The 56245-nt window shown below is 74.9% G+C and carries 52 protein-coding genes (1 of these 52 running past the window's edge); 27 read left to right on the forward strand and 25 right to left on the reverse strand.

All coding sequences use genetic code 11. From position 1 onward, the window contains the following. Window positions 1-195: 195 nt before the first annotated feature. From ACIF6L_RS17210 to ACIF6L_RS17225, 4 genes are all read right to left on the reverse strand, one after another. Complete coding sequence (locus tag ACIF6L_RS17210) at window positions 196-2460, reverse strand: hypothetical protein (RefSeq protein ID WP_396488328.1); 2265 nt, start codon at window positions 2458-2460, stop codon at window positions 196-198. Window positions 2461-2698: 238 nt separating this feature from the next. Then, entirely contained in the window at window positions 2699-3160 is a 462-nt protein-coding gene (locus ACIF6L_RS17215) for a DUF6113 family protein (protein WP_329489453.1), read from the reverse strand. Then, window positions 3157-4056, reverse strand: a complete 900-nt coding sequence (gene mshB, locus ACIF6L_RS17220) for an N-acetyl-1-D-myo-inositol-2-amino-2-deoxy-alpha-D-glucopyranoside deacetylase (RefSeq protein ID WP_359834932.1) — start codon at window positions 4054-4056, stop codon at window positions 3157-3159. Before mshB ends, ACIF6L_RS17215 begins: the two co-directional genes overlap by 4 nt. 31 nt (window positions 4057-4087) lie before the next feature. Continuing rightward, on the reverse strand, window positions 4088-4282 hold the full coding sequence (locus ACIF6L_RS17225; protein ID WP_045939028.1) for a DUF2304 family protein: 195 nt from the start codon (window positions 4280-4282) through the stop codon (window positions 4088-4090). 316 nt (window positions 4283-4598) lie between these two features. Here ACIF6L_RS17225 and ACIF6L_RS17230 point away from each other — a divergent pair, with 316 nt between their 5' ends. The 5 genes from ACIF6L_RS17230 (at window position 4599) to ACIF6L_RS17250 (ending at window position 10685) form a co-directional block, all read left to right on the forward strand. Next, window positions 4599-6788: a prolyl oligopeptidase family serine peptidase gene (locus ACIF6L_RS17230; protein WP_396488331.1), complete on the forward strand. Its 2190-nt coding sequence runs from the start codon at window positions 4599-4601 to the stop codon at window positions 6786-6788. A gap of 326 nt (window positions 6789-7114) precedes the next feature. Beyond that, window positions 7115-8071 (forward strand): ABC transporter ATP-binding protein, encoded by a 957-nt coding sequence (locus tag ACIF6L_RS17235; protein ID WP_396488333.1) that lies wholly within the window; start codon window positions 7115-7117, stop codon window positions 8069-8071. Continuing rightward, window positions 8068-8790 (forward strand): ABC transporter permease, encoded by a 723-nt coding sequence (locus ACIF6L_RS17240; RefSeq protein ID WP_396488335.1) that lies wholly within the window; start codon window positions 8068-8070, stop codon window positions 8788-8790. The genes ACIF6L_RS17235 and ACIF6L_RS17240 overlap by 4 nt, the downstream gene beginning before the upstream one ends. An 8-nt stretch (window positions 8791-8798) precedes the next feature. Continuing rightward, complete coding sequence (locus ACIF6L_RS17245; RefSeq protein WP_359803294.1) at window positions 8799-10025, forward strand: histidine kinase; 1227 nt, start codon at window positions 8799-8801, stop codon at window positions 10023-10025. A 33-nt stretch (window positions 10026-10058) separates the two neighbouring features. After that, window positions 10059-10685: a response regulator gene (locus tag ACIF6L_RS17250; RefSeq protein ID WP_380388404.1), complete on the forward strand. Its 627-nt coding sequence runs from the start codon at window positions 10059-10061 to the stop codon at window positions 10683-10685. 42 nt (window positions 10686-10727) lie between these two features. On the opposite strand, the gene ACIF6L_RS17255 is transcribed toward ACIF6L_RS17250, so the two are convergent. Together ACIF6L_RS17255 and ACIF6L_RS17260 are read right to left on the reverse strand one after the other, a co-directional pair. Beyond that, the gene (locus ACIF6L_RS17255) at window positions 10728-11621 is read right to left on the reverse strand and encodes a transglutaminase-like domain-containing protein (protein WP_352295895.1); all 894 of its coding nucleotides are present in this window, start codon (window positions 11619-11621) and stop codon (window positions 10728-10730) included. A 95-nt stretch (window positions 11622-11716) separates the two neighbouring features. Next, window positions 11717-12598: a GNAT family N-acetyltransferase gene (locus ACIF6L_RS17260; RefSeq protein ID WP_359803292.1), complete on the reverse strand. Its 882-nt coding sequence runs from the start codon at window positions 12596-12598 to the stop codon at window positions 11717-11719. 262 nt (window positions 12599-12860) lie between these two features. Between ACIF6L_RS17260 and fdxA the strand changes: the two genes are divergently transcribed. Together fdxA and dapC are read left to right on the forward strand one after the other, a co-directional pair. Beyond that, on the forward strand, window positions 12861-13190 hold the full coding sequence (gene fdxA / locus ACIF6L_RS17265; RefSeq protein WP_329489462.1) for a ferredoxin: 330 nt from the start codon (window positions 12861-12863) through the stop codon (window positions 13188-13190). A gap of 21 nt (window positions 13191-13211) precedes the next feature. Further along, window positions 13212-14372 carry a succinyldiaminopimelate transaminase gene (gene dapC / locus ACIF6L_RS17270; protein ID WP_329489463.1) on the forward strand — a complete coding sequence of 387 codons (1161 nt, stop codon included), beginning with the start codon at window positions 13212-13214 and terminating at the stop codon, window positions 14370-14372. A gap of 94 nt (window positions 14373-14466) precedes the next feature. Here dapC and ACIF6L_RS17275 read toward each other — a convergent pair whose 3' ends face one another. Together ACIF6L_RS17275 and ACIF6L_RS17280 are read right to left on the reverse strand one after the other, a co-directional pair. Beyond that, window positions 14467-15231 carry a hypothetical protein gene (locus ACIF6L_RS17275; protein WP_359803290.1) on the reverse strand — a complete coding sequence of 255 codons (765 nt, stop codon included), beginning with the start codon at window positions 15229-15231 and terminating at the stop codon, window positions 14467-14469. A gap of 328 nt (window positions 15232-15559) precedes the next feature. Continuing rightward, complete coding sequence (locus ACIF6L_RS17280) at window positions 15560-16582, reverse strand: hypothetical protein (RefSeq protein WP_396488337.1); 1023 nt, start codon at window positions 16580-16582, stop codon at window positions 15560-15562. A gap of 121 nt (window positions 16583-16703) precedes the next feature. On the opposite strand from ACIF6L_RS17280, the gene dapE reads away from it, so the two are divergent. Together dapE and ACIF6L_RS17290 are read left to right on the forward strand one after the other, a co-directional pair. Next, a complete protein-coding gene (gene dapE, locus ACIF6L_RS17285) occupies window positions 16704-17777 on the forward strand; it encodes a succinyl-diaminopimelate desuccinylase (protein WP_352295883.1) in 1074 nt (357 codons plus the stop codon). A gap of 145 nt (window positions 17778-17922) precedes the next feature. Next, complete coding sequence (locus ACIF6L_RS17290) at window positions 17923-18732, forward strand: TIGR00730 family Rossman fold protein (protein WP_396488338.1); 810 nt, start codon at window positions 17923-17925, stop codon at window positions 18730-18732. A 29-nt stretch (window positions 18733-18761) separates the two neighbouring features. On the opposite strand, the gene folP is transcribed toward ACIF6L_RS17290, so the two are convergent. Then, the gene (gene folP, locus ACIF6L_RS17295; RefSeq protein ID WP_329492232.1) at window positions 18762-19574 is read right to left on the reverse strand and encodes a dihydropteroate synthase; all 813 of its coding nucleotides are present in this window, start codon (window positions 19572-19574) and stop codon (window positions 18762-18764) included. Window positions 19575-19748: 174 nt separating this feature from the next. Here folP and ACIF6L_RS17300 point away from each other — a divergent pair, with 174 nt between their 5' ends. Beyond that, window positions 19749-20168, forward strand: coding sequence for a DivIVA domain-containing protein (locus tag ACIF6L_RS17300; RefSeq protein WP_396488340.1), 420 nt, complete (start codon window positions 19749-19751; stop codon window positions 20166-20168). After that, complete coding sequence (locus tag ACIF6L_RS17305; RefSeq protein ID WP_329489469.1) at window positions 20165-20755, forward strand: DNA-3-methyladenine glycosylase I; 591 nt, start codon at window positions 20165-20167, stop codon at window positions 20753-20755. The genes ACIF6L_RS17300 and ACIF6L_RS17305 overlap by 4 nt, the downstream gene beginning before the upstream one ends. 75 nt (window positions 20756-20830) lie before the next feature. On the opposite strand, the gene ACIF6L_RS17310 is transcribed toward ACIF6L_RS17305, so the two are convergent. Then, entirely contained in the window at window positions 20831-21631 is an 801-nt protein-coding gene (locus ACIF6L_RS17310; RefSeq protein ID WP_396488342.1) for an enoyl-CoA hydratase-related protein, read from the reverse strand. 297 nt (window positions 21632-21928) lie between these two features. On the opposite strand from ACIF6L_RS17310, the gene ACIF6L_RS17315 reads away from it, so the two are divergent. Next, complete coding sequence (locus ACIF6L_RS17315; RefSeq protein WP_014137929.1) at window positions 21929-22096, forward strand: DUF3117 domain-containing protein; 168 nt, start codon at window positions 21929-21931, stop codon at window positions 22094-22096. A gap of 155 nt (window positions 22097-22251) precedes the next feature. On the opposite strand, the gene ACIF6L_RS17320 is transcribed toward ACIF6L_RS17315, so the two are convergent. Continuing rightward, window positions 22252-22860 (reverse strand): O-methyltransferase, encoded by a 609-nt coding sequence (locus tag ACIF6L_RS17320; RefSeq protein ID WP_329489471.1) that lies wholly within the window; start codon window positions 22858-22860, stop codon window positions 22252-22254. A gap of 326 nt (window positions 22861-23186) precedes the next feature. On the opposite strand from ACIF6L_RS17320, the gene sigE reads away from it, so the two are divergent. The 4 genes from sigE to ACIF6L_RS17340 all read left to right on the forward strand — a co-directional run bounded on the left by sigE (window position 23187) and on the right by ACIF6L_RS17340 (window position 26415). Continuing rightward, on the forward strand, window positions 23187-23927 hold the full coding sequence (gene sigE / locus ACIF6L_RS17325; protein ID WP_380388406.1) for an RNA polymerase sigma factor SigE: 741 nt from the start codon (window positions 23187-23189) through the stop codon (window positions 23925-23927). Further along, window positions 23924-24958 carry a zf-HC2 domain-containing protein gene (locus ACIF6L_RS17330; RefSeq protein ID WP_396488344.1) on the forward strand — a complete coding sequence of 345 codons (1035 nt, stop codon included), beginning with the start codon at window positions 23924-23926 and terminating at the stop codon, window positions 24956-24958. The genes sigE and ACIF6L_RS17330 overlap by 4 nt, the downstream gene beginning before the upstream one ends. Window positions 24959-25088: 130 nt before the next feature. Beyond that, entirely contained in the window at window positions 25089-25532 is a 444-nt protein-coding gene (locus tag ACIF6L_RS17335) for a sec-independent translocase (protein ID WP_396488346.1), read from the forward strand. 208 nt (window positions 25533-25740) lie between these two features. After that, window positions 25741-26415, forward strand: coding sequence for a hypothetical protein (locus tag ACIF6L_RS17340; protein ID WP_329489474.1), 675 nt, complete (start codon window positions 25741-25743; stop codon window positions 26413-26415). Between the two features lie 58 nt (window positions 26416-26473). Here ACIF6L_RS17340 and ACIF6L_RS17345 read toward each other — a convergent pair whose 3' ends face one another. From ACIF6L_RS17345 to ACIF6L_RS17360, 4 genes are all read right to left on the reverse strand, one after another. Then, window positions 26474-27634 (reverse strand): Mrp/NBP35 family ATP-binding protein, encoded by a 1161-nt coding sequence (locus ACIF6L_RS17345; RefSeq protein WP_396488348.1) that lies wholly within the window; start codon window positions 27632-27634, stop codon window positions 26474-26476. Window positions 27635-27690: 56 nt separating this feature from the next. Further along, window positions 27691-28284 carry a DUF1003 domain-containing protein gene (locus ACIF6L_RS17350; RefSeq protein WP_396488555.1) on the reverse strand — a complete coding sequence of 198 codons (594 nt, stop codon included), beginning with the start codon at window positions 28282-28284 and terminating at the stop codon, window positions 27691-27693. 49 nt (window positions 28285-28333) lie between these two features. Further along, on the reverse strand, window positions 28334-29620 hold the full coding sequence (locus tag ACIF6L_RS17355) for a magnesium transporter MgtE N-terminal domain-containing protein (RefSeq protein ID WP_352295863.1): 1287 nt from the start codon (window positions 29618-29620) through the stop codon (window positions 28334-28336). Between the two features lie 209 nt (window positions 29621-29829). Beyond that, window positions 29830-30390, reverse strand: coding sequence for a hypothetical protein (locus ACIF6L_RS17360; RefSeq protein ID WP_329489477.1), 561 nt, complete (start codon window positions 30388-30390; stop codon window positions 29830-29832). 124 nt (window positions 30391-30514) lie between these two features. Here ACIF6L_RS17360 and ACIF6L_RS17365 point away from each other — a divergent pair, with 124 nt between their 5' ends. Beyond that, complete coding sequence (locus ACIF6L_RS17365; protein ID WP_396488350.1) at window positions 30515-31444, forward strand: DMT family transporter; 930 nt, start codon at window positions 30515-30517, stop codon at window positions 31442-31444. A 7-nt stretch (window positions 31445-31451) separates the two neighbouring features. On the opposite strand, the gene corA is transcribed toward ACIF6L_RS17365, so the two are convergent. Further along, entirely contained in the window at window positions 31452-32576 is a 1125-nt protein-coding gene (gene corA / locus ACIF6L_RS17370) for a magnesium/cobalt transporter CorA (protein ID WP_329489478.1), read from the reverse strand. Between the two features lie 454 nt (window positions 32577-33030). Here corA and ACIF6L_RS17375 point away from each other — a divergent pair, with 454 nt between their 5' ends. Next, window positions 33031-33678: a suppressor of fused domain protein gene (locus ACIF6L_RS17375; RefSeq protein WP_359803279.1), complete on the forward strand. Its 648-nt coding sequence runs from the start codon at window positions 33031-33033 to the stop codon at window positions 33676-33678. Window positions 33679-33789: 111 nt separating this feature from the next. Here the strand turns inward: ACIF6L_RS17375 and ACIF6L_RS17380 are convergent, their stop codons facing one another. The 5 genes from ACIF6L_RS17380 to ACIF6L_RS17400 form a co-directional block, all read right to left on the reverse strand. Continuing rightward, window positions 33790-34650 (reverse strand): PHP domain-containing protein, encoded by an 861-nt coding sequence (locus ACIF6L_RS17380; RefSeq protein ID WP_396488352.1) that lies wholly within the window; start codon window positions 34648-34650, stop codon window positions 33790-33792. A gap of 63 nt (window positions 34651-34713) precedes the next feature. Then, entirely contained in the window at window positions 34714-35352 is a 639-nt protein-coding gene (locus tag ACIF6L_RS17385) for a DUF6758 family protein (protein WP_329489481.1), read from the reverse strand. A 318-nt stretch (window positions 35353-35670) separates the two neighbouring features. After that, a complete protein-coding gene (locus ACIF6L_RS17390) occupies window positions 35671-35817 on the reverse strand; it encodes a hypothetical protein (RefSeq protein ID WP_329489482.1) in 147 nt (48 codons plus the stop codon). 334 nt (window positions 35818-36151) lie between these two features. Further along, window positions 36152-37039: an alpha/beta hydrolase gene (locus tag ACIF6L_RS17395; RefSeq protein ID WP_359803274.1), complete on the reverse strand. Its 888-nt coding sequence runs from the start codon at window positions 37037-37039 to the stop codon at window positions 36152-36154. 143 nt (window positions 37040-37182) lie between these two features. Further along, entirely contained in the window at window positions 37183-39216 is a 2034-nt protein-coding gene (locus ACIF6L_RS17400) for a DEAD/DEAH box helicase (RefSeq protein ID WP_396488354.1), read from the reverse strand. Between the two features lie 439 nt (window positions 39217-39655). Between ACIF6L_RS17400 and ACIF6L_RS17405 the strand changes: the two genes are divergently transcribed. After that, on the forward strand, window positions 39656-40384 hold the full coding sequence (locus ACIF6L_RS17405; protein WP_329489484.1) for a ferritin-like fold-containing protein: 729 nt from the start codon (window positions 39656-39658) through the stop codon (window positions 40382-40384). A 24-nt stretch (window positions 40385-40408) separates the two neighbouring features. Here the strand turns inward: ACIF6L_RS17405 and ACIF6L_RS17410 are convergent, their stop codons facing one another. From ACIF6L_RS17410 to ACIF6L_RS17420, 3 genes are all read right to left on the reverse strand, one after another. Further along, a complete protein-coding gene (locus ACIF6L_RS17410) occupies window positions 40409-40726 on the reverse strand; it encodes a hypothetical protein (protein WP_329489485.1) in 318 nt (105 codons plus the stop codon). A gap of 125 nt (window positions 40727-40851) precedes the next feature. Continuing rightward, window positions 40852-41079 carry a DUF3107 domain-containing protein gene (locus ACIF6L_RS17415; RefSeq protein ID WP_329489486.1) on the reverse strand — a complete coding sequence of 76 codons (228 nt, stop codon included), beginning with the start codon at window positions 41077-41079 and terminating at the stop codon, window positions 40852-40854. Between the two features lie 131 nt (window positions 41080-41210). After that, the gene (locus ACIF6L_RS17420) at window positions 41211-41873 is read right to left on the reverse strand and encodes a TetR/AcrR family transcriptional regulator (RefSeq protein ID WP_329489487.1); all 663 of its coding nucleotides are present in this window, start codon (window positions 41871-41873) and stop codon (window positions 41211-41213) included. 207 nt (window positions 41874-42080) lie between these two features. On the opposite strand from ACIF6L_RS17420, the gene ACIF6L_RS17425 reads away from it, so the two are divergent. From ACIF6L_RS17425 to moeZ, 5 genes are all read left to right on the forward strand, one after another. Next, entirely contained in the window at window positions 42081-43004 is a 924-nt protein-coding gene (locus ACIF6L_RS17425; protein WP_396488356.1) for an alpha/beta fold hydrolase, read from the forward strand. A gap of 366 nt (window positions 43005-43370) precedes the next feature. Next, window positions 43371-44999: a DUF3492 domain-containing protein gene (locus tag ACIF6L_RS17430; RefSeq protein WP_396488357.1), complete on the forward strand. Its 1629-nt coding sequence runs from the start codon at window positions 43371-43373 to the stop codon at window positions 44997-44999. After that, a complete protein-coding gene (locus ACIF6L_RS17435; RefSeq protein ID WP_396488359.1) occupies window positions 44999-46147 on the forward strand; it encodes a hypothetical protein in 1149 nt (382 codons plus the stop codon). The genes ACIF6L_RS17430 and ACIF6L_RS17435 overlap by 1 nt, the downstream gene beginning before the upstream one ends. Before the next feature lie 89 nt (window positions 46148-46236). After that, window positions 46237-47262 (forward strand): NAD-dependent epimerase/dehydratase family protein, encoded by a 1026-nt coding sequence (locus tag ACIF6L_RS17440; RefSeq protein ID WP_329489491.1) that lies wholly within the window; start codon window positions 46237-46239, stop codon window positions 47260-47262. A 264-nt stretch (window positions 47263-47526) separates the two neighbouring features. Continuing rightward, window positions 47527-48705, forward strand: a complete 1179-nt coding sequence (moeZ, locus tag ACIF6L_RS17445; protein ID WP_329489492.1) for an adenylyltransferase/sulfurtransferase MoeZ — start codon at window positions 47527-47529, stop codon at window positions 48703-48705. A gap of 59 nt (window positions 48706-48764) precedes the next feature. Here moeZ and ACIF6L_RS17450 read toward each other — a convergent pair whose 3' ends face one another. After that, on the reverse strand, window positions 48765-51596 hold the full coding sequence (locus ACIF6L_RS17450; protein ID WP_396488360.1) for a flippase-like domain-containing protein: 2832 nt from the start codon (window positions 51594-51596) through the stop codon (window positions 48765-48767). Window positions 51597-51730: 134 nt separating this feature from the next. Between ACIF6L_RS17450 and ACIF6L_RS17455 the strand changes: the two genes are divergently transcribed. From ACIF6L_RS17455 to ACIF6L_RS17465, 3 genes are all read left to right on the forward strand, one after another. Beyond that, window positions 51731-52075: an MGMT family protein gene (locus ACIF6L_RS17455; protein WP_359803263.1), complete on the forward strand. Its 345-nt coding sequence runs from the start codon at window positions 51731-51733 to the stop codon at window positions 52073-52075. Window positions 52076-52188: 113 nt separating this feature from the next. Further along, complete coding sequence (locus tag ACIF6L_RS17460; protein WP_396488362.1) at window positions 52189-55506, forward strand: ATP-dependent helicase; 3318 nt, start codon at window positions 52189-52191, stop codon at window positions 55504-55506. 77 nt (window positions 55507-55583) lie between these two features. Further along, window positions 55584-56245 carry the start of a UvrD-helicase domain-containing protein gene (locus ACIF6L_RS17465; protein WP_396488363.1) on the forward strand. 2566 nt of this gene lie beyond the right edge of the window, so 662 of the gene's 3228 nt are visible here — the first part of the coding sequence; its start codon is at window positions 55584-55586; its stop codon lies beyond the right edge, outside the window.

The raw sequence follows: 56245 nt of genomic DNA on the forward strand, positions 1-56245 counted from the left end.
GGGGGGCCCCCGCCCCCGCCGGCCCCCCGCGGTGCGTTGGCCCCGCCCTCCGGGTGGGTCCGCCACCCCTTTGGGGCGGCGGGGGTGGGGGGGGGGGGGGGGGGGGGCCCCGCCCCCGGCCCCGCCCCTCGGTCGTTCGTCCACTCGCCCTGCGCCCGGTGCCGGTGGGCCGGCCCGGGCGGTGGGAGGCTCCGCTCAGGCGACGGTGAACTTGACCGTGCGCTCCTTGTCGCCGGTCTTGTCCAGCACCGAGGTGATGGCGTCGGCGACGTCCTGCGGAGTGATCGCGGCGGTCTGGCCGTTCTTCTTGATCTTCAGCTTGTCGAACACCGTGCCCAACTGGCCGGCGAGCGCGTCCAGGTCCCACTTGGGCACGATCTTGCCGGCGGCGTCGGGCACCAGGGTGAGCGTCTTGGGGGCGGTCTTCGGGCCGAAGTCCCAGGTCTTGGTGCCGGCCGTGATGTGGATCTTCCCGTTGACCGCGGACTTGCCGAGGCTGTCCGCGGCGGCCTGCAGGGCCTGCGGGGAGACCTTGGGCTGGGCGGCCGTCACGGTGAGGGCGACCGGCTGCTCGGCCTTGCCGGTGGCGCGGTCGCGGTAGGCCTGCTCGACCTGGTCCACGGCGGACGCGGCGTCGACCGCCTGGCCGGCCCTGCCGGGCACCACGACCGGCTCGCCGGCGTCGCCGAACCTGACGTAGCCCTCCTGGAGGCCCTGCCCGGACCCGGCGGCCAGCCCCTCCAGGGCGGCCTTGAGCTTGGCCCGGTCCACCTTGACCTCCGGCGGCACGGCCTTCTCGTCGCCCTTCAGCGAGGTGATCACGTCGACCGGGCTGTAGGAGTGCTGGGTGAGCCGGTCCACGGTGGCCGTGGTGTCGAAGCTCAACCCGGCGACGGTCGGGTCGAGGTCCATCGCCTGGTCGCCGATCTTCAGCTTGACCGGCTGCTGGCCGGCCTTGCCGACCGTCTCGTCGAGCTGGTGGATCGCCTGGTCGCGGTTGCTGCCGCCGATGTCCGTGCCGAGCACCACGGTGCCCTTGGGGATGTCGGACTGGTTCAGCATCAGGCCGGTGCCGTACGCGGCGGCGCCGAGGAAGAGCACGCCCGCGACGCCGTAGACGCCGAGCTTGACGAGCTTCTTGCCGCGGCTCGGCCGGGCCTTGCCGGTGGCCGCCTTGGGGGCCTGCGGCGCGGCGGGCGCCGGCTGCTTCGGGGCGGGAGCGGTACCGGCCTCGGCCTCCGGGCCGCCGGGGTGGGGCCGGCCGGGGGCGGCGCTGCCGGGGCCGCCCGGCCGACCGGCCTGCGGGTCGGGCGGGGCCGTCGGCTGGGCGCCGGAGACGCCGGGAACGCCGGGGAAGAGGCCGCCGGGGGCGGCGGTGCCGTACGGCTCCGCGCCGGCCTGGGGGCGCTGGGCGGCGAACGGATCGGCGCCGGCCGGGGCCGAGGCGAACAGGCCGTTCGGCGGGAGGCCGTGCTGGGCCGTGCCGCCGGGCAGGCCGGATATGGCGGCGGGCGGGAGGGTCTCCTCGCGGATCGGCGCGAAGCCGTCCACCGAGGTGTCCTCCGGGTTCGCCGCGTCGGCCGGGCCGGCCATCGGGTGGCCCTGGCCCTGCGGAGCGCGGCGGGCCGCGAACGGGTCCGCGCCGGGGCCCGGGCCGAAGGGGTCGGCGCCGGGGCCGGTGGCGAACGGGTCCGCCGGGGCGTCCTCGTAGACGCCGGCCTCGTCCGCCGGGGCGTCCGGGCCGGCGCCGGTGCCGAACGGCGAGGCGGGTGCGCCGGTCGGGCGCGGGGCGGCGGCCTGCGCCGGTACCGCCCGGCCGTTCGGGCGGGCCGTGTCCGGGCCCGCGGTCCGGGCGGGGCGGGCGGCCTTGGGCCGGGCGCCGTTCGGGCGGGCCTCGGTGCCGGGGGCGGGCGCGGGGCCCGGCGCGAAGGGGTCGGCCGGGGCGTCCGCGGCGCCGGCCGGGACGGCGGCGGGCTCCGCCGGGCCCTTCTTCTGGCGCGGCCGGAACCACGCGCCGGTGGACTCCGACTCGGAGGTCGCGGGCGGGATCTCCCACTCCGGCGGCAGGTTCGGCGGGGTGGCCGTCCGCGCGCCGCCGTCCATCACCCCGAGGACGGGGGAGGCGGACGCGGCGGAGCGGTGCCGGGGTCCGGCCGGCTCGGCGGCGGCCGGCGGGGCCTCCTCGCCCTGGCCGTCCTCGTTCTTGACGGTGCTGCGGACCACCACGGGCGGGATCGGGCGCGAGCCCGGGATGTTGATCCGGACCCGCGTGGTCAGCGTGGTCTCCGTCTTCGGGGCTTCGTCCTCCCCGGCCGACGCGGAGCCCGGGGCGGCACCGGCACCCGCGCGGTCGCCGCCGGGGAAACCCGGTGTGCCGTAGGGCGGGGTGCCCGACGGGTAGGCGTCCGGGCCCGTCCGCCGAGGCGTCGGGTGGGCGTTGTCAGATTCGCGGCTGCTCAATGCTGCTCTGCTCCGGGTTCGCGGGCGGGCCGTGCGGCGCGACCGCGGTTCGTGGTCGCCGGGCCTGGCGGGCGGCGGTGGGGTACGGGCGTTCTGCGGCACCACCATACTGGGAAGAACTGACCGGTGAACCGGTTCGGATAGAACCTGATACGTCCGGTTCCTCCGGTATGAGAGTACGGCTGTGTGGTCCTGACTGCGCGTCGTACGCGGTACCGTACGCGGGCCGCCGGGGCGGTCAGCGCGGCGGGCCGGGCACTCCGGGGAACCAGCTCGTCCGGGTCGGCAGGGTGGCGCAGATCACGCCCAGGATCGAGCCCGCGAACAGCCAGGCGAGCGAGGTGGCGTTGGTCCAGAGCACGTTGTCGCCCTCGGGCCGGGGGACCATCACCAGCAGCAGCGCCAGGAACCAGCCGGCCGCCGGCAGCGCGGCGCCGAGCCGGGTGCCGGTCACCCGCAGGCCCGCGTAGAACGTCGCGCCGGTGGCGGCGAGCGCCAGCAGGACTCCCACGGGCGGCCACAAGGCCTGCACAAATGCTCCGCAGACCGAGACCGCGACGCCCAGCAGGAAGAACAGGACATAGGCCGCGATCCGCCCGATCCGCGGGGGCTGCGGCTCGGCCAGCCGCTCGGCGCGGGTGCCGAGGACGGCCGCCGGGATCGAGCGGCGACGGGCCTGCGGGGTGGCGGGCTCGGTCATCGGGCACTCTCCTCGAAGGTGCTGTCCAGGCCGGCGAAGAGGTCGTCCTCCGGCAGCGGCCGGCCGGCCCGGCCGCGGACCAGCTGGTAGTACTCGGTGGCGACCAGCGGCTGGCCGAGGTCGTTGGAGAGCGTGAACCAGTCGCCGTGCACGGTGATCTGGGTGGCGTGGGCGGCCATCGCGGCCGCCTTGCGGTCGGCGTACGCGGCGCCGTCCAGCACGGTGGTGACCACGGCGTCGTCCACCACGCCGGGTACGTCGGAGGGGCTCGCGACGCCGGGCGACGGCGCCTTGGCGGCCGTCTCGGCCAGCCCCCGCTCGATCACCGACCGGGGCATCCGGTTCCAGTACACCTTGGCGATCCGCCAGGCCGGGCCCAGGTCGGGCCGGTACGCCGGGTCGGCGGCCAGTTCGTACGCGCGCATCGCCACCCGGTGCGCCTGGATGTGGTCCGGGTGCCCGTAGCCGCCGTCCTCGTCGTAGGTGACCAGGACCTGCGGCCGCACCTCGCGGACCACCGCGACCAGGTGGCCGGCCGCCTCGTCCACGTCCGCCCGCCAGAAGCAGCCGGGCACGTCGTTGTCGGGGACGCCCATCATCCCCGAGTCGCGGTAGCGGCCGGGGCCGCCGAGGAAGCGGAAATCGGCGACGCCGACGGCGCGCATGGCGTCGGTCAGCTCGCCGATCCGGTGGGGGCCGAGGGTGTCGTCCCGATCCGCCGTCAGGTGGGCCAGCTCCGGCGGGATCACCTCGCCGCCCTCGCCGAGGGTGCAGGTCACCAGGGTGACCAGGGCGCCCTCGGCGGCGTACCTGGCCATCGTGGCGCCGTTGCCGATCGACTCGTCGTCGGGGTGGGCGTGCACCAGGAGCAGGCGGCGGCCGGTAGTCGCGGTCATGGGAGGAAGCCTAACGACCGCGTGCGGGGGGTCAGAGCTTCAGGCCGTTGATCATTCCGGCGAGGTTGCTGGTGACCTGGCTGATCGACGGCGCGATGGAGCTGGACGCCAGGTAGAAGCCGAGCAGCGCGCAGACGATCGCGTGCCCGAGCTTCAGGCCGGAGCGGCGGATCAGCACCACCACGATGACCAGCATCAGCATGGCTGCGGAGATGGACAAAGCCATGTCGGCTCACACCCCTTCTCGGGTGCGCCACCCCCTCGGGGAGGGCGGCGGTCGGGACCGTGCGGGACTTGCGGTCGGGCGACCGGGGCCCGGGACGGGGCCTGACGATCACTCGTTGAACCAGTCATACCCGATGTGTGAGGGGCGCATTACGTTCAGTGAGGCTGCACGCGCCGGGGCATGGTGGCACAAATGGGGCGCATGGGCCGGTCGGAAGGGGTGTGGACCCCGTTCGGGGGTCCCGGTCGACGATGCTCCGAACGAGTGATCAAAATCCTCCGGGTGGGGGCGGGGGAACGTCATAGGGTCTGGTGCCATGACCTCCCACACCCCTGCGGACACCTTCCCGCGGCAGTACGCGCGCACCCTGCGCTACACCGTCGGCGCCCCCCGGTCCTTCTCCGTCGCATCCGACGGCTCCCGGGTCGTCTTCCTGCGCTCCCTGCCCCGCCCCTCGGCCGGGGAGACTCCCCGCGCCGGCGACCGGGCCAACCGCCTCTGGACCCTCGACACCGCCACCGGCGAGGAGCGGATCGCGGCCGATCCGGTCGCCCTGCTCGGCGGCGGCGAGGAGGACCTCTCCCCGGCCGAGAAGGCCCGCCGCGAGCGCAGCCGCGAGGGCTCGGCCGGCATCGTCGGCTACTCCCTCGACGGCGCCGGCGCGCTGGCCGCCTTCGCCCTCTCCGGCCGCCTCTTCACGGCCGACCTGGTCGCCGGCGGCACCGTCGAACTGCCCGCCGAGGGCCCGGTGGTCGATCCCCGCCTCGCCCCGGACGGCGTCCACGTCGCCTACGCCAACACCGCCGGCGAGCTGCGGCTCACCCGCGCCGACGGGACGGCCGACCGGGCCCTCGCGCAGCCCGACGGCCCGGGCGTGACATGGGGCCAGGCCGAGTTCATCGCCCAGGAGGAGATGAGCCGCGACCGCGGCTTCTGGTGGTCGCCGCAGAGCGACCGGCTGCTGGTCGAGCGCGCCGACGACACCCCGGTGCGCCGCTGGTGGATCGCCGACCCGGCCAACCCGGGCACCGAGCCCGCCGAGATCGCCTACCCCGCGGCCGGCACCGCCAACGCCGGCGTCGGGCTCTGGCTGATCGGCCTGGACGGCGGCCGGACGGAGGTCCGCTGGGACGACGCGGCCTTCCCGTACCTGGCCCGGGTGCACTGGTCGGCGGGCGGCGTGCCACTGCTGCTCGTCCAGGCCCGCGACCAGCGCAGCCAGCGCATCCTCGGGGTGGACGTCGAGACCGGCGCCACCGAGGTGCTGTTCGAGGAACACGACGACGCCTGGCTGGAGCTCTTCCAGGGCGTGCCCGCCTGGACGCCGGACGGCAAGCTGGTCCGGATCTCCGACGGCGCGGGCGAGGACGGCGTGCGGGCGCTGGTGATCGGCGACCAGACCGTCACCGGCGCCGACCTGCTGGTGCGCTCGGTGGTGGCGGTGACGGCCGAGGAGGTCTTCTTCACCGCCTCCGGCGGCGCCGGCGAGACCGACCCCGAGCCGGGCTGGATCGCGGTCGGCCGGATCAGCCACGACGGCAAGCGGCTCTCCTGGGAGGCCGCCAACGACCGGCCGTTCACCTCGGTCACGTCGGCGGTGCACGCGGCCGGCATCACCGTGCGGGCCACCGCCGAGCCCGACCTGCCGGGCACGCTGGTGCAGGTCGCCCGGGACCTCCCGGAGGGCGTGGTGGTCGACGTCGTCGCCACCGTCGCGTCCTACGCCGAGACGCCGGTGCTCAGCGCGCGCCCGGTGTTCCGCTTCGTGGGCGAGCGCCGCATCCCCGCCGCGGTCTTCCTGCCCACCGGCTACGACCGCGAGCGGGACGGCCTGCTGCCCGTCCTGATGGACCCGTACGGCGGCCCGCACGGGCAGCGCGTCGTCCAGGCGCACAACCCGCACCTCAACTCGCAGTGGTTCGCCGACCAGGGCTTCGCGGTGGTCGTCGCCGACGGGCGCGGCACCCCCGGGCGCGGGCCGGCCTGGGAGAAGTCGATCGCCTTCGACTTCGCCGGTGCGACCCTGGACGACCAGGTGGACGCGGTGCGGGCGCTCGCCGAGGAGTTCCCGCTGGACCTCGGCCGGGTCGCCATCCGCGGCTGGTCGTACGGCGGCTACCTCGCGGCGCTCGCCGTGCTGCGCCGCCCGGACGTCTTCCACGTGGCCGTGGCCGGCGCCCCGGTGACCGAGTGGGAGCTGTACGACACCCACTACACCGAGCGCTACCTGGGCCACCCCGCCGAGCGGCCCGAGGTCTACGCGGCCAACTCGCTGACCGGCCACGCGGCCGGGCTGGAGCGCCCGCTGATGATCATCCACGGTCTGGCGGACGACAACGTGGTGGCCGCGCACACCCTGCGGCTCTCCTCGGCCCTGCTCGCGGCCGGCCGGCCGCACACCGTGCTGCCGCTCTCGGGCGTGACGCACATGACCCCGCAGGAGGAGGTCGCGGAGAACCTGCTGCTGCTCCAGGTCGACTTCGTGAAGAAGTCGCTCGGCCTCTGAGGCGGGCGGCTGCGAGGTTCAGCGGAGGGGGGCCGTCAGGGCGCCGGGGCCCGCGGACGAGCGGTGCCGAGGCGCCCTCCGCTCCCCCGGCCGCGGGTGCCCGCACGGGGCCGACGGCCCCGGCCCCGGTGGGGACGCCGGCCCCCGGCACTGACAGACGGCGCGCGACCTGCGGCTTCGGTGGCCGGTACCCGTGACACGGGTACCGGCCACCGCCATGACATCCGTCATGCCGAAGGCACGACGGCGGCCACTGCCGCCGGGCCGGGGCCGCGCGGGACTCTGAGCTGGTGCGAACGACACCAGCAGGGGAGAGGACCGGGTCGATGGGTACCGAGGTGGCCGCCTTCCGGGGCGTGGGCAAGAGCTACGGACGGGTGCGGGCGGTGGACGGCCTCGACCTCGTGCTGCGGCCGGGCGAGACCGTCGCGCTGCTCGGCCCGAACGGCGCCGGCAAGTCCAGCAGCCTCGACCTGCTGCTCGGCCTGCGCGAGCCGGACCGCGGCAGCGTCACGCTGTTCGGCGGCGCCCCGCGCGCCGCGATCGCGGCCGGCCGGGTCGGCGCGATGCTGCAGAGCGGCGGGCTGATGGCGGACGTCAAGGTCCGCGAGCTGGTCGGGCTGGCCTGCGACGTCCACCCGCGCGGCCGGGCCGTCCGGGAGGTGCTCGTCGACGCCGGGATCACCGAGCTGGCCGAGCGGCGGGTCGACAGGCTCTCCGGCGGCCAGGAGCAGCGGGTGCGCTTCGCGCTGGCGATCGCCGGGGCCAACGACCTGATCGTGTTGGACGAGCCCACCACCGGCATGGACGTCTCGGTCCGCCGGTCGTTCTGGGCGAGCATGCGGGCACAGGCCGACGCCGGGCGCACGGTGCTGTTCGCCACCCACTACCTGGAGGAGGCGGACTCGATCGCCGACCGCGTCCTCGTGCTGCACCGGGGCCGGCTGATCGCGGACGGTACGTCCGCCGAGATCAAGGCGAAGGCCGGGGCCCGCCGGATCACCTTCGAGCTGCACGACGTGGACGGCCCGTTCGAGGAGGCGGCGCTGCGTCGCCTGCCGGGGGTGCTGGCCCTGGACGTCAGCGGCCGGGTCCCGGGGGTGCGGACCGTCCGGATCCGGACGGCGGACGCCGACGCGGGCGTCGCCGGGCTCTACCGGGCGGGTCTGTACCCGCGCGGGCTGGAGGTGACCGGCCTGGGCCTGGAGCAGGCCTTCCTGACCATCACCGGCGAGCAGGACACCGCCGACACCACCGAGTCCGCGACGGAGGCCGCCCGATGACCACGCTGATCCGGTTGGAGATCACGCGCACCCTGCGCAACAAGCGGTACGCGCTCTTCACGGTGCTCTACCCGGCGCTGATGTACTTCTTCTTCATCCACGCCTACGGCACCGACCAGGTGGCCGGCGGCCTGCCGGTGAAGACCTACTTCATGGTCTCGATGGCCACCTTCGGCGCGGTCGGCGCGGTGCTCACCGGCAGCGCGCAGCGGATCTCGCTGGAGCGCAGGAGCGGCTGGGTGCGCCAGCTGCGGCTGACGGCGCTGCCCGGCCGGGCGTACACCGTCGCCAAGATCGCCGCCGGTGCGGTCACGACGCTGCCCGCGATCCTGGTGGTCTTCGGGGTCGGGGCCGCCCAGGGCGTGCGGATGGGGGCCGCCGAGTGGGCCGGCCTGGCCGCGGCGCTCTGGCTGGGCAGCTTCGTCTTCGCGGCGCTCGGGGTGGCGCTCGGCTACGCGGCGGGGGCGGACTCGGTGCAGACCGTCGTGATGATCACCTACATGGTGATGGCGCTGTTCGGCGGGACGTGGTTCCCGGTGACCGGCACGCTGCGGACGATCGCCCAGGTCAACCCGGTCTACCTGTACAACCGGCTGGCCGGCTTCACCCGGCCCGGACAGTCGCTGGACCTGGTCGCGGTCGGCGGTCTGGCCGGCTTCCTGGTGGTCTTCACCGCGGCCGCGGCCGTGCTGTACCGCCGGGACACCCGGCGGGCATGATGGCCACCATGTCCGACACGCCCCGCACCCACCGCACCGACGAGCCGGAGGCGGGGCCGGTGTCCTTCATGAACGTCCCCGGCGCCACCGTGGAGAACCGGCGGCAGCTGCTGGTCAAGGTCAGCTGGATGCTGCTCTGGATGGTCTACCTGCTCTACCCGGTGGGCGACCTGCTCAAGGACGGGCACTCGCCCGCGGCGACGGTGGCCGGCTGGATCGCCCTGGTGGCGTTCGTCGGCTGCTACGTCAGCCTGGTGGTGTTCCGTTCGATGGCCGGCATGCGGCCGCTGGCCTGCCGGGTGGTGGTCGCGGCGATGATCGTGACGGCGGTCGTCACCTCCTTCGGCCTCGGCACCGCGTGGCTCACGCTCTTCACCTACGCCTCGGTCGCCGTGGCGATCATCGCGCCGGTGCGCTTCGCGCTCGCCGGGGTCGCCGCGATGGCCGGGCTGACCGTCGTGGTCGGGCTGCTCAGCCGTGCCGACCACGGGGACATCCCCACCATCGCGCTCACCGCCTTCCTCTCCGGGGCCGCCATGACCGGGCTGCAGCGCCTGGTCGCGACCATGCGGGAGCTGCGCGAGGCACGGGCCGCCGTCGCCCACCTCGCCGCCTCGGAGGAGCGGCTGCGGATGGCCCGGGACCTGCACGACCTGCTCGGGCACTCGCTGTCGCTGATCACGCTGAAGAGCGAGCTGGCCGGGCGCTTCATGGACGGTGGCAAGGAGGAGGCCGCGCGGGCGCAGGTCGCCGACATCGAGAAGGTGGCCCGGCAGTCGCTGATCGACGTCCGGGAGGCGGTGACCGGCTTCCGCCGGCCCACCCTGCCGGTCGAACTCGCCGCCGCCCGGACGGCGCTGGCGGCCGCGCAGGTCAGCCTGGAGGCGGCGCCGGAGCTGGTGGACGCCTGGCCCGGGCTGGCCAACGAGGAGGCCGGCGCGCTGGCCTGGGCGCTGCGCGAGGCGGTCACCAACATCGTCCGGCACGGCGAGGGGGCCACGGTCTGCACGGTGCGGGCGGACGAGACGTGGGAGGGCGGCGGCGAGCGGTACGCCGTCCTGGAGGTCTGCGACAACGGGGCCGGGCCGGGCAAGTCCGGGCCGGGCAACGGGCTCTCCGGGCTGGAGGAGCGGCTGGCGCTGGTCGGCGGCCGGCTGGAGACCGGCCCGGGCGACCGCGGCCGGGGGTTCCGGCTGCGCGCGCTGGTCCCGCTGCGCTCGGTCTCCGTCGTGTAGGGGCGCGGGCCTAAGGTCGTCGGCATGAGTGAGATGCGAAACGACGGTGCCCCGTCCGTCCGCGTGCTGCTGGCGGAGGATCAGGGGATGGTCCGGGAGGCGCTGGCCGCGCTGCTCGGGCTGGAGGGGGACATCGACGTGGTGGCCCAGGTGGGGCGCGGCGACGAGGTGGTGGACGCGGCGGTCGCCCACGACGTGCAGGTCGCGGTGCTGGACATCGAGATGCCCGGCATGACCGGGATCGAGGCCGCGGCGGAGCTGCGCCGGCTGCGGCCGCAGACCAGGGTCGTGATCGCGACCACCTTCGGCCGCCCCGGCTACCTGCGGCGGGCGATGGAGTCGGGGGCGGACGCCTTCCTGGTCAAGGACGCCCCGGCGGCCGAGCTGGCGGAGGCGATCCGCCGGGTGCTGCGCGGCGAGCGGGTGATCGACCCGGTGCTGGCCGCCGCCGCGCTCGCCGAGGGGGCGAACCCGCTGACGGCGCGCGAGCGGGACGTGCTCGCGGCCGCCGCGGACGGCGCCGTGAACGCCGAGATCGCCCGCCGGCTGCACCTCTCCGAGGGGACGGTGCGCAACTACCTCTCGATGGCGATCCAGAAGACCGAGGCCCGCAACCGCACCGAGGCGGTCCGGATCGCCCGCGAGAAGGGCTGGCTGTAGGCCCGGCGCGGGCCGGACGGACGGGGCGCGGCCCGGCGGCGGTCAGTTGAGCCGGTGCCGGGCCGCCCGGGCCTCCAGGCGGACCTTCGCCGCGGTGTCCGGGTCGAAGGCGTCCAGGATCTCGGCGTAGGCGTCCATCTCGGCCGAGCCGCCGAGGAAGTCGCCGGTCCGCACCAGCAGTTCCGCCCGCTCCAGCCGGAGCTGGGCCGGGTGCCGGGGCAGTAGCAGGGAGAGTTCGGTGGCCCAGAGCTGGGTGCGGGCGTGCTCGGGGCGCTCGGCGGCCCAGGCGCGGATGTTGCCGAGCACCCGCAGCACGGTGTCCAGCGGCTGGGCCGGGGTGAGCAGTTCGGGCGAGAACGGGTGGCCGGCGGCCCGGACCAGGCCGGCCGCGTCTTCCAGGTCGAGCAGCCGCCCGCCGTGGAACGGGTCGGCCAGGACGTAGTCGTCCCCGCCGTCCGGGCCGCCGACCGCGACGATGAAGTGGCCCGGCAGCGCGATCCCGTGCACCGGCACGCCGGCCCGCCGGCCGACCGCCGTCCAGACCAGCGCGAGCATGATCGGCAGGCCGCGCCGGCGCCGCAGCACGTCGGGCAGCAGCGAGGACTCCAACCGCCGGTAGTCGGACTGCCGCCCGTGGAACCGCTCCCGCCCGCCGAGCACGGCGGCCAGCAGCGCGGCCGTCTCCTCCGGCCCGGCCGGGGCCCGCTCGGCGACGGCGAGCCGGACGGCGGCGGCGTGCCGCTCCAGGGCCGCCTCGCAGGCGGCCAGCAGGGCCTCCAGGGTGGGCGGGTCCCGGGGGTCGTCCGGGTCCGGGACGGGGCTGTGTTCGGCGGCCGCGAGCAGGCAGAGCAGCACCGGATCGGGGTGCTCGGCCCGGGCCTCGGTCCGGAAGCGTGCTCGGCTCTGCTCGGTCACGGTGGCTGCGACGGCTTTCATGCGGGCGGACGGACAGGCGGAACGGAACTGACGGGTGGCACCGGCGGCCGGGCCGACGGGCGGGTGGGGCGGACGGACGTGGCGCCACGACCGCGCTACCCCTGGGGCAGGCGGGCGTAGTGGTAAGTGTGACTGGTCGTGAAGCCAAGTCCGTCATAGAGCGCGATCGCACCATCGTTCTCCGCCTCGACCTGGAGGTGGGCACCGGTCGCGCCCTCCTCGGCGGCCCGGGCGGCGAGCACCGCCATCAGCGTGGTGGCCAGGCCCGCACGCCGGGCGTACGGGGCGACCTCGATCGCGCCGAAGCAGGCCCACGGGCCGTCGATGACGCAGCGTCCGATGGCCAGTGGCGGCTGCCCGGGCGCGCCCGGCGCGGTGGCGAACCAGACCGACGGGCCGCCGTGGATCACCTGCCGCGCCGCCTCCTCCACCGCCGGGTCGCCGGTGACCCGCCGGTACAGCGACATCCACTCGGCGCCGGCCGTCCGGGCGAGCCGCACGCGCCGGTGGCCGGAGCCGAGCCGGGCCAGCGGGGCCAGCGGGGCGATCCGTACCAGCGTCGGCGAGTACGCCGCGCCCAGCCGGTCCAGCTCGCCGCGCAGGTCCTCGGGCGAGCCGGGCGTGCTGACCTCCACCCAGGCCGGCAGGCCGCGCGCCGCGTACCAACGCCGGACGGTCGCGAGCGCCTCGTCCAGGGGCAGGCCGGGGTCGCCGAGGGTCTGGACCGAGTTGGCCCGCCGGGTGAAGCCGGCGGACGCCCGCAGCGTCCACCCGCCGAGCGGCTCCTGCTCGACGGCGGGCCAGCCGCGCGCGGCGATCCGCTGGAGCTCCTCCGGCGGGGCGACGGGCAGCGCGGCCCGCCGGGCCGGGAAGAGCGGCACCACCTTGCCCGCGACCAGCAGCTTCTCCGCGAAGGTGACCGGAGCGCCGCGCCGCGGGGCGACGGTAAGCTCATGATCGTCCCAGGATGTGAGCACACCGATCACATCGCGGAATACCGGCCTGTCGTCCACGAACTCCGCAACACGCCGAACTGACACCCGTAGTCCCACGTCAGAGCGATCTATCCGGACCTCCGGACGGTCCTGGACCGGCCCGCCAGCCGCCATCTGGGCACCTCCTGTGCATTTGCGGTCTCCGACCCGCGATACTAGGGGCGGGCATCGACGACGCCGCGCTCACCCGCGCACGCGAGCAAACAGAATGGGCCGCCGAGCCCTTCCGAGGAGGAACGACAGCGTGACCTACGTCATCGCGCAGCCTTGTGTCGACGTCAAGGACAAGGCCTGCATCGAAGAGTGCCCGGTTGACTGCATCTACGAGGGCGAGCGATCGCTCTACATCCACCCGGATGAGTGTGTCGACTGCGGCGCTTGCGAGCCGGTCTGCCCGGTCGAGGCGATCTTCTACGAGGACGACACTCCGGAGGAGTGGAAGGACTACTACAAGGCGAACGTCGAGTTCTTCGACGACCTCGGTTCGCCCGGTGGCGCCTCGAAGCTCGGCCTGATCGAGCGCGACCACCCCTTCATCGCCGCTCTGCCGCCGCAGAACACCGACGAGCACTGAACGATCGGTGGCAACTGAGCTGTGAGTACCAAGAACAGCACGCACGCGCCGTTCCCGGGCCACCCGGGGGCGGCGCGCCGCGTTTCCGATCTCCTGCCGGTCTTCCCCTGGGACAAGCTGGAGCCGTACAAGAAGACGGCGCTGGCCCACCCCGGCGGGCTCTGCGACTTCTCGGTGGGCACCCCGGTCGACCCGGTTCCCGAGGTGATCCAGAAGGCGCTGGCCGCGGCCACCGACACGCCCGGTTACCCGACCGTCTGGGGCCCGCTGGAGCTGCGCGAGGCGATCGCCGGGTGGCTGCGCCGCCGGGTCGGCGCCGAGATCGGCCCGCAGGCCGTCCTGCCCACGGTCGGCTCCAAGGAGCTGGTGGCCTGGCTGCCGACCCAGCTCGGCCTCGGCCCCGGTGACCAGGTGGCCTACCCGCGGCTGGCCTACCCGACCTACGAGGTCGGCGCGCGGCTCTGCGGCGCGGAGCCGGTCGAGTACGACTCGGTGGACGAGCTGGACGGTTCGCGGGTCCGCCTGCTCTGGGTCAACTCGCCCTCCAACCCGACCGGCCGGGTGCTCGGCGCGGACGAGCTGCGCCGCGCGGTCGAGTGGGCCCGGGAGCACCGGGCGCTGCTGGTCAGCGACGAGTGCTACCTGGAGCTGGGCTGGGAGGCCGACCCGGCCTCCGTGCTGCACCCGGACGTCTGCGGCGCCGCCGACGACGGGACGCAGCACGAGGGCCTGCTGGCCGTCCACTCGCTGTCCAAGCGCTCCAACCTGGCGGGGTACCGCGCCTCCTTCGTGGCGGGCGACCCGGTGGTGGTCAAGGAGCTGCTGGGGGTGCGCAAGCACGGCGGGATGATCGTCCCGGCCCCGGTCCAGGCGGCGGTCGTCGCGGCGCTCGCCGACGACGCGCACGTGGCCGAGCAGCGCGGGCGCTACGCGGCCCGCCGGGCGGCCCTGCGCGCGGCGCTGGAGGCGTACGGCTTCCGGGTGGAGCACTCGGAAGCGAGCCTGTACCTGTGGGCGACCCAGGACCGGCCGTGCTGGGAGACGGTGGCCGAACTGGCCGGGCTGGGCATCCTGGTGGCGCCCGGCGACTTCTACGGGCCGGCCGGCGAGCGGTTCGTCCGGGTCGCGTTCACCGCGACCGACGAGCGGGTCGCGGCGGCCGTGGAGCGGCTGCGCGGCTGACCCGCGGAGCCCGAGCGCGGCGAAGGGGGCCGGTGTCCAGGACGGGACACCGGCCCCCTTCGGTGCTGTGCGGGGCGCGCCGGGCGGCGCCGGATCAGCCGATCGGCAGGCCGCCGAGGCCACCGCCGCCGATCCCGCCGAGCAGGCCGGTGATCGGGCTGAGACCGGCCAGCGGGGAGTTCGGGCCGAGGTCGGCGCCGCCGAGGCGGTTGGCCGAGCCGTGCTCGGCCAGGCCGAGCACGTCCGTGCCGGGGACCTCGGCCGGCAGCGCGCGGCCCAGGGCGCCGAGCGGGAGCGCGTCGGTCACGGCGTTGGTCCCGGGGACGGCGCCGGCGAGCGCACCGGCGCCCGGCAGGCCCTGGGTCAGGGCGGCGGTCTGCGAGAGCCCGCCGACCGGGTTGGCGCCGGCGGCCGCGCTGCGGCCGGTCGCGCCCGGGCCGCCGTTGACGGCCTCGCCGAGCTTGCCGGCCAGTGCGGCGGCGACCTTCGGGGTGATGCCGGAGAGCTGGCCGGTGGTGGCGGCGGTCTTGTCCACCGGGGCGGTCAGCGAGCTGGCCTTCTCGTTCGCCTCGGGCAGCTGGTGGGCGACGATGTTGCCGGTGGCGTCGGCGGTCGCCGGGACGCCCGCGGCGACGGTGGCGGCGCCGGTGTCCCCGGCGGCCTGGCCCAGCTCGTGGGTGGTGTGCTGCAGGGTGGATCCCGCGTCGGTGTTGGTCAGCTGGCCGAGCGGCGCCGCCAGGTCGGACTTGGGCAGCAGCGCGTCGGCGGCGGACGCGGTGCCGGCCGCGACGAGCGGGGTCGCGCCGGCCGCCACGAGCAGTGCGGCCTGGGCGATCCGGCGCGTGAGGGAGTGAGACATGGGGCTCCTCGAAAGGGTCTTGGGTCCGTCCTGTCCGCCGGGCGGACGACGTTCTTACCGCTTCAGAAGCCAGAAGGTTTCGGCCGGTGCAAGGAAACGGCCTTACCGACGATCGGATCGTAGGACCGGTGCCGGGGGGCGGCGAACGGCCCGGCCGCGGGCGTGCGGGCGGGGCGGGCCAAGGGGAGTGACGGTTCTTCGGGTCGGGCTCCGGCGCCGGCCGCCCGTCCACCTGGGTTGACCGGAATCACTCCTTCGGCGGCAACCCGGACACCAGTGCGTCAGCCCGCCGGAGCGGCCGTTCGGAGCCGCTCCGGCGGCCTTCCGCTCAGGGCTTCCCGACCGGGGCGAGCGAGACCAGCACCAGCTTGGTCGAGGTGCCCGTCGGCTGGGGCTTCCAGCCGCCCTCGGACTTGGACTTGCGCCAGACCTTCCCGTCGTAGGCGATCGTCTCGATGCCCAGCTGCTGGGCCTGCGTCACCGCCCAGTGCGCCACCTCCCAGCCGTTCTGCCGCTCGGCGTCCGGGCCGGCGTCGGTGCTCGCCGCCGGGTCCGGGGTCAGCGAGACGGCCTGCTCGGCGCCCTTGACGGTCGAGGTGTAGCCGGCCGCCGGCGTCACCGTCCGGCCGAACTCGCGGCGCACCCGGTCGCTCAGCACCTGCACCCGGTCGGGCAGCGGGGCCGCGGCGGCCGGGGCCGCGGGGGAGCCGGTGGCGGTCGGCGCGGTGTCGTCCGGCTCCGGCTCGGACGCGGCGAAGTCGTGCACCACGCAGTTCAGCGCGCCCGCCTCGCGGCCGGTCAGCGCCGAGGCGAGCAGCGTCGCCTTGGTCTCGTGCTTGGCGTAGGCCTGCGGGTAGCCGCTCTTCTGCACCTGCTGGGCCGCGTCGGTCAGCGGCAGCCGGGTGTAGCCGGGGACCTTGACCAGGCCGTCCAGGAACTTGTTGGTCGCGTAGACCGGGTCCATGATCTGCTCCACGGTGCCCCAGCCCTGCGAGGGACGCTGCTGGAAGAGGCCGACCGAGTCCCGGTCGCCGCCTGCCAGGTTGCGGATCTTGGACTCCTGCATCGCGGTGGCCAGCGAGATGGTCACCGCGCGGTCCGGCAGTCCGCGCGAGTGCGCCACGGCGGCGATCGTCGCGGCGTTGGCCGCCTGCGGGATCTCCAGGGTGCCCTCGCCCGAGGCCGTCTTGACCGTGCAGCCCTCGGGCGTCAGCTTGGTGTCGCGCAGCCAGTACAGGCCGACCGCGACCACCACGAGCGCCAGCAGGACGACCAGCACCGCGCGCAACGGCCTGCGCCGCCGTCGGGGCGCCGTGTCGCCGCCCTGCTCGCCGCGCCTCTTCCTGGCCACCGCCGCCCCTCTCCACGCTGTTCCTGATCGCACACCGTACCCACTCGGACGGATGTGCGGCGCCACCGGTTGCGATCCGCCGCACGGGGCGGCCGGTCGCCCACGACTAGGCTGAAGGACCATGAGCAGCTCTGAGACGCCCCTGGACCTCACCCTCGACGGCGGTGCGCTGACCGCCCGGCTCGTCGACTTCCCCTCGGTCAGCGGCGACGAGCAGGCGCTCGCCGACGCCGTCGAGGCGGCGCTGCGGGCCTACCCGCACCTGACCGTGGACCGGTACGGCAACAACGTGGTGGCCCGTACCGGCCTGGGCCGCGCCGAGCGCGTGCTGCTCGCCGGCCACCTGGACACCGTGCCGATCGCCGACAACGTGCCCTCCTACGTCGAGGGCGACCTGCTCTACGGGTGCGGCACCTCCGACATGAAGTCCGGGGTGGCCGTCCAGCTCCGGCTGGCCGCCACCCTGGCCGAGCCCAACCGGGACCTCACCTTCGTCTTCTACGACTGCGAGGAGGTGGAGGCCCACCGCAACGGCCTCGGCCACCTCGCCGCCCGGCACCCGGACTGGCTGGCCGCCGACTTCGCCGTGCTGATGGAGCCCAGCGGGGCCGCCGTCGAGGGCGGTTGCCAGGGCACCATGCGGATCCAGGTCCGGCTGACCGGGGTGCGCGCCCACGCGGCCCGCGGCTGGCTCGGCGACAACGCCATCCACCACGCCGCCGAGGTGCTCGGCCGGCTCGCCGGGTACGAGCCGCGCCGGGTGGAGATCGACGGCCTGGAGTACCGCGAGGGCCTGAACGCCGTCCGGATCGACGGCGGCGTGGCCGGCAACGTCATCCCCGACGAGTGCGTGGTGACGGTCAACTTCCGCTTCGCGCCGGACCGTAGCGAGGCGGAGGCCGAGAAGCACCTGCGCGAGGTCTTCGACGGCTTCGAGGTGACCGTCACCGACTCCGCCCCCGGCGCCCTCCCCGGGCTCGACCAGCCGGCCGCCCGGGCCTTCCTGGCCGCCACCGGCGGCGTCGCCCGGGCCAAGTTCGGCTGGACCGACGTCGCCCGGTTCAGCGCCTTCGGCATCCCGGCGGTCAACTACGGCCCGGGCGACCCGAACATGGCGCACAAGCGGGACGAGTACTGCTCGCTCGCCGCGATCGCCGAGACCGAGGAGCGACTGCGCGCCTGGCTGACCGACTGAGCCGCCGCGGCCGGCCGGACGGTCCGCCGCCGGCCGGCGCGGCCGCCCGGACCAGCCGGTCCGTCGTCGAACGCCATCTTCCGGTCGCCCAACCGACCTCTCACCGTTGCCTGAAAACCGGGATCGTCAGGCGTAGGGTTTCGTCATGACAGGCACTGGAGACGAGAAGCACTACGGACACGGGCCCGAGCAGGTGGGCGAGCCGCGCCCGAAGAAGGCGTGGCCCGAGAAGCAGAAGGGCCCGGTGCTGGTGCGCCGGGACCAGGTCGGCACCAGCACGACGGACCAGCGCCTGCTGGACACCACCGGCCCGACGGACTGGCTGCACACCGACCCCTGGCGGGTGCTGCGGATCACCTCGGAGTTCGTCGAGGGCTTCGGCGCGCTGGCCGAACTCCCGGCCGCGATCAGCGTCTTCGGCTCCGCCCGGACGCCGGTCGACTCCCCCGAGTACGCGGCGGGCGTGGCGATCGGCCGTGCGCTGGCGGAGGCCGGCTACGCGGTGATCACCGGCGGCGGCCCGGGCGCGATGGAGGCGGCCAACCGCGGCGCCTCGGACGCCGGCGGCCTGAGCGTGGGCCTCGGCATCGAGCTGCCCTTCGAGCAGGGGCTCAACGAGTTCGTCGACCTCGGGCTGAACTTCCGCTACTTCTTCGTCCGCAAGACGATGTTCGTGAAGTACGCGCAGGGCTTCGTGGTGCTGCCCGGCGGTCTCGGCACGCTGGACGAGATGTTCGAGGCGCTGACCCTGGTGCAGACGAAGAAGGTCACCCGGTTCCCGGTGATCCTCTTCGGCAGCGAGTACTGGGTCGGCCTCTACGAGTGGTTGAAGAACACCCTGGTCGCGCAGGGCAAGGCGGCCCCGCACGACCTGGAGCTGTTCCACATCACCGACGACATCGACGAGGTCATGAAGATCCTCGCCGACGCCCGCCGCCCGGCGAACGAGATCTGAGGGCGGCGGGAGCCGAAGGAGGGGGCGCCCTACGCCAGCCCCCGGCGGGCGACCGCCGGGGGGCGGGTGCCCCGGATCGAGGCGACCATGTCCAGCACCTGCCGGGTCTCGGCCACCTGGTGCGCCCGGTAGATCCGGGCGCCCAGCCAGGCCGAGACCGCCGTGGTCGCCAGCGTGCCGAGCAGCCGCTCGTTCACCGGCCGGTCCAGGGTCTCGCCGACGAAGTCCTTGTTGGAGAGCGAGACCAGCACCGGGAAGCCGGTCGCGGTCATCTCCGGCAGCCGGCGGGTCGCCTCCAGCGAGTGCCGGGTGTTCTTCCCGAAGTCGTGCCCCGGGTCGATGACCACCGCGTCCCGCCGCACGCCCAGTTCCACCGCCCGCTCGGCCAGGCCGACCGTCACCCGCAGGATGTCCGCCATCACGTCCGGGTAGCCGGTGCGGTGCGGCCGGGTCCGCGGTTCGGCGCCGCCCGCGTGGGTGCAGACCAGGCCGGCGTCGTACCGGGCGGCCACCTCGGCCAGCTTCGGATCGACCCCGCCCCAGGCGTCGTTGAGCAGGTCCGCGCCCACCTCGCAGACCGCCTCGCCGACCTCGTGGCGCCAGGTGTCCACGCTGATCACGGCCTCCGGGTGGCGCTTGCGCAGCTCCGCCACGAACGGCACGGTGCGCCGCAGTTCCTCCTCGACGGTCACCTCGTCGCCCGGTCCGGCCTTCACCCCGCCGATGTCCAGGATCGCGGCGCCCTCGGCCATCGCGCGGTCGGCGGCGGCGAACGCGGCCTCGTCCGCGAAGGTGGCGCCCTTGTCGAAGAACGAGTCCGGAGTGCGGTTGACGATGGCCATGATCACCAGCTCGTCGTCGCCGAATTCCCGTGGTCCCAGGCGCAGTGCCACCGATGTCTCCTCCACAGCTGCTCCGGGTGCGATGATGGCCCCCGGCCTATCGGGAACCATGCTGTCATGATCGTGAGCCGGGCACTGTTGTCAGCGCCGGCAGGGAAGTCGGGAGGACCGCTCGTGTTCTGGGTGATCGTGGTGGCGATGGCCGTCGTGGTCGGAGGCGCCGCGTTGGTGGCGCTCGGCGGGGGCGGCTCACTGCCGGAGGCGGTGCAGGACCGGATCGCCGCCCGGCTGCCGCAGGACCGTCCGCTGAGCCGGGACGACGTGGACGGCATCCGGCTGCCGATGGCCGTGCGCGGCTACCGGATGGACGAGGTGGACGACGTCCTGGACCGTCTCGGTGCCGAACTCGCCTACCGGGACTCGCGGATCGCCGAGCTGGAGGCCGCCGGCGCGGTCCGCGGCGCCGTCGAGGCCACCGGCCCGGACGCCGGGGCCGAACCGCTCCCCGGGCTGGAGGAGTTCGCGCAGGTGGTGGAGCCCGTCAGCACGCTGACCAAGGGCGCGGAGGGTGCGAAGCCGGCGGCGGACCAGTGACCGAGGCCGGTGCGGCGCTCGGTGCGGACGGCCTGCGCCGCTGCGGCTGGGGCGACTCGGCGGACGACTACCGGCTCTACCACGACACCGAGTGGGGCCGCCCGGTCCACGGCGACGACGCGCTGTTCGAGCGGGTCTGCCTGGAGGCCTTCCAGTCCGGCCTCTCCTGGATCACCATCCTGCGCCGCCGCGAGGGCTTCCGGGCCGCGTTCGAGGGCTTCGCGATCGACAAGGTCGCCGAGTTCGGCCCCGCGGACGTCGAGCGGCTGCTCGGCGACGCGGGCATCATCCGCAACCGGGCCAAGATCGAGGCGTCGATCGCCAACGCGAAGGTCGCCCGCGACCTCGACGGCGGCCTGGACGCACTGATCTGGCAGTACGCCGGTGCGCCGGACCGGCCGGCCCCCCGCACCCTGGCGGAGGTCCCGGCCGTCACGCCCGAGTCGACGGCGCTGGCGAAGGCGCTCAAGAAGGCGGGCTTCCGCTTCGTCGGCCCGACCACCGCGTACGCGCTGATGCAGGCCTGCGGCCTGGTCGACGACCACCTGGCGGACTGCCACGTCCGGAGCGCCCTGCGGGCCGTCTAGGCCCTCCCGGGCCCCGGGAGGGCCCCGCCGGACCCCGCCCGGGCCCGCACGGCCCGGGCGGTGCCCCGCCGGGCCTCAGCGGCCCAGGTACGTCGGCTTCTCCTTGGCGATGAACGCGCGCACCGCGATCCGGTGGTCCTCGCTGTCGCCGGCCAGGGTCTGCAGCTCGTCCTCCTTGTCGAGCAGCTCGTCCAGGGAGTGCGAGGCGCCGTACGCGAGCGACTCCTTGATGGCGCCGTACGCGACCGTCGGGCCCTCGGCCAGCTCCTTGGCGAAGACCCGGGCGGTGGCGGCCAGCTCGGCGGCCGGGACGACCTTGGTGGCCAGGCCCAGCTCCATCGCCTCGGTGGCCTTCACCGTGCGCGGCAGCATCAGCAGCTCGGTGGCCTTGGCGTGCCCGACCAGCCGGGGCAGCGTCCAGGAGGCACCCGAGTCGGCGGTCAGGGCGATCCCGGCGAAGGCCGTGTTGAAGCCGGCCGTGTCCGCGACGATCCGGAAGTCGCAGGCGAAGGCCAGCGAGGCGCCCGCGCCCGCCGCGACGCCGCCGACCGCCGCCACCGTCGGCTTGCGCATCCGCGCCAGCGCCCGCACCAGCGGGTTGTAGTGCTCGGAGACGGTCTTCAGCGCGCCCTCACCGGTCTCCTCGGCCCGCTTGAGCAGGCCCAGGTGCTCCTTGAGGTCCTGCCCGACGCAGAACGCCCGCTCACCGGCGCCGGTGAGCAGCACCGCCCGCACCGCCCGGTCCTCGGCGGCGGCGGTCATGGTGTCGCGCAGGGCCACCTTGGTGGCGGTGTCCAGCGCGTTCATCGCCCCGGGGCGGTTGATGGTGATGACGGCGAGGCCGCCGTCCAGCTCGTACAGCACGGAATCGGACATGGGCGAGGGGCTCCCTTGCGATCGGCACAGCTCGGTCGTGTGTCAGGATGCCGGAGCGTGCGGCCGGGTGGGGAGTGTGAGGTATCGCACCTTTCGGCGGCGCGCCGACCGCCGCCGCGCCGGGGCTTATGGCAGGAAATGTGGCGCTTGGAGCCGGTCCGGCCGTGGTTGCGCCGAGAGTGATGTTGGTCATCAGGCCGTGGCATGCGGGATAATGGCTTCCGATCAATGCGTTCGATACCGGCGGTGGACGGACTGCCGGTGCGTAGCTGAGCGGTTGCAGGAAGGGGAACGAGCATGGCGGCCATGAAGCCGCGGACGGGTGACGGCCCGCTCGAAGTCACCAAAGAGGGGCGGGGCATCATCATGCGCGTTCCGCTCGAAGGCGGCGGACGCCTTGTGGTGGAGCTCACGCCTGACGAGGCCGACGCCCTGGGCGAGGCTCTGAAGAAGGCCTGCGGCTGACCGCAGCGGGTGCTCCCCATCTCCTGGAGATGTGCCGCCGGGCCCGGGTACGACACTACGTCGGCCCGGGCTCTGTGGTTCCCGGGCGGCGTGGTTCCCGGGTGGGGTGGATTACGGGCGGCGGCCGTCGGGGCGCCGTTGGGGCCCCGGCCCGGTCAGCGCTTCACGGCGCAGAGCAGCCCGTCCGACACCGGCAGCAGCGCCGGCAGCAGGGCCTCGCTCTCCCGGACGTCCCGGACCAGGTCGCGCACCGCGTGCGTCTGCGGGTCCTGCTGGTCCGGCTCGGCCAGCCGGCCCTCCTGGAAGACGCCCTCGAAGCAGACCATCCCGCCCGGCCGCAGCAGCCGCAGCGACTCCGCCAGGTACTCCCGGGACTCCGCCGGGTCCCCGTCGCAGAAGACCAGGTCGTACTGGCCGTCCGCGAGCCGCGGCAGCACGTCCAGGGCCCGGCCCGGTATGAAGCGGGACCGGTTCGCCGCGAACCCGGCCGCGTGGTACGCCTCCCGGGCCAGCTGCTGGCGCACCGGTTCGGTGTCGACGGTGGTGAGCACCCCGTCCGGGCGCATCCCGCGCAGCAGGTAGACGCCGGAGACGCCCGTCCCGGTGCCGATCTCGGCCACCGCCTTGGCGTCCAGGGCGGCCGCCAGCAGCCGCAGACAGGCCCCGCCGCCCGGTCCGATCGCCCTGATACCGGTGCGCGCGGACTGTGCCCGGGCGTAGGTGAGCACCGCGTCCTCGCCGACGAAGGTGTCGGAGAGGGCCACGCGCGCGGGCCCGAACTCGCTGATGGCTGCCTCTTTCGGAGCCCCGGGCGATGGCCCGGTGCCGAGCGGAAGTCGATATTTCCTGGCACAGATTACTGGCCGACCGGGAACCGCGTACGGCGGCGGGCCGTTGCTGAGGAAGGGACCGGTCGACGGATACCCCCGCGATACCCCCCGGGCACTTTTATCCGGGCTTGACGGGCGAGGTGGATATGGTGGTGGCCCTGCTGGGCAGAAGAGCCAACCGAGGAGGTGTGGCCGAGGGCGACGTCCCTGTGCGGCGGCACTCCCGCGGCACCGCGTCAGCCCGTACGCCGAAGCCCGTGATGAACCAGTCTGCGCACTCCACCCTGGACCAGCCGGTCGCCGCGACGCCGGCCGCCGGTACCACCGAGGCACCCGCCGCCCTCGCGAGCTTCGCCGAGGGTCCCGACGCGCAGACCTGGACTCCGCCCTCCTGGGAGGAGATCGTCGAGGCGCACAGCGCCCGCGTCTACCGACTCGCCTACCGCCTGACGGGGAATCAGCACGACGCCGAGGACCTCACCCAGGAGGTCTTCGTCCGGGTGTTCCGTTCGTTGTCGACCTACACCCCCGGCACGTTCGAGGGCTGGTTGCACCGGATCACCACCAACCTGTTCCTGGACATGGTCCGCCGACGCCAGCGGATCCGCTTCGACGCGCTCGGCGACGACGCGGCCGAGCGCCTGGCCAGCCGTGAGCCCAGCCCGGCCCAGCACTTCAGCGACACCCACTTCGACGCCGACGTCCAGCAGGCGCTGGACACCCTCGCCCCGGAGTTCCGCGCCGCCGTGGTGCTCTGCGACATCGAGGGCCTCTCCTACGAGGAGATCGCGGCGACGCTGGGCGTCAAGCTCGGCACCGTCCGCAGCCGGATCCACCGCGGCCGCTCGCACCTGCGCGCCGCGCTGAAGCACCGCGCCCCCGGCGCGGCCCCGGGCCGCGAGCGCCGGGGCGGCTCCGAGGAGCCGGTACCGGTGCCGGTCGGCGCCGCCGCGGGTGAGGCCACGGTCGCGCCGGGCGGGCGCGGACGGAGGCGATCGTGAGCGGAACCGGCCGGTCGGGACCGGGTCGGCCGGACGCTCCCGGCAAGGCCGCCGTCTGGCGCGGCGGCTGGCCCCAGCTGGGCCGGCGCCACGAGGACGGCGCCGAGGACCCGCTGCCGCCCGTTCCGGCCCTGCCGGGTGAGGCGTCGCTGCGCGCGGTCGCCGTCCGGCCCGCCGAACCCGCCGCCGAGGAGCACCACCTCGGGGAGCGGCTCTCCGCCTTCGTCGACGGCGAACTCGGCCACGACTCCCGCGACCGCGTCCAGGCCCATCTGGCGACCTGCCCGCAGTGCCTCGCCGAGGCCGACGAGGGCCGCGCCGTGAAGCACCTGCTGACCCGGACCGGCACCCCCGGCCCGTCCTCGGCGCTGATGTCCCGGCTGATGGCCGTCGGCACGCTCCAGGACGAGGACGCTCCCGCCGAGCGGCCGCGCCGGGACGACGACGACCTGCCCGGCGGCGGACTGCCCGCGGCCTGGGGGTCCCCCCGGCCGGAGACCGGCGGCACGCTCGGCGGCAGCCGGCTGAACGGCGGCTCCTTCGGCCGTGGCGCGGGCGCCTTCGGTGCGGGCGCGCTCGGCGCCGACGCACCGGTCCCCGGTGTCGACCCCCGCGCGTTCGGGCGCGGGAGCTCGGTGCTGCGCCCGCTGATGGGCCGGCGCTCCGCCCGTCCCGAGGCCTCCGCGGTGCCGCGCCCGGCCGCGGCCGCCACCGGCCCGGTGGTGACCCGGCAGGCTCCGCCGCGCGGGCGCCGCTTCGTCTTCGCCGCCGCCGGGGCCTTCTCGGTCGCCGCGGTGACGCTGGGCGGGGTCGGTGGCTTCGCCGCGCAGAGCGACGATCAGCACGGCACCTCGGTGAGCCCGGCCGGCAACCCCGGCCGCGGCGGCGGGTACGCCCCGATGAAGGCCCAGGTCCCGGTGGACTTCCCGGTCCGCCCGGTGGCGGCCACCCGCAGCGCGACCCCGCAGCAGATCGTGCCGGACCGGACCCCGAGCTCGGGCCTCGCCGGGCTGCACCAGGAGAACCGGTAGCGCGGACCGGCCACCGCGGCCATGGCCATCGACGGCTCTTCACCACGGCTTCATCACACTGTGGGGTCCGGATCCGACGGTGGCCATTACGCTGTAGGAACCCGTTGTCCGACGAGCTGAGGGAGCTTAGGTGTTCAGCGACGTAGGCGGACTGGAGATCCTGACTCTGGTCATCATGGCCATCGTGATCTTCGGTCCGGACAAGCTGCCGAAGCTGATCCAGGACACCATGGGCTTCATCAAGAAGGTCCGCTCCTTCGCCGACTCGGCCAAGGAGGACATCCGCAGCGAGTTGGGCCCGGAGTTCAAGGACTTCGAGTTCGAGGACCTCCACCCCAAGACCTTCGTCCGCAAGCAGCTCATGGGCGGCCAGGACGACCCGCTGGGCCTCAAGGAGATGCGGAACAGCCTGGACATCCGCTCGGTGCTGGACGACAAGCCCGCCGCCGCCGTGAACGGCCACGGGCGCGCCGGCACGGTCAGCATGGACAAGTCCGCCGCGGTGCCCCCGGCCTCCGCCGGCGCCGCGCTCCAGCCCGGCGAGCGCCCTCCGTTCGACCCCGACGCCACCTGATCCCGCGTCGCTCCGACGACGCCACCGCCCCGCCCGGCCGCACGGCTGAGCGGGGCGGCGGCGTGTGCGCCGCTATTGTGCTGAATGTTCCCGCTGTGCCATCGGTCACTTCCGGTCGGTTCCGGCCCGAAGGCACCCGGCGGGAACGCCGCGGTACGCCACCATGGGAGCGCACCACGGCAGGAGATCTGCGTTGAGGAGGCCCGGGATGGACGCGACGAGTCATGCGGTGGGGACGGCGACGGCCGACGGCCCGACGGTCGGCGGACAGGCCGGCCCGGCCGACCCACTGGTCCCCTACCTGTCGGCGGACTTCCCCTGGTACGGCCTGGACGACGGCTGGACCGGCCGCCGCTACCTGATCCAGGCCGGCGCCGGCGGCCCGCGCGGTGGCGCGCCCGGCAGCGTCGACTACGGCACCCTCGGCCACGGTGAGGAGCCGGCCCGGCAGTACGAGCCGCGGGACATGCGCAAGTTCGCCGTGGTCGTCACGGTGGCCCGCCGGGGCAGCCGCCGCAGCGCCGACAACACCGGCACGCTGGAGGCGACCTCGGCCTCCTCCGCCGCCTGGCTGGCCGGCTCCGGCCTGCTCGCCTCCACCTGGCCGGGCCAGCTGGACCGCACGCTGCGCCAGGACTGGCTGGACCAGCAGAGCACCCTCGCCTGGGACCTCGCCGACGACCTGGCCGGCCCCGGGTGGTCCACCCTCAGCCTCCCGGTGAACGGCCTGCCGCAGCCCTTCCGCTACCGCGAGTCCGAGTACGGCTGGGTCCTCGCGGGCGAGGCCCCCGGCGTCCTCCTCGGCGCCTACGGCCGCGGCGTCAGCGCCTACGGCACCGGCTTCTCCACCGTCCCCGACCTGACCGCCTACACCCGCCCGTAGCCCGCCCGCCCCGGGACAGCACGAAGGGCCGGGCGAACCGCCCGGCCCTTCGCGAGGATCAGAACTTGTTCTTCGGGGTGAGGCCGAGGGAGAGGCCGGAGAGGCCGCGCTGGCGGCCGCCGAGCTTGCCCGCGACGGCGCGCAGGGCGGCGCCGGCGGGGGAGTCGGGCGCGGCGAGCACGACCGGGCGGCCGTCGTCGCCGCCCTCGCGCAGCCGGACGTCGATCGGGATCGAGCCGAGCACCGGCACGTTGGCGCCGACGGTCCGGGTGAGCGCGTCCGCGACGATCTGGCCGCCGCCGGTGCCGAACACGTCGATCATCTCGTCGCAGTGCGGGCAGGGCATGCCGGACATGTTCTCGATCACGCCGACGATCTTCTGGTGGGTCTGCACCGCGATGGTGCCGGCCCGCTCGGCCACCTCGGCGGCGGCCATCTGCGGGGTGGTGACGATCAGGATCTCCGCGTTCGGGACCAGCTGCGCGACCGAGATCGCGATGTCGCCGGTGCCGGGCGGCAGGTCCAGCAGCAGGACGTCGAGGTCGCCCCAGTAGACGTCGGCCAGGAACTGCTGGAGCGCGCGGTGCAGCATCGGGCCGCGCCAGACCACCGGGGCGTTGCCGGGGGTGAACATGCCGATCGAGATGACCTTCACGCCGTTCGCCTGCGGCGGCATGATCATGTCCTGGACCTGGGTGGGCCGGCCCTCGACGCCCAGCATGCGCGGCACGCTGTGGCCGTAGATGTCGGCGTCCACCACGGCGACCTTCAGGCCGTCCGCGGCCATCGCGGCCGCGAGGTTCACCGTCACGGAGGACTTGCCGACGCCGCCCTTGCCGGAGGCGACCGCGTAGACCCGGGTCAGCGTGCCCGGCTTGGCGAACGGGATCTCGCGCTCCGGGGCGCCGCCGCGCAGCAGCTGGGAGAGCTCCTTGCGCTGCTCGTCGCTCATCACGTCGAGCTCGACCTCGACGCCGGTGACGCCGGGGACGGCGCCGACCGCGTCACGCACCCGGGTGACGATGGTGTCACGCATCGGGCAGCCGGAGACGGTGAGGTAGACCGCGACGCGGACCTCGCCGCTCTCGGCGATCCCGACCGATTTCACCATGCCGATCTCGGTGATCGGACGGTTGATCTCCGGGTCGTTCACGGTCGCCAGCGCCTGGCGTACGGACTCCTCCGTGACGCCGGCCGCGACCTCTGTCTCGTTGGCCATGCCTTGATGGTACGGCGCCGGGCGTACCGCTTAACCGGTCGGTAGCGTGCTGCCGGTCACAGCATCCCGGAACCCTCCCGGCGTTCGTCGATCTCCTTGAGCAGGGACTGCAGTTCGGAGCGGACCGCGCCCAGCTCCGAGGCGATGAAAGCCCGGGTGGCGACCTCGCCGAGGCCCTGGCGCAGGGCCGCCACCTCCCGGGTCAGGTACTCGGTGTCGGCGATGTTCCGATCGCTGCGGGCGCGGTCCTGCTCCATGTTGACGCGGTCCCGGTCGTCCTGGCGGTTCTGCGCCAGCAGGATCAGCGGCGCCGCGTACGAGGCCTGCAGCGAGAGCATCAGGGTGAGGAAGATGAACGGGTAGTCGTCGAAGTGGACGGCGTCCGGCAGCACCGTGTTCCAGCCCACCCAGACGACCACGACGACGGTCATCCAGACGATGAACCGCCCGGTGCCCAGGAAGCGCGCGATCCGCTCGGAGAGCTTGCCGAAGGCCTCCGGGTCGTACGTCGGCAGGGTGATCAGGCCGGGCCTGGTGGTCCGCGGCTGGTCCAGCCGGGAGCGGGAGGCGACGCCGGTGGAGGGCTCGGCGCGGCGCTCGCGGGCGCCCTCCCGGGCGCGCAGTTCGCGCAGCTGGCGCAGTTGGCGCAGCTCGCCCTGGAGGCGCTGGCGGGGGGTGTCCTCCCGTCGGCCCTTGCGGTCAGCGTCCACCGGTCAGCACCTCTCGCTCGTCGTCCGGTCCGTGCAGGGCGGCCTCGCGCCAGTCCTCCGGCAGCAGGTGGTCGAGCACGTCGTCGACGGTCACCGCGCCGACCAGGTGGTCCGCCTCGTCGACCACCGGCGCGGCGACCATGTTGTACGTCGCCAGGTAGCTGGTGATCAGGGACAGCGGGGTGTCCGGCGGCAGCGGGTCGAGGTCGTCGTCCACCAGCGAGCCGACCAGGGTGTACGGGGGCTCGCGCAGCAGCCGCTGGAAGTGCACGGTGCCCAGGTACTTGCCGGTCGGCGTCTCGTTCGGCGGCCGGCAGACGAAGATCTGCGCGGCCAGCGCCGGCTTGTTGTCCGCGACCCGGACGCGGGCCAGCGCCTCGGCCACCGTGGCGTCCGGCTCCAGCACGATGGGCTCGGTGGTCATCAGACCGCCGGCGGTGTTCTCCTCGTACCGCAGCAGCCGGCGGACCGGCTCGGCCTCGTCCGGTTCCATCAGCTGGAGCAGGCGCTCGGCCTCGTCGCCGGGCAGCTCGGAGAGGAGGTCGGCGGCGTCGTCCGGGTCCATCGCCTCCAGCACGTCGGCGGCGCGCTCGTCCTTCAGCTTGCCGATGATCTCGACCTGGTCGTCCTCGGGCAGCTCCTCCAGGACATCCGCGAGCCGCTCGTCGTCGAGCGCGGCGGCCACCTCGGCGCGGCGCTTGGCGGAGAGGTGGTGCATGACGTTGGCGAGGTCGGCGGGGCGCAGCTGGTCGAAGGTGGCGAGCAGGTTGGCGGCGCCCTGGCCCTCCTCGGTGAGGCTGAAGCCGGTGACGTCCTGCCAGTCCAGGGTGAGCGACTCGCCCTTGGCCTTGCGCAGCCGGCCGACCCGGCCGACCTGGACGAAGACCTTGCTGATCTCCCACTCGCGCAGCCGGGTCTGCACCATCGCGACGTCCAGGACGGTGACGTCCTGACCGGTCTTGGTCCAGCTGACGGTGCGGTCCAGCAGCTCGCCGAGCACGAGGGTCTCGGACGGGCGCTGTTCGAAGCGGCGCATGTTGATCACGCCGGTGGTGAGCACCTGGCCGGACTCCAGGCTGGTCACCCTGGTCATCGGCAGGAAGATCCGGCGCCGGCCGATCACCTCGACCACCAGACCGAGCACCCGGGGCGGCCGGCCGCCGAGGCGGAGCGTGACCACCACGTCGCGCACCCGGCCGACCTGGTCGCCGTTCGGGTCGAAGACGGCGACGCCGGAGAGGTGCGAGATGAAGACCCGGCTGCCTGCCCCTGCCATGGACTCCCTCGCTCGCTCGGCGCCCCCAGGAGCGCGCGGGCGCGGCCCGCGGCTTGTCGGACCAGCCCCAGGCTACCCGCGCGTCCCGCACCCGGCCCGACGAGCCACGGCGCCGATCCGGCCGTCCGGGGAGGGCTGAGCGGCGGCGCGGCGCGGGCTCAGCCCGATCCGGCCGTCCGGGGAGGGCTGAGCGGCGGCGCGGCGCGGGCTCAGCGCTTGCGGCGCTTGAACAGCAGCTTCGGGAGGCCGGCCGGTACGGGCTCGCGGGTGGTGGCCGAGGTGGGCAGCGGCGCGGTGGCGTGGGACTCGTCGGGCATGGCGCCCGGGTGTTCGGCGAGCAGGTCCCGCCCGGTGCCGGCCGGCTCCAGCCGGAGCACCCGGCACTCGCGGGCCCAGCGGTCGGCGATGGTGTCGGTGTCGGGCGCGTTCAGCCGCTTGCCCTTGAGCTCCTCGACGGCGCCCAGCCAGGCCTCGCCGTGCGGCTCCGGCTCGACCACGCGGGCCGTCCAGCCGGTGAGCCGGCCGCCCTTGTCCTTGCTGCGGACGGTCACCACGGCGCCGGCCCCGGCGGTCAGGCCGTGCAGCGGCTGCTCGGCGCCGTCGCCGACCACGACCACCGCGCCGTCGTGCCAGGCGTGCCAGAGCGGGCGGCTGTGCTCCTGGCCGTCCGCGCGCACCCAGAGCAGGCCGGACTTCTTCGCGGCCTCCTCCAGGAGGGCCTGGTCGAGGAAGTCGTCGGCGGTGGCGGCTGCGGCGGGCGTACGGTCCATGGCGGACAGCGTACGGCCTGGGCTGTCCACGGGGTGTCTCACCGGTCGGGCGACAGTTCCAAGACGGCCACACGGGCCTTACCTTAGGAGCCGCCCGCCTCCCACCCCGAGCCCGAGGAGCACCGTGCCGACCCGGCCCGAGACCGCAGCCCCCGCCACCGTGTCCGGCCCCGCCGCGCCGCCGCCGCACCCGCTCCCCAGGCTGGACCTGCTGCTGCTCGCCGTCTCGGTCTCCGGCATCTCGCTCTCCGCTCCGCTGATCAGCGCCACCGCCGCGCCCGCCCTGGCGATCGCGTTCTGGCGCAACGTCATGTCGGTCGGCGTGCTGGGTCCGTACGCGCTGCTGCGGCACCGGGCCGAGCTGCGCGGGATCGGCCGCCGGGCACTGCTGCTGGCGGCGGCGGCCGGCGCGCTGCTCGCCGTGCACTTCGCGCTCTGGATGCCGAGCCTGCGGATGACCTCGGTGGCCTCGGCGACCGCGCTGGTGACCACCACGCCGCTCTGGACCATCCTGCTGATGCGCCTCGGCGGGGTGCGGGCGCCCCGCGCGGTGTGGATCGGCATGACGGTGGCGTTCGCCGGTGTGCTGGTGCTCACCGGGGTCGACCTCACGCTCTCGCCGCGGGCCCTGCTGGGCGACGCGCTGGCGCTGGGCGCGGGCCTCGCCGCGGCCGGCTACATGCTGCTGGGGGCCGAGGTCCGCCGGACGGTCAGCACCACCGCCTACACCCTGGTCTGCTACGCCACCACGGCGGCCGTCCTGCTGGTGGTCTGCCTGGTGGCCGGGACGCCGATGGCCGGCTGGCCGGCCGGCGTCTGGTGGCAGATCGTGCTGCTGATGGTCACCGCCCAGCTGCTCGGCCACTCGCTCAGCAACCGGGTGGTGCGCACCCTCGGCCCGTCCGTCACCTCCACCGCCATCCTGCTGGAGACCCCGGGCGCCGCGCTGATCGCGGCGCTCTGGCTCGGGCAGTGGCCCCCGGTGGCCGCCTACCCGGCGGTGGTGCTGATCCTGCTGGGCCTGGTCCTGGTCGCCCGGGGCGGCCGGCGGTGACGGCCGGCTACAGCCAGCCGTTGCGGCGGAAGCCGCGGTACATCCCGATGCAGATCAGGACGACGCTGCCGAGCACCATCGGGTAGCCGTACTCGTGGTGCAGCTCCGGCATGTAGTCGAAGTTCATGCCGTAGACGCCGGTGATCATGGTGGGCACGGCGAAGATCGCCGCCCAGGCGGTGATCTTGCGCATGTCCTCGTTCTGCGCGACGGACACCTGGGCCAGGTTGGCCTGGAGCAGCGAGTTCAGCAGTTCGTCGAAGCCGTGCACCTGCTCGGTGACCCGGGCGAGGTGGTCGGCGACATCCCGGAAGTACTTCTGGATGTCCGGGTCGACCAGCCGCTGGAGCGGCTCGGAGAGCTGCTGCATGGGCCGCAGCAGCGGTGTCACCGCGCGCTTGAACTCCAGGACCTCGCGCTTGAGCTGGTAGACCCGGCCGACGTCGGTGCCCCGGCCGCCCTTGTTGGAGAAGACGTCGAACTCGATCTCGTCGACGTCCGTCTGGAGCCGGTCGGCGACCAGCAGGTAGTTGTCCACCACGTGGTCGGCGATGGCGTGCAGCACCGCGGAGGGGCCCTTGGCCAGCAGCCCGGAACCGTCCGCGTCGGCCTCCAGCCGGTGCCGCAGCTCCTGCAGCGAACTGTGCCCGCCGTGCCGGACGGTGATGACGAAGTCCCGCCCGGCGAAGACCATCAGCTCGCCTGTCTCGACCACCTCGCTGGTCGGGGTGAGCTGGTCGTGCTCGACGTAGCGGATCGTCTTGAAGACGGCGAACAGCACGTCGTCGTACCGCTCGACCTTGGGCCGCTGGTGCGCGTGGACGGCGTCCTCGACCGCCAGCGGGTGCAGGCCGAAGCGCTGCGCGATGCCCTCGAACTCGGCCTCGGTCGGCTCGTGCAGTCCGATCCAGCTGAACGATGCCGCGCCGTCCGGCAGTTGCTGCGAGGCCTTCACCCGGCGGGCCGCCTCGCGCGGGCTGCAGCTCTCGCCGTGCCGCTTGCCGGACTGGTACACCGCGCAGTCCACCACCGCGGAGGCGGACTGGCCCGGGTGGATCGAGTCGAACAGGCCGCTCGCGGAACGGCGGCGGTTGGTGCGGACGGCTGCGCGCAGGCTGTTGATCATCGACATGGCAGGCTCCCTGGGCAGGAGCCGCCGCACGGCGGCACGGTGGCGGATGGCCGTGGTGCGACGGCATGGAACACCGGTGGAATGACGCCTGCGGTCGGTCCTCGGCCTTGCTGGGGCTCGCGCTGGAACGACCGGACGCCGGTGAGGGTGCTCTCCCGGCCGGGGCCGACTTCGCCTGGGTCCGTCTCGAAGAACGCGGCTGCCGATCGGCTACTGGTGCCGCTGTTTCAGCCTGCGAGGCGAGGGGTACGGGGAAGGCGTCCGGGCCGGGTAGAGCTGCCGGTACTGCATGGTCGGCTGGTATCCACCGCAACCACCTCCTTCACGCCGCTGCCCCGGAGAGAGGATCCCCGGTGGCCAGTCGCTCACACTAACATCTGACCGGGCATCGTCGCTGCGACGTTCTCCCGGTGGTCCTGCCGGCTCCGCGGCCGCACCGGTTACGCTCACCGGCATGGCGCACGACTTCCCGCTCTTCGGTGACCCCTCCGGCGGCTCCCACGACCCGGCCGGCCTCTCCCGGGAGGCCGTGCTGGCCGCCGTCGAGGCCCGGCTGCTGACCACCTTCGGCGAGCCGAGCGGCCGCGCCGCGGTCACCTTCCTCGGCGCGGACCGGATCGAGGTGCTGCGCTTCGGTCCGGACACCGAGGGGCTGGTCCGCTACGCCACGCTCGGGATGGCCGCCGCGCCGATGGCGGACCCGACCGCGCCGGTCGCCGACCAGGTCCGCGGCCCCCGCGCCGAACTGCTGCTGACGATCCGTGGGGCCCGGGACACCGTGCTCCGCACCCTGGCCACCTTCGCCGCGACGCCGCAGGTGGAGGGCCTGGTGCTGGCCCCCGGCGGCTCGCTGGACCTCGGCTCCCCGCTCTGGGACGGCGCGCCGTTCACCTCGGTGCTGGCCGCCGAACCGGGCGGTCTGGTGCCCGACCTGGAGCTCGACGAGCCGGCCGACCCGGTGCGCTTCCTCCCGCTGCTGCCGATGACGCCCAACGAGGCCGGCTGGAAGCGGGTGCACGGCGCGGCCGCGCTGGAGGAGCGCTGGCTGAAGCACGGCACCGATCTGCGCGACGCCGACCGCCGCGGGGTGCCACTGGACTGACGCCCGGTCACCGGGGTCCGCAGGGCCCGGCGCCCGCCGCGGCGGGGGCGCGCGCCACCGCCGGGCCCGGCGGTGTGCTCCCGCACGCCCGCGCGTCCGGCCCGGGTGGGCTCAGCCCTCGATCGGCTTCGCGCCGGTGGCCTGGGCCAGCAGCGCCTCGTAGACGCCGGGGTCGGTGGTGTGCTCGCCGAGCCGGACGCTCTTGCGGGTGCCGTGGTAGTCGCTGGAACCGGTGGTCAGCAGGCCGAGGTCGGCGGCCAGTCCGCGCAGCCGGGCCCTGGTGGGTTCGTCGTGGTCGATGTGGTCGACCTCCAGCGCGGCGAGCCCGGCCGCCGCGAGGTCCGCGATCACCTGGTCGGAGACGGTCCGCCCGCGCTTGACCGCGCCCGGGTGGGCGAAGACCGGCACCCCGCCCGCCGCGCGGACCAGCCGGACGGCCTCGGCCGGGTCGGTCTCGTGCTTGCGGACGTCCGCCCGGCCGCCGTTGGCCAGCCATTGCGGGGTGAAGGCGTCGGAGACGGTGGCCACCACCCCCGCCTCGACCAGCGCGCTGGCGATGTGCGGCCGGCCGACCGAGCCGGTGCCGGCGATCCGCTGGACCTGCTCCCAGCTGATGTCGGCGCCCAGCGCGCGGCAGCGCTCGACGACGGCCCGCCCGCGGCGGAACCGGTCGGTGCGCACCAGCTCGCGCTCGCCGGCGAAGGCCGGCTCGGCCGGGTCGAAGAGGTAGGCCAGCAGGTGCAGGCTGATGCCGTCCACCGCGCAGGACAGCTCGGCGCCCGGGACGAGGCTCAGCCGGGTGCCGGAGGGCAGCGCGCGGACCGCCTCGGCGGCCTCGGCGTGGCCGGCCACCGTGTCGTGGTCGGTGAGCGCCACCACGTCCAGGCCCGCGGCGGCGGCCGCCGCGACCAGCTCGGCCGGGCTGTCGGTGCCGTCGGACGCGTTGCTGTGGGCGTGCAGGTCGATGCGCACGGGGTCGGCTCCTGGGGTGGGCGGCGGGTGCCGCCCAGGATAGTGCGGGCGCCCGGCGGGCCGTCAGCCCAGCAGCTGGGGGGAGAGCGCGCCGCAGGGCAGCAGGCCCAGCTCGGCGCCGGCCTCGCGCAGATCCGTGAGGACGAGCTCGTCGTACATCACCAGGGCGGACTGCTCGGGCCAGGCGACCGCCCAGAGCCAGAGGCCGCGGGCCTCGCCGACGAACACCGCGCGATCGGCGGGCGCGTCCGGGACGTGGAACATCGGGGTGGGCCGCCCGGCCGCCATCAGCTTGGCGTCGGCGGGCTTGTAGAGCGAGACGGACTCGCCCGGGTCCGGCCCGGACAGGCCCGCGTACCGGGCGCCGAGCCCCACGCCCAGCTCCTCGGCGACCAGCACCAGCTCTCCGAAGCCGCCCAGCGGCGCTGGTCCGGAGCAGGCGACCGCGGTGGCCCGGGCGCCCGAGACGTCGTCGCCGACGTGCGCGATGCCGGTGTAGAGCCAGCCGACCGGGAGCGGCCAGGGCAGCCAGACGGGGACCTGGGAACGGGCGACGGCGACGCCTAGCGCCTCCACGCTCGGGGGCAGCACGGGCTGCATCGGGTGCACCGCTCCGTGCCGGTCGCACTGCCAGGTGTCTGAGAACAGACCGGGGGCGCGGACCCGACCGGCGCACCTCGGGCAGCTAGGCTCGCCCCTCATAGCCGACAACGCTCCTCCCTCCGGACCGCCGCGTCAAGGACGATCACCCGTACGGAGGGCGCGGCGGTACCTGTCGGTGCGGACACCCGTTCGGCGCCGGGCGGGCGCGCTGCGGGCGGTTCCCGCTAGGGAATGTCCAGCGGCGGCCGGTGGCAAACGTCGGTGTGCCGCTCCGGGTGGGCCGGGCCGGACGCACTGACGCCCCGTCAACGGCGATCGCGGTGACGGGGCGTCAGTCGGGTATCGGAACGTCGGGATCGGACGCTCCCGGCTCTTCGGCGGCGGGTGAGGGCTCCCGGTCGGAGGCGCCGCGCTGGGTCAGACGGTCGGGCACGGACGGATGAGCAGGCGCTCGCCGGTGCGGGCGGCGGCCTGGACGAGTTCGCGGACGGTCTCGGCGTCGGCGATCACGCGGTCGGTGGCGGTGCCGTGGGCGTCGTCCAGCCGGACGATCTCGAAGCGCATGGGCCTCTCCTTCTCTTGCCCCGTCGGGCGGGGCGGTCGTGGCTGAGTGGGTATCAGCCCTTTCGCGGTCTGTCGGATCGAACGGTCGACGGTCTGCTGAGGCAAAGGGGCTCCCCCTGCTTGCCAAGTGCGTCTGGTACCTCGTGAACCACTGTCTCGTGGTGCTGCTACCGGGCCGTTGCCCGTCCGTAAAGCCCAGGTTTCGGCGGATTGTCGCCAGCGTCGACCCCGACGATGATTCCCGGACAGAATCAAATATTACCGCAACTAACGACTTTTGTCGTGGGACTTCCCGGGGCGGGGCGCCGGCGCCCCGCCCCGGGGTGGTCCGGGCTCAGCCCCAGAAGGCCAGCAGGGCCTCGGCCGTGGCCTCCGGCCGTTCGGCGTTGGGGGAGTGGCCGGCGTCCTCGATCACCACGCGGCGGGCGCCCAGCCGCTCGGCCATCCGGGTCTGCTCCGGCACCGGCCAGGCGTAGTCCCGGACCCCGGAGAGCACCAGGGCGGGCAGCGCGGCCGCGGTCGCGGCCAGCTCGTCCACCCGGTCGGGCGCGGCGATCAGATGGGCGCCGGTGGTGGCGAGCGCCTGCGGCACGTTGGCCACCCATCGGCGGTGCAGGAACTCCGCGACCTCGGGGGCGGGGCGGCGGGCCCGGTCGCCGCCGGTCTGCTCCGCCTGCTGCTCCATCTGCTGGAGCACCTGCCAGATCTCCTCCAGGCTCATCGACGGCAGCACGCCGATCAGCAGCTTGGTCCGCTCCGCCTCGGCGGGCTCGATCGAGGCGGGCCCGGTGGACATCAGGGTCAGCGAGCTCCACGGCAGCGGACCGTCGGCGGCCGCCGCCAGGACGGCCTCCCGAGCCACCTGGCCGCCGAAGGAGTGGCCGAGCAGGTGAAGCGGCGCGTCGCCCTCGGCGAGCACCTCGGAGAGCGCCCGGACGTCCGCCCCCAGGGCGTCGACCGCGTAGGCGGCCGGATCGTCGGGGCCGCCGCTCTCGTACTGGCCGCGCTGGTCGACCGCGGTCACCCGGTAGCCGGCCGCGGCGAGCGGCTCCAGGAGCGCGATGAAGTCCTCCTTGCTGCCGGTGAACCCGGGCACGAGCAGGGCCGTCCCGCGGACCGCGCCGGCCGGCTCCGCCCGCAGCGCGGCGAACTCCCCGCGCGCCGTCGGCACCCGCAGGGCGCGCGCGCAGCGGGGGAGGGTGAGGAACGGCGGCGTGCTCATGGGCGATCTCCTGCGTGCGCGGGTGCGGTGCGGCGGGCGACTGGCGCCGGTGACGCCGAGCGTAGCCGGGTGGAAACGCCGCAGGGGGCGACGCCGCCCGGTGGCCGGACGGGGTCGCCCCCTGCGCGTGGTGCGTGACCGGATCAGCTCTCCGGGGCCGCCTCGGGGGCGGCAGCCGCCGGGCGGCGGGTACGGGCCCGACGACGCGGGGCCGCGGCCTCGGCCGGGGCGTCCGCGCCGGCCTCGGGGGCCGCGGCGGCCTCGGCGACCGGCTCGGCCGTCGTCGCCTTGGCCCGCGAACGGGTCCGCTTCACGGCCGGCTTCCCCTCGGACTTCTCCGCGGTCTGCACGGCGGCGGCCGGAGCGGCGGCCTCGGTGACCGCGGCGGGCGCCTCGGTCACCGCGTCGACAGCGGTCTCGCCGGCGGCGGCGCGGGGACGGCGACGGCGGCGGCGCGGGGCCGCGCCCTCGCCCTCGGCGCCCTCGACGGCCGGAGCCGCCGGGGCGTCGACCGCGGCGACGGCCTCGGCGGTCGCGTCGAGCACGGCGTCACCCTCGACCGTGGAACCGCCGCGGGTGCGACGGCGCTCGCGGGCCCGGCGGGCGGGCTTCTCCTCGGCCGCCTCGGCGACGGGGGCGGCGCCCCGGCCGCCACCGGTCCGGCCGCCCTTGGGGGCGCGACCGGGCGCCGAGCGGGCCCCGCGACCGCCGGTCTCGCCGAGGTCCTCGACCTCCTCAGCGCCCAGCCCGGCCCGGGTCCGCTCGGAACGCGGCAGCACACCGGTGGTGCCCTTGGCGATCTTCAGCAGCTCGAACAGGTGCGGCGAGGTGGAGTAGGTCTCCTCCGGCGCGTTGAACGACAGGTCCAGCGCCTTGTTGATCAGCTGCCAGCGCGGGATGTCGTCCCAGTCGACCAGGGTGACGGCGGTGCCGGAGGCGCCGGCGCGGCCGGTCCGGCCGATCCGGTGCAGGTAGGTCTTCTCGTCCTCGGGGCACTGGTAGTTGACGACGTGCGTCACGCCCTCGACGTCGATGCCGCGGGCCGCGACGTCGGTGCAGACCAGGACGTCGACCTTGCCGTTGCGGAAGGCCCGCAGGGCCTGCTCGCGGGCGCCCTGGCCGAGGTCGCCGTGGACGGCGCCGGCCGCGAAGCCGCGCTGGGTCAGCTGGTCCGCGACGTCGGCCGCGGTGCGCTTGGTGCGGCAGAAGATCATCGCCAGCCCGCGGCCGTCGGCCTGCAGGATGCGCGAGACGAGCTCGACCTTGTCCAGCGAGTGCGCACGGAAGATGTGCTGCTCGGTGTTGGCCACGGTGGTGCCCGTGTCGTCCGGCGCGGCGGCGCGGATGTGGGTCGGCTGGTTCATGTACCGGCGGGCGAGGCTGATGACCTGGCCCGGCATGGTGGCCGAGAACAGCAGCGTCTGCCGCTTGGCCGGCAGCATGGTCAGGATCTTCTCGACGTCGGGCAGGAAGCCCAGGTCGAGCATCTCGTCGGCCTCGTCCAGGACGAGCGAGCGGACCCGCGAGAGGTCCAGCTTCTTCTGCCCGGCCAGGTCCAGCAGGCGGCCCGGGGTGCCGACCACGATGTCGACGCCCTTCTTGAGCGCCTCGACCTGCGGCTCGTAGGCCCGGCCGCCGTAGACGGCGAGCACGCGCACGTTGCGGACCTTGCCGGCGGTCTGCAGGTCGTTGGTGACCTGGGTGCAGAGCTCGCGGGTCGGGACGACGATCAGCGCCTGCGGGGCCTCGTGGAGCTGCTCCTCGGTGCCCCGGCCGGCGTCGACGTCGGCCCGGACGACGACCCGCTCGATCAGCGGGAGGCCGAAACCGAGGGTCTTGCCGGTGCCGGTCTTGGCCTGGCCGATGACGTCGTGGCCGGTCAGCGCGACCGGGAGGGTCATCTCCTGGATGGGGAAGGGGTGGATGATGCCGACGGCCTCCAGGGCCTCGGCGGTCTCCGGGAGGATCCCCAGGTCCCGGAAAGTGGTCTTGATGGGTTCAGCGTTGGTGGACAGGGTGCTGCCTCTTCCGTGTGGAGGGGCCGAGAACGAGCGGCGGGCGGGCAGCCGCGCTGCTGCGTACGGGCCTGGACGGCCCTGGTACAGCTGCGTGGACGCACAACCGCGCCGGTCCCTGCGGCCGGCCGGTCCGCGGGGCCCGGTGAGGGGCGCGGTCACGGCGGCGTCGGGGAGGATTCCCTTGAGGGACCTGCGCGGGACCTTGCGCCGTGCGGCGCGGTCTCGGCGGCCCTCGCTCGGCCACTGATGCGGTGCCAAGGCTTGAAGTCCAAGCCATGGTCGGAGCCGATCGGCTCTCCGACCGGGCATCCGCGTACGTGAGTGCCCGGCTTCCGGTGCGGGCACGTCCTGCCGGACGGTGCCGCTACGAAGCGGGCTTGCCCGGCGCACCGAGACGGCGGTGACACCGTGCGAGCACTACGGACCTCGCTACCACCATACAGTCACGCGACGACTCGAACACGTGACGCGTCTGACATCGCCCGCACCGGACCGTCGCGCCGGCTCCGCGCCGGGCTCCCCGCGCACCGGTCGTGGAGCGGGTGCCGGGGGCCGCCGCGCGTGTGCGGGGGGCCGCGCCGGACTAAGGTGGCAGGTCATGGAGACCCATGGTGAGACGCAGGACGACACGGCCGGCTCGATCGGGGACTGGGCGAGCTGCTCGGCCGATCCGGGCTACCGGGCGGCCGTGCTGGACCTGCTCGGCGCCCTCGCGTACGGCGAGCTGAGCGCCTTCGAGCGGCTCGCCGAGGACGCCAAGCTCGCGCCGGGCCTCGCCGACAAGGCCGAGCTGGCCCGGATGGCCTCCGCCGAGTTCCAGCACTACCAGCGGCTGCACGACCGGCTCGCGGAGGTCGGCGCGGACCCGCAGGAGGCGATGCGGCCGTTCGTCGAGCCGCTGGAGCTGTTCCACCGGATGACGGCGCCCTCGGACTGGCTGGAGGGCCTGGTCAAGGCCTACGTCGGCGACGCGATCGCGACGGACTTCTACCGCGAGGTGGCCGTGCGGCTCGACGACGACACCCGGGACCTGGTCCTCGGCGTGATGTCGGACACCGGGCACGCCCAGTTCGCGGTCGACAAGGTGCGGCAGGCCATCGAGGCCGACCCGCGCTCGGGCGGCCGGCTGGCGCTCTGGGGCCGGCGGCTGATGGGCGAGGCGCTGAGCCAGGCCCAGCGGGTGGTCGCCGAGCGCGACGCGCTCTCCAACCTGCTGGTCGGCGGCGTCCAGGTGCAGGGCTTCGACCTGGTCGAGGTCGGCAAGATGTTCAACCGGATCACCGAGGCGCACACCAAGCGGATGGCCGCGCTGGGGCTCGCCTCCTGAGCTGCCCGGCCGGGCCGGCGGGGCTCAGGCGTGCCGCTGCCGGCGGTGCGCGCCCGCCCGGTGCGGGCGGTGCCGGTGGGCGGGCTGGCGCCCGGCCGCGAGGTCGGGCCGGGCCAGCACCGAGGTGAGCAGTGCCGAGGCGACCGCCGCGATGCCGATGCTGGCCGCCGGGACCCGGCCGTCCAGCGTGAAGTGCGTGATCACCCCGCTGAGCAGGGCCGACACCAGCGCCGTCCCGAGCGTCAGCCCCCGGCCGGCCGGGAAGTACGCCGGCAGGGCCAGCAGCGCGGTGGCCCCGACGATCAGGCCGACGAGGGCGAAGGCGATCGACTCGACCAGCAAGGGTGCCTCCCCGGTGCGGTGGGCGGCTCCGGACGGCCGCACTTGTCGCCGTACCCCGGTCCACCCGGCCGTACACGCAGTGGTGCCCCGTTCCCCGGGCGGGGAACGGGGCACCACGAAGCAGCTCAGAGCGTGCCGAACCCGACCTTGCGGGCGGCCTGCTCGCCGATCTCCACGTACGCCAGGCGCTCGGCCGGGACGATGACGCGGCGGCCGTGCTCGTCGGTCAGCGCGAAGAGCTTCGAGGGGCCCTCCAGCGCCTTGGCGATCGCGCTCTCGACCTCATCGGCGGTCTGCGAGCTCTCGATCACGATCTCGCGCGGCGCGTTCTGCACGCCGATCTTGACCTCCACGACTTCCGTCCCTCCGGGTTGCAGCCAGCCACGCGCGGTCACCGGACCGCCTGGGACAAGCGTTCGTGGTGATCGCGCCGTACGGCTTCACCATAGAGCACCGGATCAGTGCCCTGGCGAAGGTCGGCGGATCACTGGTCGGCGGCCTGCGCCTCGGCGGCCTCGGCGGCGGGGTGCATCGGGAAGCCCTTCAGACCGCGCCAGGCCAGGCTGGCGACCAGCCGGACGGCTTCGTCGCGGGGGATCTCCAGGCCCTGGGAGAGCCAGTAGCGGGCGGTGATCTGGGCCAGGCCGCAGACGCCGGCGGCGAGCAGCTTGGACTCGGCCTCGGGGAGGTCGGTGTCCTCCTGGATGACCTTGCTGACCAGGGTCGCGCTGGCGTCCGAGGCCCGCTCCACCCGCTCGCGGACGGCCGGCTCGTTGGTCAGGTCCGACTCGAAGACCAGCCGGAAGGCACCGGACTCGCTGGAGACGTAGTTGAAGTACGCCTCCATCGTCGCGGCCACCCGGTGCTTGTTGTCGGTGGTCGCCGCGAGCGCCTCGCGGGTCGAGTCGACCAGGGCGTCGCAGTGCTTGTCCAGCAGCGCCAGGTAGAGCTCCAGCTTCCCGGGGAAGTGCTGGTACAGCACCGGCTTGCTGACCCCGGCGCGGTCGGCGATGTCGTCCATGGCGGCCGCGTGGTAGCCCTGCGCGACAAACACCTCCTGGGCGGCACCGAGCAGTTGTTCACGGCGGGCGCTTCGCGGCAGGCGGGCACCGCGCGGGCGCTCCTGCGCCTCCTGGATGGCCGTCACGGCGCTCCTCACTTCACGGGTTTTCGGGGCTGGCAAGATGACCGATTCTACTTTTCGGTAACCGCGTTCGCGCTTGGCGAGCGTGAGAAAAGCACCGAGCCCCCTTGTCAGGAGCCCACAATACGGCGCTGACCACCGGCGACGGCAGTGGTGCGACAAGAGCTGGGACGGCCCCGGTGCACCCGCGGCTCACTACCATCGTCCACCATGAGCGGCGCCGAGCAGCGGGTACGTACGGAGGCGGGGGATCCCGCGGGGGTCCGGACGGTCGGCGCCGCCGGTGCGGAACTGGCGGTGCACCGGCCCGGCGGCGGGGCCGCCGACGGCCGGGAGCAGGCACTCTTCGTGCACGGACTCGGCGGCTCGGCGGCCAACTGGACGGCGCTGATGGACCGGCTGGCCGGCCTCGTCGACGGGGAGGCGGTGGACCTGCCCGGCTTCGGGTACTCGGCGCCGCCCGCCGACGGCGACCTCTCCGTGTCCGGGCACGTGCGCGCGGTGACCGGCTACCTGGAGAAGACCGGCCGCGGCCCGGTGCACCTCTTCGGGAACTCGCTCGGCGGCGCCGTCGCCGTCCGGCTCGCCGCGCTCCGGCCCGAGCTGGTGCGCAGCCTGACGCTGATCTCGCCCGCGCTGCCCGAGCTGCCGCCGCAGCGCACCGCCTGGCCGACCGGGCTGCTCGCGGTGCCCGGCCTGCCCGCCCTGCTGGGCCGGCTGCCGTCGAACGGCCGCAGCCCGGAGGACGCCACCGAGGGCCTGCTGCGGCTGGTCTACGGGGATCCGCGGAGCCTCTCGCCGGCGGCCCGGGCCGAGGCGGTGGCCGAGTACCGGCGGCGGACCGCGGTGCCGCACGCGATGCGGGCGCTGACCGGCTCGGCCCGCGGGATCGTCTCGGCGTACACCGAGCGGGGCGAGCAGGCGCTCTGGCGGCAGGCGGAGCGGGTCACGGCGCCCACGCTGCTGGTGTACGGGCTGCGCGACAAGCTGGTCTCGTACAGCTCGGCGCGGCGGGCCTGCGCGGCGTTCGGGGACGCCCGGCTGCTGGTGCTGCCGGACTCCGGGCACGTGGCGATGATGGAGCACCCGGAGCGGGTGGCCCGGGCGGTGCGGGAGCTGCTGGCACGGGGCTGAGCGGCGGTGCGGAGCGGCCCCGGCGGGGGCGTGGGGACGGACGGGCGGTAACGCCCCGCTCCGGGGCGAGGTCACGCCGGTTCACTCGTTCAGGTGGCAACCAGGCATGTGACCGATGGAGGGCCGGGGCCCGGTCCTACCTTTCTGCTGTCGGACCGAACAGGTGTGGGGGAGTGGCGGCCGCCGGAGGAGCCGGAGGGCGGCCGCACGCAGGGAGCCGGTGGTGCGACCGCCGGCCCGGGGCCGCGGTGCTTCCGGCCGACCGGACTCCTCCGCCCGGGCCGCACCCGTGCCCGCACGGGGCGCCCGGGTGCCGATCGAGCCGCTCCAGCCATCCGTCGTCCCGTTCTGTTCTGGAGGTCTCCCGTGCGCGTTGCACTGCTCACCGAGGGTGCCCGTCCGCACCCCGGACACGGCGTCGGCGGCTGGTGCGCCCGGCTGGTGGAGGGTCTCGCCGAGCACGACTTCGAGCTGTTCGTCCTGGCCGGCGCGGCCGGTTCGGGCATCGCCGAGAGCCCGCGGGGGCGCTGGCTGGGGGTGCACGAGCTGGCGGTGTGGGGGCGCCGCCCGGCCGGCCGGCTGCCCGGCGCGCTGCGCGGACGCCAGTACGCCCGGGCGTACGAGGAACTGGTCCGGGCCCTGGTGATGCCGGGCGAGCGGGCCTCGTTCGGGGCGGGGCTGTACCGGCTGGCGGCGCTCGCCCGGGAGGACGGCGGCCTGTCCGCGTTCCTGGCCTCCGCCGCCGCCCGGCGCACCCTGGAGCGGGTCTGGCGCTCGCCCGGCGCCGACACCACGGCCGGGCAGCCGCTGGTCCGTGACGTGCTGGTCGCGGCGGACCTGCTGGAGCAGTGCCTGCGCCCGCTCTCGGCCCCCTGGTACGGCGCCGGGCCGGGCGGCCTCGGCTCGGCCGACCTCTGCCACGTGGTCGGCGGCGGTCCGGCGGCGCTGCCGGCGCTGGTGGCCAAGCGGCTGCACGGGGTGCCGTTCGTGGTCACCGAGCACGGGCTGCACCTGCGCGAGCAGTACCTCGGCTACCGCGAGGCGCCCTACCGCTGGCCGGTCCGGGCCCTGCTGCTCTCCTTCTTCCGCTCGCTCACCGAGGAGACGTACCGGCAGGCCGCGATACTGACCCCCGGCAGCGCCCACGACCAGCGGTGGCAGCGCCGCTGCGGCGCCGACCCGGCGCGGACCAGGGTGGTCCACGAGGGCACTCCGGCGGTGGCCCGGGCCGCGGCCGGCCCGGAGCCGGCCGCGCCGACGCTGGCCTGGGCGGGCGCGCTGGAGCCGGGCCGGGACACCGAGCTGATGCTGCACGCCTTCGCGCGGGTCCGCGCCGAGCTGCCCGCGGCCCGGCTGGTGGTCCACGGCGAGGAGGCCCTCCCGGGCTACCGGGCGCACTGCGAGGCGGTGGCCGACCGGCTGGGGGTGGCCGGGGCGGTGGAGTTCGCCGGGCGGCCCGACTCGGTGGCGGCGGCCTGGGAGAGCGGCACGGTGGTGGTCTTCTCGGCACTCTCGCAGCGCGGCCCCCGGCTGCTGGCCGACGCGATGCTGAGTGGCCGGGCGGTGGTCTCGACGGACGTCGGGGTGGCCCGGGAGGTGGTGGGCCCGACCGGACTGCTCGTCCCGCCGCGCGACCCGCGGGCACTGGCGGGCGCCTGTCTGGCCCTGCTGCGCGACCCGGAGCGGCGGGCCCGGCTGGGGCTGGCGGGCCGGTTGCGGGCGCAGGAACGCTTCGCCGTGGAACCGGTGATCGGCGCGTTCCGGGAGATCTACCTGGAGCTGGTCTCGCAGTGGCCGGCCTTCCCGGCGGCCCGGTCCGGTGGTGCGGCCGCCGAGCGGCCCCGTCCGTTCGCCCGGCCCGCCGAGTACTGGCTGGCCGACCGCCGGGACGGCGCCGGCACCGGGCAGCCGGTCGGCGAGGGGCAGGGCGAGGGCGCGGACGAGGACGCGGACGAGGCGTCCGAGCGGCCCGGCGCACTCGCGGAGGCCCTCTGATGGCCGGCGGCGCGCCGGTCGCCGGCAGCGGCCCGGCCACGGGGCCCGGAGTCTTCGGCGATCCGGTCAGGGAGGTGATGGCGGAGCACCGGGAGCTCTGCGAGCGGGCCGTCGATCCGCTGGAGATCGCCGCCGGGCTGGAGGAGGCGGGCTGCGGGCCGGAGACGGCCGCGCGCTGCCGGCACGCCGATCTGTTCTCGCTCGCCGACGAGCTGTACGCCCGGGTGCCGCGCCGTCCGCCGCCGGACCCGGCGGCGGTGCCGGACGGCCACCGGCCGCGCCGGTGGGGTGCGGCGCTCCGGGCGGTGGCGCTGGCCGTGCCACCGGTCGGGGCGGCCGTCGGGGCGGCCGGTCGGTGGCCGGTGCTGCTGCCGGCCGCCGCCGTGCTCGCGCTGGGGCCGGCGGTATCCGCCTCCGGGCGGGCCGACCGGGCCGCGGCCGGCGCCCCGGCCGTCGACCTGCCGGACGCCGGGCTCGGACCGTCCGCCGGGGGCCCCGGCCCGCGGGCCCGGCGGTTGCGGCCGGCCGGGCTGGGCCACGGGTGCGGGGTGGCCGCCCTGCTGCTGCTCCCGCTGGCCGGGGTCGGCGCCGGGTTCGGGGCGTCCGGCACCGGGGACACCCGGGTCACGGCCGCGCTGGTGCTGGCCGCGGCGCTGTCGGCCGGGTCGGCCGAGTGGGCGGCGCGGTGGTTCCGGCACATCGCCCGCGGCCACCTGTGCGTGGCGGGCACCCTCGCCGAGTTCCGGGCCCGGATGCGGCCGGTGCTGCCGGTGGCCGTCGCCCTGCACCTGGCCGTCCTCGCGGTCCTGACCTTCGCCGCCCTCGCGGTGCTGACGGCCGTGGCGCCCCGGCCCGGGCCGGGCCACGGCGGCGGACTGCCCCACCTGGTGGCCGAGCGGGCCGACCCCGCCCAGTGGGCGGCGCAGGGCGTGCTCGGGCTGCTGCTGGTGCTGCCCGCGCTGCTGGCCCGGTCCGGCCGGACCGCCGCCGCCGCGCTGGGCGCGCTCGCCGGGCCGACCGCCGTCGCGGCGCCGCTCCTCCTGGGCCGCTCCGCGCCGGCGGCCTGGCTGCTCGGCGGAGGCGCGGTCGCGCTCGCCCTGCTGGCGTACGCCTGGCCGGTGCTCGGCCGGGCCGACACGCACCGCTGAGCCCGGCCCCACCGAACCGTTCGACCTCCCCGTTGTTCACTCTGTCCGCCAGGTCGTACCCGACCTCGCTTCGTGGAAGGACACCCCCGATGAGGGTGCTGCTGCTGGGCGCCGACGGCTTTATCGGCCGCCGGGTCACCGATCGTCTGCTCGTGGACCAGGAGTTGCAGGTGACGGTGCTCGGCCGGCGTGACTCGGCCGACATCCGCTTCGACCTGACCACCGGGAGTCCGGGCGCGCTCGCCCGGTTCCTGGACGCGGTCGCGCCCCAGGTGGTGATCAACTGCGCGGGCGCCACCTACGGCAGCTCGCGGACGCTGATCCGGGCGAACACGCTGGCCGTCGCCACGGTCTGCGAGGCGATCCGGCGCAGCCGGGAGCCGGCCCGGCTGGTGCACGTCGGCTCGGCGGCCGAGTACGGGCCGGTGCCGGGCGGGGTCCCCGTCTCGGAGGGCGCCGAGCCGCGTCCGGTCGGCCCGTACGGGGTCTCCAAGCTCGCCGGGACGGAGCTGGTGCTGGCCTCCGGGCTGGACGCGGCGGTGCTCCGGGTGTTCGACGTGGTGGGGCCGGGGGCGCCGACGGCCTCGCTGTTCGGGCGGCTCGCCGAGGGGCTGCGCCGGGCGCTGGAGCGCGAGGAGTCGCAGGTGCGGATGCCGGACCTGTCCGGATACCGGGATTTCGTCGACGTCCGGGACGTCGCCCGCGCGATCCAGGCGGCGGCGGTGTCGGCGGCCACCGGGGTCATCAACATCGGCAGCGGGCACGCCGTCCGGGCCCGCGAGGCGGCCCAGCTGCTGGTCCGGGCCTCGGGCTTCGAGGGGGCGATCGTGGAGGAGAACCGGCCGGTGCTGCTCCCCGCGCAGGCCGGCGGGCCGGTCGAGCACGTCGACCGGCACGCGGACCGGCACGTCGACCGGCACGCGGGCCAGCACGGCGGCCCGTACCACCGGCCCGCGGAGGCACGGCCGGCCGAGGGGCGGGGCCCGGCGGGCGAGCCGGTGCCGTGGCGCCAGGCGGACGTGCGGACCGCCCGGGACCGTCTCGGCTGGCGGACACAGGTGCCGCTGGAGGAGTCGCTGGGCGACGTCTGGCTGGAGACGGCCTGCCGGGTCTGACCCGCCGGCCCGTGGTGCCCGGGTGCGCGACGGCCCCGCTGAGGCGGGCCGCGGCGCTCCCGGGCGCCCGTCGTCCGCCGCCCCCGGGGGCTCCGGTGGGCGGTCCCAGCATCCGAGGCCGGCTGTCTCGCCAGTCGGACGGGCTGTCTCGGAATACCGGGGCGGCATGACACTGTTGGCCTAGCTGAGCCACCGCGGTGGCGGAGCGTGAAGCCACTAGAGGTCGGCCCCTGGCCACCTGAACCGACGACCATCGGAGTCCCCGTGTCGCTGCCACCCCTGGTCGAGCCGGCCGCCGAGCTCACCGTCGACGAGGTCCGCAGGTACTCCCGCCACCTGATCATCCCCGACGTGGGCATGGCCGGGCAGAAGCGGCTGAAGAACGCCAAGGTGCTGTGCGTCGGCGCCGGCGGCCTGGGCTCGCCCGCGCTGATGTACCTCGCCGCCGCCGGCGTGGGCACGCTCGGCATCGTCGAGTTCGACGTGGTGGACGAGTCCAACCTGCAGCGGCAGATCATCCACGGCCAGTCGGACATCGGCCGCTCCAAGGGCGAGTCGGCGCGGGATTCGGTCAAGGAGATCAACCCCTACGTGGACGTGATCCTCCATGAGGAGCGCCTCGACAACGACAACGTGATGGAGATCTTCTCCGGCTACGACCTGATCGTCGACGGCACCGACAACTTCGCCACCCGGTACCTGGTGAACGACGCCGCGGTGCTGCTCGGCAAGCCCTACGTGTGGGGCTCGATCTACCGCTTCGACGGCCAGGCCAGCGTGTTCTGGGCCGAGCACGGCCCGTGCTACCGCTGCCTCTACCCCGAGGCCCCGCCGGCGGGCATGGTCCCGTCCTGCGCCGAGGGCGGCGTGCTGGGCGTGCTCTGCGCGTCCATCGGCTCGATCCAGGTCACCGAGGCGATCAAGCTGCTGGCCGGTGTCGGCGAGCCGCTGGTCGGCCGGCTGATGATCTACGACGCCCTGGAGATGAACTACCGCCAGGTGAAGGTCCGCAAGGACCCGAACTGCGCGCTCTGCGGCGAGAACCCGACGGTCACCGAGCTGATCGACTACGAGGCCTTCTGCGGCGTCGTGTCGGAGGAGGCCCAGGCCGCCGCCGCCGGTTCGACGATCACCTCGAAGCAGCTCAAGCAGTGGCAGGACGACAAGGAGGACATCTTCCTGATCGACGTCCGCGAGCCCGGCGAGTACGAGATCGTCAACATCCCCGGCGCGGTGCTGATCCCGAAGAACGAGTTCCTGATGGGCAACGCGCTGGAGTCGCTGCCGCAGGACCGGAAGATCGTCCTGCACTGCAAGTCGGGCGTCCGCTCGGCCGAGGTGCTGGCCGTGGTGAAGGCGGCCGGGTTCTCCAACGCCGTCCACCTCGGCGGCGGCGTGCTCGGCTGGGTGAACCAGGTCGAGCCGCACAAGCCGGTCTACTAGCAGACGCCGGAAGGGCCCGCCGGAGCGATCCGGCGGGCCCTTCCCGCGTACCGGGAGCCCTACAGGGCGCCCTTGCGCTGGAGCATGTTGTAGGAGATCCAGCCGGGTAGCACGGGCAGCCAGAAGGTGAGCGCCCGGTAGAGGAAGACCGCCGGGGTGGCGATCGTCGGGGGCACGTCGGCGACGGTGAGCGCACCGATCAGGGCGACCTCGACCGGGCCGATGCCGCCGGGGGTCGGGATGGCCGAGCCGGCCGCGTTGGCGGTCAGGAAGACCACCGCGACCGCCGAGAAGCTGATGCTGCCGCCGAAGGCCTGCACCGAGGCGTCCAGGCAGGCGGTGAAGGAGAGCGTCAGCAGCAGGATCCCGCCGAAGCCGGTGACCAGCTTGCTGGGCGTCTGCATCAGGTCGAGCATCCGCGGCACCACGCCGAAGAACAGCGAGCGCAGCCGGTTCAGCACGAACCGCCGCAGCGGCGAGACGGCCGCGACCACCAGGGCGAGCACGGCGGCGGTCAGCACGCCGATGATCACCGCGCGGGAGGCCGAGAGGTCCCCGTTGGTCTGGCTGCCGGTGATCAGGCCGAAGCTGAACAGCAGCAGCAGGTGCCCGGCCAGGCCGGCCAGCTGGGAGGCGCCGACCGAGGCGACCGCCTGCCCGGAGCGGATCCCGGCCTTCTGCAGGTAGCGGGTGTTCAGCGCGATGCCGCCGATCGCGGCCGGCGCCACCAGCTTGACGAAGGAGCCGGCCAGCTGGGCCGCCACGGTGCGGCGGAACGGCAGCTTCTCCGGGACGAAGCCGGTCAGGCTCATCGAGGCGGCGACGTAGCTGAACGCGGCGGCGGCGAGCGCCACGGCCGCCCAGGCCCAGTCCATCTGGGAGAGCTTGAGCTGGGCCGGCTTGATGGTGGTCAGCGCGAGGTAGGCGGCGAAGGTGAGCGCGATCACCATGATCAGGCTCTTCGGCTTCAGCCGCTCCAGCTTGGCCGTCTCGGTCGGCGCCTCGGGGGCGATCTGGAGGATCTGGCCGCGGATCCGGCTGAGCAGGTCCTCCCCGGCGACCGCGATGTCCTCCTCGGCCTGCTGCTGGGTGCGCTCGCCGGCGGCGACCTGCTCCAGCGCCTGGGCCCGGGCGGCGGTCTTGCGCTCCTTGGTGAGCTTCTTCAGGTCGACCCTGGTGGAGCGGCTCAACCCGACCGGCTGCAGCAGCGGCAGCGCCTGCGCGACCCGCTCGGCGCCGAGGACGGCGTTGGCGGTCGCGACCGCCCGCTCCGGGCCGATCCGCAGGGCGAAGGTGGTGAGCAACTGGGCGACGTCGATGCGCAGCGTCAGATCGGTGGCGGCGATGTCGCCGCCGGAGAGGTTGACCAGGCAGGCCGCCTTCTCGTCGACCACCAGCAGCGACTCGCCGGTCAGCCGGCGGTGCGCGATCCGGCGCTCGTGCAGGGCGGCGACGGACTCCCAGAGCGAGGCCATCACCCGGTCGGTGACCTCCTCGTCCGAGAGGTCGTCCAGGATGCGGCCCTCGACGTTCTCGTAGACCAGGATCGCGGCGTCCGGGCCCAGCTCGGAGGTGGCCACCAGCTGCGGCGAGCGGGCGCCCGAGGCGGCGGCCGCGTAGGCGATCAGCGCCTCCTGCTCCAGCGCCTGTCGCAGCGACTGCGGGCTGCGGCGGACGGCCACCGAGCGCAGCCGCAGCCGCCGCCAGGCGCGGTAGAAGAAGCCGGAGGCCTGCTGCTCGCGGTCGATGATGTGGACGTCCAGCGGCGGGCCGCTCTGCTGGCCGACGTAGTAGCGGCGGGTGCCGCCGGGGGCGTCGGGGGCGCGGTGGGCGCTGGCCGGGGTGAAGCCGACCTTGCGCAGGCCGATCATCAGGTGCTGGCCGGTGGGCCGGATGTTGGGCGAGCCGATCGCGTACAGCGTGCCGTATGCGACGGACCAGCCGATCAGCACGGTGAGCAGCAGGGACAGCGGGGTGGTGTAGCCGCCGAGCAGCTCGGTGAGCCCGCTGAAGACCACCACCACCCAGAGGGCGACCCGCCAGCGCGGCCGGCTCGACATGCCGACCGCGGTCATGTAGGCGATCACCGGCGCCAGATAGCCGTGCACCGGGTCGGTGAGGGTGCCGTTGCTGTCCATCGGCAGCCGGGTGAGGGCGTCCCGGATGTGCTCGGAGGCGCCTTCGGCCACCCACCAGTCGATGCCCAGCGAGACGCCGTAGGAGAGCACCGAGGCGAGGACGCCGTCGGCGACCCGCAGGCCGTCGCGTTTGATCAGGCGCTCGACGGCGAAGGCGAGCGGGACGGCGAGCACCGCGACGCTGGAGACCAGGCCGGTGATGGTGGCGAGCACCGGGGAGAAGCGCGGCGCGTTGGAGGCGATGTCCAGCTCGATGCCGGTGGTGGTCGAGGTCGCCACCCCGGCCAGGACGAACACGGCGACTATGCCGAGGACGCCGGCCAGGAAGCGGATCAGGTCCGACGGGCGGTGCGCGCGGGCGGCGAGCAGCGGTTCGTCGACGTCCAGGTAGGGGGTGTCGTCCAGCGGGTCGTACCCCTCGTACCCCGCGTGCTCCTGCGGCCGCTCCTGTCCCTCGGGTACCAGGAAGGGCTCCTCGGGTACCGGGGGCGGCTCCTCGGCCGCCGGGGACGGCTCGGGGACGGCGGGCGGCTCGGGCTGCTGGGCCGGGACGCCGGCCGGGGCCGGTCCGGGCGCCCCGGCCCCGGGGACGGCCCCGGGTTCGGTCGGCTGCGGGGTCTTGATCGTCCGGTCCTTGATCAGGGAGACTTCGGGTGTCGGCGTGGCGGCGGGCTCTCCACCGGGGCCTGCGGGCATGGTGTCGGAAGACTCGTCGGAGTCCTCGCCCTCGCCCACGTCAGCCGTCCCGGTCATCTGGTCTTGTCCTCGTATCACCACTCACCGCCCCGAAGATGGTGGCATGCCGCGGCGCCCCGTGCTGGACAGGGGCCGGATCGGGCGCGGCGGATCATGCCCACCGGGCCGCGCGCCGGGGCCGGTGAGGAAGAATGCCGCAGGTGACGGACGCTACCGACGACGCCGGACCGGGCGGCCTGCCGCCCTTCGCCGAACTGGTTCTCGACCTGACCGAGCGGATTCCACCCGGCCGGGTGATGACCTACGGGGACGTTGCCGAGTACCTCGGCCAGGGCGGCCCCCGCCAGGTCGGCCGGGTGATGGCCCTGTACGGCGGCTCGGTGCCCTGGTGGCGGGTGGTCCGCGCGGACGGCCGGTTCCTGCCCGGACACGAGCACCGCGCCCTCGCCCGGTACGGCGAGGAGGGCACCCCGCTGCGCGAACTCGCCGACCCGCCCCGGGTCGACCTGAAGCGGGCCCGCTGGGACGGCCGGTAGCGCCGAACCGGGTGCGAGGACGGGAATGACGGGGCAGGATCGTAGGCTCGATACGGACGGGCCCCGCCGCGGGCCCGTCCGCCGTTGCCCGAAGCACGACCCCCAGGACGTCCGTGAGCTCCCCCTACCGTCTGGTGCGAAGCCCCCTCGCGCTCCCCGCCCCGCCCGTGCTGGACGACTACCAGCGCGCCGTGGTGGAGCACGCGGGCGGCCCGCTGCTGGTGCTCGCCGGGCCCGGGACCGGCAAGACCACCACGCTGGTGGAGGCCGTCGCCCGGCGGATCGAGCGCGGCACCGACCCCGAGCGGATCCTGGTGCTGACCTTCAGCCGCAAGGCCGCGATGGAACTGCGCGACCGGATGTCCGGCCGGCTCGGGGCCTCCGCCCCCGCCCCGCAGGCCACCACCTTCCACTCCTTCTGCTACGCGCTGCTCCGGGCCCACCAGGACCCTCAGGACTACGCCGAGCCGCTGCGGCTGCTCTCCGGCCCCGAGCAGGACGTCATGGTCCGCGAGCTGCTGGCCGGCGGCGCCGAGGACGCCCGCGGGGGCCGCGGTCGGATCGACTGGCCGCTCGACCTCCGGGCCTGCCTGACCACCCGAGGCTTCGCCGACGAGGTCCGCGCCGTGCTCGCCCGCAGCCGGGAGCTCGGCCTCGGCGAGGCCGAGCTGCGGCGGTTCGCCGAGGGCGTGCAGCGCCCCGACTGGGCGGCCGCCGCCCACTTCCTGGCCGACTACCTGGACGTCCTGGACCTGCGCGGGGTGCTCGACTACGCCGAGCTGGTCCACCGCGCGGTGCTGCTGGCCGAGCGCCCCGAGGTGGGCGAGCGGCTGCGGCAGCGCTACGAGGTGGTCTTCGTCGACGAGTACCAGGACACCGACCCCTCGCAGGTCCGGCTGCTGCGCCAGCTCGCCGGCGGCGGGCGGGAGCTGGTCGCCGTCGGGGATCCGGACCAGTCGATCTACGCGTTCCGCGGCGCCGACATCAACGGCATCCTGGAGTTCCCGCAGACCTTCCGGCAGGTCGGCGGCGGCCCGGCCGAGGTCAAGGTGCTGCGGGTCTCCCGCCGCTCCGGCGCCGTACTGCTCGCCGCCTCCCGCGAGCTGGCCCGGCGGATGCCGATGGGCCGGCTGCCGGCCGACAAGCTCGCCCAGCACCGGGCCCTGCTGCCGTCCCGCGAGGGCGGCCGGGTCGAGGTGTACACCTACCCGACCCCGGGCACCGAACTGGACTCGATCGCCGACCTGCTGCGCCGCGCCCACCTGGAGGACGGCGTGCCGTGGGGCGAGATGGCCGTCCTGGTCCGGGCCGGCGGCCGGTCCATCCCCGGGGTGCGGCGGGCGCTCAGCGCGGCCGGCGTCCCGCTGGAGATCGACGGTGACGACCTGCCGCTGCGCGAGGAGCCCGCCGTCGCCCAGCTGCTGCTCGCCCTGCGGGTCTGCGCCGAGCAGGCCGCCCGGGACAAGCACGACCGCGCCGCCGGCCCCGACCCGCTCACCACCGAGCTCGCGCACACCCTGCTCACCGGCCCGCTCGGCGGCCTGGACGGCTCCGACCTGCGCCGCCTCGGCCGCGCCCTGCGCGAGGAGGAGCGTGCCGCGCTGCGCGCCGACGGCCGGGCGGCGGCCGTGCCCCGCGCGGCCGAGGAGCTGATCCGCGAGGCCCTCGCCGAGCCCGAGCGGCTGATCGCCCTCGACCCCTCGCACGCCCGGCGCGCCCGCGACCTCGGCACCCTGCTGCGCAAGGTCCGCGAGCGGCTGGCCGGCGGCTGCACCGCGGAGGACGCGCTCTGGGAGCTCTGGGACGGCAGCCGGCGCTGGCGCGAGCGCCTGGAGCGGGCGGCGCTGCGCGGCGGCGCGGCCGGCCGCAACGCCGACCGGGACCTCGACGCGCTCTGCGCCCTGTTCGAGACCGCCGCCCGCGCCGAGGAGCAGGTCACCGGCCACCGCAGCGCCCTCGACCTGCTCGCCGAGCTGGAGGCCCAGGACATCGCGGCCGACACCCTCACCGTGCGGGCCGTCCGCCCGGACGCCGTCCGGCTGATGACCGCGCACCGCTCCAAGGGCCTGGAGTGGCGGGTGGTCGTGGTGGCCGGCGTCCAGGACGGCCTCTGGCCCGACCTGCGCCGCCGCGGCTCGCTGCTGGAGGCCGACCGGATCGGCCGCGACGGCCTGGCCGAGCCGCTCTCCCCGGCCGCCCTGCTCGGCGAGGAGCGCCGGCTCTTCTACGTCGCCGCCACCCGCGCCAAGGAGCGGCTGATCGTCACTGCCGTCAAGGCCCCCGCCGACGACGGCGACGAGCCGTCCCGCTTCCTGCGCGAGCTCTACCGCGAGGACGTCGACCCGCGGACCGGCAAGGTGCTGCGCCGGACCCCGCCGGTCACCGTCGAGGACGTCACCCACCGCCCGCGCCGCCCGCTGTCCGTCCCCGCGCTGGTCGCCGAGCTGCGCGCGGTCACCGTCGACCCGGCCCGGTCGCCCGAGCTGCGCCGCGCCGCCGCCGAGCGGCTCGCCACCCTGGCGCTGGCCGCCGACGAGGACGGCCTGCCGCTGGTGCCGGCCGCCCACCCGGACCGCTGGTGGGGCCTGGACGACGCCACCGCCGCCCCCGAGCCGCTGCGCAGCGCCGATCTGCCGGTTCGGCTCTCCGGCAGCGGCCTGGAGCAGCTGGAGAACTGCTCGCTGCAGTGGTTCCTGGACAAGGAGGTCAAGGCGCGCGGCGCCGGTTCGGCCGCCCAGGGCTTCGGCAACGTGGTGCATGCCCTCGCCGACGAGGTCGGCTCCGGCCGCACCCCCGCCGACCTCGCCGTGCTGATGGAGCGGCTGGACACGGTCTGGGACGCGCTGGCCTTCGACGCGCCCTGGAAGTCCCAGCAGGAGAAGACCGAGGCCCGGGCCGCCCTGGAGCGCTTCCTGAACTGGCACGTCCTGCAACGCGGCCGCGACGTGGTCGCCACCGAGCACGGCTTCGACGTCACGTTGGACGTCGGCGGCGTCTCGGTGCGGATCCGCGGCTCGATGGACCGGGTGGAGAAGGACGACGCCGGGCGGGCCTACGTGGTGGACTTCAAGACCGGCAAGGAGGCGCCGACCGACAAGTCGCTGCCCGAGCACAAGCAGCTCGCGGTCTACCAGCTCGCCGTCCGGGCCGGGGCGCTCAACGAGCTGCCCGGGTTCGAGGGCCGGGTCCCCGACTCCGGCGGGGCCGAGCTGGTGCAGCTGCGCAAGCCCGACAAGGGCGCCCCGGAGGCGCCCAAGGTGCAGCGCCAGGACCCGCCGGACGGCGAGCCGTGGATCGAGAACCTGCTGGCCGACGCCGCCGGGCGGGTCCTCGCCGAGCGCTTCGTGCCGCGGACCGGCGGCGGCTGCGACCGCTGCACCTTCCGTCGCAGCTGCTCGGCCCAGCGTGACGGCGCCCAGGTGGTGGAGTGAGCGCCGCGGTGTGGGGGTGGCCACAGCGGGCCGGGCGAGGGGCCCGCACTGTCGGCGGTGCCCGTTAACGTTGCGGGGTGACCGCCGCGCTCAGCCACCCCGACCAGCTCAAGGAGCTGCTGGGCATCCCGTTCAACCGGGAGCAGATGGCGGCCATCGGCGCTCCGCTGGAGCCGGCCGTGATCGTCGCCGGGGCGGGCTCCGGGAAGACCACGGTGATGGCCGCCCGGGTGGTCTGGCTGGTCGGGTCCGGGGCCGTCCGCCCGGAGGAGGTGCTCGGCCTCACCTTCACCAACAAGGCCGCCGGGGAGCTCGCCGAACGCGTCCGCGCGGCCCTGCGGCTCGGCGGCGTGGCCGAACCGGACGAGGAGGCGCTCGGCGAGCCGGAGATCTCCACCTACCACGCCTTCGCCGGCCGCCTGCTCAAGGAGCACGGCCTGCGGATCGGCATCGAGCCGGACGTCCGGCTGCTCGCCGACGCCACCCGCTTCCAGCTCGCCGCCAAGGTGCTGCGCACCGCGCGCGGTCCCTTCCCGGCGCTCACCGGGACCTTCAGCAACCTGGTCGCCGACCTGACCGCGCTGGACGGCGAGCTCGCCGAGCACCTGGTCGAGCCGGACGCGCTGCGCGCCTTCGACGAGGAGCTGCTCGACACCCTCGCCACCGTCCGGCTCGGCAACGACGACCTGCGGGCCGTGCCGGTCACCGCCCGGGCCCGGCTGGAGCTGCTGCGCCTGGT

Source organism: Kitasatospora sp. NPDC086009 (assembly GCF_044540385.1).
Lineage (GTDB): Bacteria > Actinomycetota > Actinomycetes > Streptomycetales > Streptomycetaceae > Kitasatospora.

Coding starts and splice junctions, on each gene's coding strand:
- ACIF6L_RS17215 (WP_329489453.1), bottom strand. CDS start 3,160: ATGACCGAGCCCGCCACCCCGCAGGCCCGTCGCCGCTCGATCCCGGCG.
- mshB (WP_359834932.1), bottom strand. CDS start 4,056: ATGACCGCGACTACCGGCCGCCGCCTGCTCCTGGTGCACGCCCACCCC.
- ACIF6L_RS17225 (WP_045939028.1), bottom strand. CDS start 4,282: ATGGCTTTGTCCATCTCCGCAGCCATGCTGATGCTGGTCATCGTGGTG.
- ACIF6L_RS17230 (WP_396488331.1), top strand. CDS start 4,599: ATGACCTCCCACACCCCTGCGGACACCTTCCCGCGGCAGTACGCGCGC.
- ACIF6L_RS17235 (WP_396488333.1), top strand. CDS start 7,115: ATGGGTACCGAGGTGGCCGCCTTCCGGGGCGTGGGCAAGAGCTACGGA.
- ACIF6L_RS17240 (WP_396488335.1), top strand. CDS start 8,068: ATGACCACGCTGATCCGGTTGGAGATCACGCGCACCCTGCGCAACAAG.
- ACIF6L_RS17245 (WP_359803294.1), top strand. CDS start 8,799: ATGTCCGACACGCCCCGCACCCACCGCACCGACGAGCCGGAGGCGGGG.
- ACIF6L_RS17250 (WP_380388404.1), top strand. CDS start 10,059: ATGCGAAACGACGGTGCCCCGTCCGTCCGCGTGCTGCTGGCGGAGGAT.
- ACIF6L_RS17255 (WP_352295895.1), bottom strand. CDS start 11,621: ATGAAAGCCGTCGCAGCCACCGTGACCGAGCAGAGCCGAGCACGCTTC.
- ACIF6L_RS17275 (WP_359803290.1), bottom strand. CDS start 15,231: ATGTCTCACTCCCTCACGCGCCGGATCGCCCAGGCCGCACTGCTCGTG.
- dapE (WP_352295883.1), top strand. CDS start 16,704: ATGAGCAGCTCTGAGACGCCCCTGGACCTCACCCTCGACGGCGGTGCG.
- ACIF6L_RS17290 (WP_396488338.1), top strand. CDS start 17,923: ATGACAGGCACTGGAGACGAGAAGCACTACGGACACGGGCCCGAGCAG.
- folP (WP_329492232.1), bottom strand. CDS start 19,574: ATGGCCATCGTCAACCGCACTCCGGACTCGTTCTTCGACAAGGGCGCC.
- ACIF6L_RS17310 (WP_396488342.1), bottom strand. CDS start 21,631: ATGTCCGATTCCGTGCTGTACGAGCTGGACGGCGGCCTCGCCGTCATC.
- ACIF6L_RS17315 (WP_014137929.1), top strand. CDS start 21,929: ATGGCGGCCATGAAGCCGCGGACGGGTGACGGCCCGCTCGAAGTCACC.
- sigE (WP_380388406.1), top strand. CDS start 23,187: ATGAACCAGTCTGCGCACTCCACCCTGGACCAGCCGGTCGCCGCGACG.
- ACIF6L_RS17340 (WP_329489474.1), top strand. CDS start 25,741: ATGGACGCGACGAGTCATGCGGTGGGGACGGCGACGGCCGACGGCCCG.
- ACIF6L_RS17345 (WP_396488348.1), bottom strand. CDS start 27,634: ATGGCCAACGAGACAGAGGTCGCGGCCGGCGTCACGGAGGAGTCCGTA.
- ACIF6L_RS17355 (WP_352295863.1), bottom strand. CDS start 29,620: ATGGCAGGGGCAGGCAGCCGGGTCTTCATCTCGCACCTCTCCGGCGTC.
- ACIF6L_RS17360 (WP_329489477.1), bottom strand. CDS start 30,390: ATGGACCGTACGCCCGCCGCAGCCGCCACCGCCGACGACTTCCTCGAC.
- corA (WP_329489478.1), bottom strand. CDS start 32,576: ATGTCGATGATCAACAGCCTGCGCGCAGCCGTCCGCACCAACCGCCGC.
- ACIF6L_RS17375 (WP_359803279.1), top strand. CDS start 33,031: ATGGCGCACGACTTCCCGCTCTTCGGTGACCCCTCCGGCGGCTCCCAC.
- ACIF6L_RS17385 (WP_329489481.1), bottom strand. CDS start 35,352: ATGAGGGGCGAGCCTAGCTGCCCGAGGTGCGCCGGTCGGGTCCGCGCC.
- ACIF6L_RS17390 (WP_329489482.1), bottom strand. CDS start 35,817: ATGCGCTTCGAGATCGTCCGGCTGGACGACGCCCACGGCACCGCCACC.
- ACIF6L_RS17395 (WP_359803274.1), bottom strand. CDS start 37,039: ATGAGCACGCCGCCGTTCCTCACCCTCCCCCGCTGCGCGCGCGCCCTG.
- ACIF6L_RS17405 (WP_329489484.1), top strand. CDS start 39,656: ATGGAGACCCATGGTGAGACGCAGGACGACACGGCCGGCTCGATCGGG.
- ACIF6L_RS17425 (WP_396488356.1), top strand. CDS start 42,081: ATGAGCGGCGCCGAGCAGCGGGTACGTACGGAGGCGGGGGATCCCGCG.
- ACIF6L_RS17435 (WP_396488359.1), top strand. CDS start 44,999: ATGGCCGGCGGCGCGCCGGTCGCCGGCAGCGGCCCGGCCACGGGGCCC.
- ACIF6L_RS17440 (WP_329489491.1), top strand. CDS start 46,237: ATGAGGGTGCTGCTGCTGGGCGCCGACGGCTTTATCGGCCGCCGGGTC.
- ACIF6L_RS17450 (WP_396488360.1), bottom strand. CDS start 51,596: ATGACCGGGACGGCTGACGTGGGCGAGGGCGAGGACTCCGACGAGTCT.
- ACIF6L_RS17455 (WP_359803263.1), top strand. CDS start 51,731: ATGCCGCAGGTGACGGACGCTACCGACGACGCCGGACCGGGCGGCCTG.